Below are 57671 nucleotides of genomic sequence, written 5' to 3'. Positions count from 1 at the left end.
GAGGTCGGCGGCAGGCGGCGCTGGCTCATCGCCACCGAGGCCGACGGCGCCTCGTCGGCGAGCCGGGCCCGGGTCTCGATCGCCACGCCGCGCAGCAGTGAGAGTGCCGCGACGCCGTCGGCGCCGGCCGGGGGGCGGGTGTTCTTCTGCTCGCGCTGGAAGTCGAGGAACCGGCTCGCCCCGACGAGGTACTGCAGCCACGCCAGGCGCGCCCACTCACGGAATGCCCGCACGCTGACCGCCCGGGCCTCCTCGCCCTCGTCGAACGGGTCCAACCGGTCGATCGCATCGCGCGCGGCGTCCTCGAGCGCGGTCTCGTGGGTGGCCGACATCGACCGGCCCGACACGATCAGCACCTCGAGGGGCAGCAGCGCCGACGCCTCGAGCCGCCTGATCACCAACCGGCGGACGTCGTCGCCGGACCCTGGCGGGATGCGCCACGACTGGTACGCGTCGCGGGCCCCTTGCGTGACCTCCCGGGCCGGCGCCTGGAGCAGCACCTGGCCTGCCCCGGCACGATCCCCGGCCAGGTACCGATCGACGGCCGCTTCCCAGGCCACGCCGGCCGCCCGCGCCGGGACCGCGCCCGCCACGGCGACGAGCCAGAGCGCGCCCAGAACGGCGGCGCGCGACCGCCGTCGGCGGGGCGGCGTCGCATCGATAACGACCCCGCGATGCGAGCATCCCACCCCGGCTTGTCTCCCCTCAGGGAGCGCGATAGCATGAGCGATTGTTATAGGGGCCATCAGCAAACGTCATGATCACAGCCGACCCGACCAAGCGAGCCCAGATCCTCGATGAGGTGCAACGCATCGTCGCCGACACGGCGCCCGAGGGCGACCGTGACCTGCGCCGCGCCTTCGCCGGCGTGGTGCTGGCCGAGATGCCCGACAGCGTGGTGTTCCGCCTCCCGGCGGCGGCCCTGGCGGCGCGCCTCGGAGAGTACTTCAGGTTCGTCGCGCACACGATGCCGCCCGACGTGCAGCTGTATCGAGGCCTCCCGGGCCTGCACGTGGCGGTCCGCAACTGCGACGACGCGGAAGACCGGGCGATGGCGGGCCACGACGGCGGGCCGCACGAGGTGACGATCGTCGAGACCCACACGCCCGACGCGCCGTTCATCTTCGAGAGCCTCACCAACTTCTTCAAGAACGAGGGGCTGCGCGTCTTCTCCGCGATCCACCCGCGCCTGACGGTGCGCCGGCAGTGGGAGCGGGTGGTGCATGTCGGCCCGCACGGCGAGGAGGGCTCGCAGGAGCTGTTCTGCCAGTTCCGCATCGAGCGCATCGAGCGCACCGAGCGGATGCGGCGCCTCGAGCACCAGATCTTCAGCCTCCTCAAGAGCGTGTTCCTCGCGGTCGGCGACTTCGCGGCGATGAAGGCGGCGGTCGGCGCGGCGGCCGGTCGCCTGCGCGGGCGCGACGGCGACGCCCCGGCCGCGGAGGCCTCCGCGCGGCTCCTGCAATGGCTCGTCGACGACAACTTCGTGCTGATGGGCGTGATGCGCTACGTGCCCGGCGCCGACGGCGACCTGCAGCCCCAGGACGACAGCGCGCTCGGCGCGTTCCGCGACCCCTCGCTGCTCGAGACGGTGTTCCCGGGCCTGCCGGCCGACATCACGCGCAACCTCGCGCCGGCCGCCGACGACCCCCGGACCATCGACGTCGACTACTGCGTCAACGGCCGCGCCATCCACCACCTCGGTCCGCTCGAGGACGTGTTCGTGCGCGAGTGGACGCCCGAGGGCGCCCTCGCCGGCATGACGCTGCTCATCGGCCGCTTCGCCAAGAGCGCGTTCGCGAGCAAGGCCGCCGACATCCCGGTGCTGGACGGCAAGCTCACCTACATCCTCGACGGCCTGCACGTCACGCCGAACTCGCACGCCTGGCGCGAGGCGCGCGCCATCTTCAACCACTTCCCGAAGCGCGAGCTGTTCTACGCCCGGCGCGAGGACCTCTGCACGATCGTCGAGCAGATGGTCAACATGGTCGGCGACGACGAGATCGCCGTCGGCGTGCGGCAGGGCACCGGCTATGCGGCGGTGACGGTCGGCTTCTCCGACGTGCGGTACTCGCCGAAGGCCGAGGCGACGCTGCGCGCGTCGCTGCAGGAGGCCTTCGGGCCGATCCTGTTCAGCGAGTGGGCCGACCTGGGCACCAAGGCGGTGATCGTCTTCTACTTCGACACCGCGGAGATGGAAGCGCCGATCGACGTGGAGACGGTGCGTACGCTGACGCGGCAGGGCCTGACCACGTGGGAGGACCAGGCGGCGATCGAGCTCGAGCGGGCATACGGCACGCTCGAGGGCCGGCGGCTGTTCAACAAGTACGTGCGGCTCGAGAGCCGCAGCGGCCTGTACCGCGAGTCCACGACCCCGCAGGAGGTACCGGCCGATCTCGCCCGCCTCGAGGCGCTCGAGGGTCGGCTCGAGATGAACGTCCTGCCCGAGCACGCCGAGCAGGTCACCATCAAGCTGTTCGCGCCCAAGCCGCTCGGCCTGACGGCCACGCTGCGCACGCTGCAGAACCTCGGGCTGCCGGTCGTCGACGAGCTGTCGCTGCCGCTCATCCTGCCCGAGAACCGCACCGGCTTCGTGGAGCGGCTGCGGATCCAGGCGTCGCCCAGGGTGATCGCCTCGGTGGTCAACGCGCCGGACCGGTTGCTCGACGCGCTCCGCGCGCTGCACGAGAAGCGCGCCACCGACGACGCGCTCAACAGCCTCATCACCAGCGAGGGGCTGACGTGGCGGCAGGTGGAGGTGCTGCGCACGCTGCGCAACCACCTGATCCAGATCCGCCCCAACTACAACGCCGACACGATCACGAGCGTGATGGTCCGCAACGGCGCCGCCGCCGCGGCCCTGTTCCGGCTGTTCGACGCGCGCTTCAACCCCGTCGTCGACGGCGATCGCGACGCGGCGGTCGATCAGGCAGACGGCGCGCTGCGCAAGGCACTGCAGCAGGTCGGGAGCCTGCTCGACGACGAGATCCTGCGCGGCGTCGAGAACCTGCTGCTCGCGGTCGTGCGCACCAACGCGTACCAGACGCCCGAGCGTCCCGTGGTGTCGATGAAGGTCGAGTGCGCGAAGGTGGCCGGCATGGTGTCGCCGCGCCCGCTGTACGAGATCTACGTGCACTCGCCGCACCTCGAGGGCATCCACCTGCGCGGCGGCAAGGTCGCCCGCGGCGGCCTGCGCTGGAGCGACCGCCACGACGACTTCCGCACCGAGGTCCTCGGCCTGATGAAGACGCAGATGGTCAAGAACTCGATCATCGTGCCCGTCGGGTCCAAGGGCGGCTTCGTGCTCAAGGGCCAGCTGCCGCAGCGGCCGGCGCTCGACCAGTACCTGATCGATCGCTACCGCCAGTTCATCTCCGGGCTGCTCGACATCACCGACAACATCGTCGACGGGCAGGTCGTGCATCCGCCGGACGTCGTCCGGTACGACCAGCCGGATCCGTACCTGGTCGTCGCCGCCGACAAGGGCACGGCGCACCTCTCCGACACGGCCAACTCCGTGTCGGCGCAGTACGGCTTCTGGCTGGGCGATGCGTTCGCGTCGGGCGGATCGAACGGCTACGACCACAAGGTCGAGGGCATCACCGCGCGTGGCGCCTGGGAGTGCGTGCTGCACCACTTCCGCAACATGGGCCAGGACATCCAGGTCGAGCCGTTCACGATGATCGGCATCGGTGACATGTCGGGCGACGTGTTCGGCAACGGCGCGCTGCGCAGCCGCGTGACGAAGCTGGTGGCGGCGTTCAACCACGCGCACATCTTCGTCGACCCCGATCCCGACATGGAGAAGACGTTCGCCGAGCGCGAGCGCCTCTTCAAGCTGCCACGCTCGACGTGGCGCGACTACGACACGTCGCTGATCAGCGAGGGCGGCGGCATCTTCGACCGCTCGGCCAAGGCGATTCCGGTGTCGCCGCAGATGAAGGCGCTGTTCGGCATCGAGCAGGACGAGGTGACCGGCGAGGAGATGATCCGCCGGCTGCTGACGGCGAAGGTCGACCTGCTCTACAACGGCGGCATCGGCACCTACGTGAAGGCGAGCACCGAGGACGACTCCGAGGTCGGCGATCGCGCCAACGACCGCGTGCGCGTCGACGCCCGCGACGTGCAGGCGCGCGTCATCGGCGAGGGCGGCAACCTCGGGATGACGCAGAAGGCGCGCATCGAGTACTGGGAACGCGGCGGCCTGTGCAACACCGACGCGATCGACAACTCGGGCGGCGTCGACATGTCCGACCACGAGGTCAACCTCAAGATCCTGCTCGACATCCTGGTACGCGAGAAGGTGATCGCCAGCAAGGAGGCGCGCAACGTCGTCCTCAAGCAGATGACCGACGACGTGTCCGAGCTGGTGCTCGACGACAACCGGAACCAGGCGCGCGCCATCACGCTCGACAGCGTGCGAAGCGTCGTCGAGTACGAGACGTTCGTCGAGGTCATCGAGCAGATGATCGTCAACCGCGTCTTCAGCCGCGAGGACCAGGCCATCCCGAGCCGGGAGAGCCTGCTGGCCAGCCCGCTGCGCGTGCGGGGCCTGCCACGCCCCCTGCTCGCCGTGGTGCTGGGGCAGGCGAAGATGCACGCCTACGACGTCGTGCTCGCGTCGAGCTTCCCGGACTCGCCGGCCGGCCTGCCCCTGCTGCGCCGCTACTTCCCGGCGCTGATGCAGGAGCGGTACGCCGACACGTTCGGCAAGCATCCGCTCAAGCGCGAGATCATCGCGACGGTGGCGATCAACCACGTGATCAACCACGCCGGCATCACGTTCCTGCCGACGATGGCCGAGCGCACCGGCGCCGACTTCGGCGCCATCGTGCAGGCCTACATCGAGGCCGACCATTCCACCGGGGCGTCGACGCGGCGCGCCGAGGTGATCGCGGCGGGGCTCCCGGCCGACGCCGAGCGGCGGCAGTTGCTGACCATCGAGCACCAGCTCGAGCAGACGGTCGTGGCCAGGCTCGGCACGGTCGAAGCCCGCGGCTGACCCGGGCGATCGTCTGCGTCACGGCGCACGGCACAAGGCTCACGGCTCAAGGCTCAGAAAGCTCTCTGAGCCCTGCGCCCTGGGCCCTGAGCCTGGTCCTGGGTCCTGAGCCCTCGATACTGAGCCCTCGATACTGAGCCGTTCGGCCGTGGGCTCCTGCCCGCTCACGCGGTAGCATGGGCGGCCATGAACAGCCGCCGCTCGTTCCTCGCCACCGCCGCGGCAGTGATCGCGGCTCGCCCGAGTGCCTGGGGACAGGCGCGGCCCCGCCGTATCGTCCTGCGATCCTCCTGGCAGACGATCAACATCGGCGACATCGCGCATACGCCGGGTGTGCTGCGCCTGCTGGAGCAGCACCTGCCCGGGGCCGAGGTGACGCTCTGGGCCTCGACGCTCGACGAGCCGGTGCGCGAGTTGCTGCGCCGGCGGTTCCCCCGGGTGCGCGTGCTCGAACTCGCCGAGCATGCCGATCCTGCCGGCACTCCCCTCGAGCCGGTGGTACGCGAGGCGGACCTGCTGATTCACGGGTCGGGCCCCAGCATCGTCGCCCCGGCGGCGCTGCGCCTGGCGCGGACGCTCGGCACGCCCTACGGGGTGTACGGGGTCACGCTCGACACGGTCGACGCGCCGCTGCAGGACCTGCTGTCGGGCGCCGCCTTCGTGTTCACGCGCGAGACGTCGTCACTCGAGTACGTGCGGTCGCTGGCCCTCCGTGCGCCCTCGCAGGCGTTCGCGCCCGACGGCACCTTCGCGCTCGACATCCGCGACGACGAGACGGCCGAAGCGTTCTGTCGTCGCCATGGCCTCGAGGCCGGGCGGTTCCTGTGCGTCGTGCCGCGGCTGCGGTACACGCCGTACCCCTGGGTCACCGAGGGAGCGGCGCGGGGCGAGGCCGAGCCGCGTCGGCGGCTGCAGGTGAACGATCAGTTCGCGGCAGCCGATCACGCCAAGCTCCGTGAGGTGATCGTCGCCTGGGTGCGCGGCGGACACGGCAAGGTGCTGGCCTGCCCGGAGATGACCTACCAGGTGCCGCTGCTGCGGCCCCTGCTGTTCGACGGGTTGCCCGGCGACGTGAAGAAGGCCGTGGTGGTGCGCGATCGGTACTGGCGCACCGACGAGGCCGCCTCGACGTACGCGCGCGCAGCGCTGGTGGTGAGCTGCGAGATGCACTCGCCGATCATCGCGCTGGCCAACGGCACGCCGGCCATCCACGTGCGCCAGCCGACCGACACGCGCAAGGGTCAGATGTGGCGCGACATCGGGCTGGGGGAGTGGTTGTTCGAGATCGACCAGGTGCAGGGCGAGGCGATTGCGACGCGCGCCCTGGCGATCGCCGCCGATCGGACGGCGGCCCGCGCCGTGGTCGAGCGGGCGATGGGCGTGGTGCACGAGCGGCAGCGCGACACGATGGGCGTCGTCGCTGCCGCAGTGCGCAAGGGATAGCGCTGCCGCCGCCTACTTCAGCGCGAACGCGATGGTGACGGTCATGTCGGTGGCCACCGGCCTGCCCTGCAGTACCGTTGGCGCGAACTTCCACTGTTCGACGGCCTCGATCGCGGCCGCGGTCAATCGCTCGTCCGGCGACGACACGACGCGTGTGTCGGTCACGTAGCCGTCGGCGCCGATGCGCGCCTCGAGGACGACCTGGCCGGCGACACCGGCCGCCTTCACCTCGTCGGCATAGACCGGCTTGACGTCCTTCAGCTTGCGTGGCGGCTCGAGCGGGCCGAACGCGGCGGTCGACTGCGGCGGCGCCGGACGGCTGAAGCTCGCGCCGGCCGGTGGTGGCGCCGGTGCGGCCGAGACCGTGATCTGCTCCCGCACCGTGCCGAGCGCGAGGGCGAAGTCGCGGCTCACCGTGTCTCCCGGGGCCACGTCGACGCGCGCCGTGAACGGCTTGAAGCCGGGCTGCTTGACCGAGGCGCGATAGGTGCCGGCGGGCAGTTGCGCAGCGAATGCTCCCTGACCGTCGGTGATCGCCTGCACCGTGGTGGCGCCGCTGAACGTCACCGTGACGCCGGCCAGTGGCGTGCCACCCGACGGCAGCACCGTGCCGGTGACGGTGCCAGTGCCCTGCGCGGAGAGCCCGGCGATGGCGGCAGTGAAGGCCCACACCAGGCCAGCGCCGAGCAGGCGGGCGTGACGGGGCGCGTGCGAGTGATCGAGGGTGGCGTCGAGCATGGCGGCGATTCTCCGTTCGAGGGCGGTGGGTTCGGCCATCGCCAGCGTGGCGACGGCGGCCGGAGGCCGGCTCGTTCGGGCGACGTCGAGCAGGGTGGAAGCGTAGGCACTGGCTGCCGCGCCGGTGGCCAGCACCGCATCGTCACAGGCGCGCTCGGCCTCGCGACGCGCATCGCGCACGGCGCGCCGCATCAGCGGGTGCCACGCGTGGACTGCGCCAGCCGCGGCCAGCAGCAGGTGCAGCGCCCAGTCTCGGCGGGCGATGTGCGCCAGCTCGTGCGCGAGTACGTGCTGCACGCGCTCGTCCGGCCAGGCGAGCGCCTCGGGTGGCAGGAGCACCCGCGGGCGACGCAGGCCCCACGTGACGACGGGCGCCCGGGCCGGGCCGACGCGCAACTCGACGGGGGCATCGACCCGCGCGCGGGCGCGTGCCGCCTCCAGGGACGCGATCCAGCGCGCGTCGGCGAGCGGCGCGCTGACCCGCGCCAGCGTGCGCAGGCGCCACACGTCGCGGGCGAGGCGCGCCAGGGCCAGCGTCGCCACGACGAGCCAGGCGGCCCCGAGCACGCGCGCGGCCGTCATCACGGGCAGCGCCGGTCGTGCGGTCGGCTCCCGCGCCGGCGCCGCAACTGTCGCCGCGGCGGTGGTGGTCACGACGATTCGCCCCTCGTCAGCCGACGAGGCCTGCGGTCCCACCACCGGGCCCCATGCCGGGGCCACGAGCGCGACGAGCGGCAGCAGGAGGGCGGCCACGACCGTCGTGGCCAGCACGGCGTGCCGCAGCGCGGCGGCCCGACCTCGCAGGGCCCGCGCGAGCATCAGGCCGGCCGCGAGCACCAGCGTCACCTTCAGCGCGAGCACCAGGATCGTCGTCATCGGCCCTCCTCCCGCGCCTTGTCCACGAGCTGCGCGATGCGATCGAGTTCCTCGTCGCTCAGCGACGCGGCGTCGCCGAGCAGCGCCGCCACCACCTGCTCGCGCGATCCGTCGAAGAACGTCTCCACCATGTGCCTGAGTGCCGATCGTCGCGCCGCATGGCGCGGCACCGCCGGCAGGTACACGTAACGCGTGCCGTCCACCTGGTGCCGGACGTGCCCCTTCTGCTCGAGCACGCGCAGTTGCGCTCGCACGGTGGAGTAGGAGCGATCGCTGCCGAGCTCCTCCATCACCTCGGCGGCGGTAGCGCGGCCACGTCGGTACAGGATGTCGAGAATCTCGCGTTCGCGGCGGGCGAGCGTCGGCGGCGGTGCCATGGCTGCTAGGAAAGTAGCACTGCTAGAAAAGTAGCACAAGGCATTTCTTCAGGGCTCAGGGCTCAGGGTTCGGACAGAAGGGAAGAGGCGAGGGGCGCGGAAGAGGCAAAGGCCGAAGGCCGCATGACGAAGGCCGGCACCTCACGCCCGCGGCAGGCGAACCTCGAACAGCGCGCCGCCGCCGCCGTCACGGGCGCGCGTGGTGATGCTGCCGCCGTAGGCGTCGACGATGGCCTTCACTATGGCGAGGCCGAGGCCGGCGTGTTCGTGTCGGCCGGTGTTGGCGCCCGGGCGATAGCTGAAGAAGCGCTCGAACACGCGGTCGCGGTGTTCCTCGGGGATGCCCGGACCGCGATCGCCCACCGTGAGGACCACCGCGCCGCCGTCTTCGCGTACGCCGATCACCACCGATCCGGGTGCCGGCGAGAACGCGATCGCATTGTCCACGAGGTTCTCCACCACCTGCGCGACGCGCTCCGGCTGGGCGCGCACCAGGGCGTCGCCCGGCCCGACGTCGAGCACCAGTGCCTGTGCCGGCGCCCGGTGGCGCACGAACTCGGACACCAGGCCGCTCACCGAGACCGGCCTCACCGCCTCGCGCTCGATCGCGCTGTCCACCCGCGCCAGGTCCCGCATGCCGACGACGAGCCGGTCCAGTCGCTCGACGTCGCGCGCCAGCAACTGCGCGAACCTCGCCCGCTCGTCGGGGTCGGTGGACTGGGCGAGCACGTCGACTGCCGTCCTGATCGACGCCAGCGGGTTGCGCACCTCGTGCGCCACGTCGCCTGCGAACGCCTCGAGCAGCGCCACGTGCGACTGCAGCCGGCGCGTCAGTTCCTCGAGTGCCCTCGCGAGGTCGCCCACCTCGTCACGCCGCTCGGTCCCCGGGAACGTGGTGGACATCGCGCGCTCGCCGCGCGCCAGCGACAGCGCCGATCGCCGCAGCCGCCTGATCGGGCGGACGATCGTCCATGTGAGCAGCGCACTGAGCAGCGCCGACAGTCCCAGCGTGCCGACGACGATGCGGAAGATGTGAAGGCGGACGGCGTACAGCGCCTGCAGGACGCGGAAGGTGGACTGCGACACCGTGACGGCCCCGACGCGCGTCGCGGGCGCCTCCGCGCCAATCGCCCCGAGCACTGGCAGCGCCACGGTGAGCGTGAGAGAGCGCTGGCCCGGCGTCGGTCGGGTCGCCGCGCCGTAGCGCCCGGCCAGCGCCGCGTCGACCTCGGGCAGGCGTCCGTCTGCGCCGTTGCCAGCGCTCGCCCCCGCCGGAGGCCTCGGCGACGCGATGTCGCGTAGCCACGCTCCGGCGCGCTGCCGCAGCCCCGCCAGCCAGGCGCCCAGCCGGTACAGCCAGAAGTCGCGGGTCGGCACCACCGCGTCGTAGGAGGCGGTCCGCGCCGGCTCGACGCGCGCCGCCAGCCGCGCCGAGTCGGCGACCAGCCGGCCCATCCTGTCGTACACACGCACGCGGGTATCGCCAGGGATCGTGCGGGCCAGCAGGGCCCGCGCACCGGCCTCGTCGAGTGTGGCGCCACCGCCGAGGGCACCGGCGACCAGGCGCGCCTCCTGCACCATCGCGCGCTCCTGCTCGTGCAGCAGCTCCTGTTCGTAGACGTCGAGGTAGAGGATGCCGGCCACCGGCATCACCACCGCCAGTACGTTGAACAGGAGCAGGCGGATGCCGATGCGCGAGAGCCGTGCCCGCAGCGTGCGGTGCGTCCGCAGCTCCCGTCCAGAGCCGGGCGTGTCCATCACGTGCGGTAGCGGTAGCCGGCGCCGTAGACCGCCTCGATCGCCTCGAAGCCGGGATCGACGAGGGCGAACTTGCGGCGGATCCGCTTGACGTGGCTGTCGATCGTCCTGTCGCTCACCGACACGCGATCGGGGTATGCGGCATCCATCAACTGGTCGCGCGTGCGCACGACGCCGGGCCGCCGCGCCAGGAACTGCACGAGCATGAACTCGGTGACGGTGAGCGGGACGGCCCGTCCGCGCCACTGGGCCGCCAGCCGCAGCCCGTCGAGCACGAGCGGGCCGGCGGTGATCGTGTCGGCGTCGGGCGTCTCGGCGGCGGCCGAGAGCGCGGCGCGACGCAGCAGCACCTTGATGCGCGCCATCAGCTCGCGCATCGAGAACGGCTTGCAGAGGTAGTCGTCGGCACCGATCTCGAGGCCGAGCACGCGGTCGAACTCGTCCTCTCGCGACGTGACGAAGATGATCGGCAGCACCTCGCTCCGCGCCCGCAGCCGCCGGCACAGCTCGAGGCCGTCCATCAGCGGCAGGCCGATGTCGAGAACGGCCAGGTCGGGTAGCGCGGCATCGAAGGCGCGCCATGCCGAGGCGCCATCCGGGTGCATCTCCACGCGGTGACCCTCGCGGCGCAGGGCGATGCCCACGGCCTCCCTGATGGTGTCCTCGTCCTCGACCACCGCCACCAACGCCGGCACCGGATCGGGCATGCCGTGACTGTAGCGCAGCAGGGTGCCAGCCCCACTGCCTTCCTTTGGCCACGATCTGCCTCGAGAGATCCCGGTGCCGCCCTCACGCGGTCATCGTCGTCGCCGACGCTCGAGGAGGAAGCACAAGGGAGAGGGCGCGGTGTCCCACCGCGCCGTGAGCAAGGAGATCGCATGCTGCAACGGTCGGTGCTGGCCAGGATGGTCGTGATGGGCGCGTTGCTGCTCGTGCTGATGGTGCCGCTGGCGATGACGCGCGGCATCATCGTGGAGCGCACGGTCCGCCGCGACGAGGTCGCCGCGGACATCAGCCGCACCTGGGGCGATCGGCAGGTGCTCGTGGGGCCGATCCTGTCGGTGCCGTACCGTTTCGTGGTCCGCGAGGCGCGCGAGGTCGACCGCCTCCCCCGCGACGTCGTCCGCGTCGGCCGGCTCATGGTCCTGCCGGCCACCCTCGAGGCGAGTGGGCGCCTCGACCCCGAGGTGCGCGCGCGGGGACCGTTCTCCGCCGTCGTCTACACCGCCCGCCTCGTGCTGCGCGGCAGGTTCGCCTCGATCGACACGTCGGTCATCCCCGAGGCCGCCGCCGTCGCCTGGGAGGATGCCACCGTGAGCCTTGGTGTCACCGACCCGCGTGGCATCGCCCCGGGCCTGCGGCTCGCCTGGAACGGCCGCCCGGTCGACGTCGTGCCCGGCATCGACGACGTGGCGCTCGCCGCCACCGGGGTCAGGGCGAGGCGCGTGGCCCTTCTCGAGGGGCAGCCGTCGACGTTCGAGGTGACCATCGACCTGCGTGGCACGCGCACCCTTTCGATCGTGCCCGTGGGCAACGAGACGACGCTGCGCCTGTCGTCGTCGTGGCCGCACCCGGGCTTCTCGGGCGGGCAGCTTCCGGTATCGCACGAGGTGGGGCGCGACGGCTTCGAGGCGCGCTGGCAGTCGGGCTGGTTCGCGAGGGGATTCCCGGCCGCGTGGGTGCGTGGCCAGGACGATGATCGCTCGCGTCGGGCGCGTGCCGAGGCATCGGCGATCGGCGTCGACCTCGTGCAGCCGGTGGACGTCTACCAGCAGGCCGAGCGTGCCGTGAAGTACGGGGCGCTGTTCATCGTGCTCACGCTTGCCGTGGCGTTCATCCGCGAGGTCACCAGCCGGGGGTTGGTGCACCCGGTGCAGTACCTGTTCATCGGCTTCGGGTTGTGCCTCTTCTACCTGCTTCTCGTGTCGCTGGCCGAGCACCTCGCCTTCGGGCGCGCCTATCTCATCGCGTCCGCCTCGACCGTGCTGTTGCTGTCCTGGTACTGGAGCGGCGTCCTGCGTGCGTGGCGCGCCGGGCTCTCGATGGGCGCCGCGCTCTGCGTGCTGTACGGCTACCTCTACCTGCTGTTGCGGCTCGAGGACCTCGCGCTCCTGGCGGGCGCGTCCGGGCTCTTCGTGATGCTGGCGGTCGTCATGGCGATGACGCGCCGCGTCGACTGGTTCCGCGCGCGACTCGACCCCATCCTGCCGGAGGCACCGGAGCCCACGAGCCATGGCTGACGGCGGACGTCCGTCGATGCGCGAGGATTGGAGTCATCTCGACCTGGCGTGGCTGGCGTACGCGCTGCTGACGGGGCAGGTGAAGTCGATGTCTGCGCTGCTCAGCTTGATTGACGCCAGGCCTGCCGTGTCGCTGCACGGCGTGCGACCAGTCCGCCCCACGTATCGACGTCGCACGATGCGTAGATGATGAGTTTCGCGTCGCCGATGAACGGCGCGTGTGACAATGGCCGTCTTGGCCACCCCCGTACGAGGCGACTCGCTCGATCTCGGAGGGTTGCAGGCCGCGGCCAGGCAACTCGCGGCAGAGCTGCGTCCCGTCACCCCGCGCAGTCGTCCATGGCAGCGCGCGACCCACCTGCGACGCCTCGATCGGCAGGCGCGCGCGCTCGCCCACGCCTATCAGGTCGTCGCCGACGACGCCCGTCGCGCCGAGCCGGTGTCGCCGGCGGGCGAGTGGCTGCTGGACAACTTCCACCTCATCGCCAACGAGGTGCGCAGCATCCACCACGACCTGCCGCAGGGCTACTATCGCCGGCTCCCGAAGGCACGCTGGGGCGATGCGCCGCGTCCGGCGCGCATCGAGGTCATGGCGATCGAGGCCGTCCGCCACAGCGACGGCCGGCTCGACGCCGAGCGGTTGCGGGAGTTCATCGAGGCGTTCCAGTCGGTGGCGCCGCTGACCATCGGCGAGCTGTGGGCCTGGCCGAGCCTGCTCAAGGCGGCGGTGATCGCCTACGTGTCCGAGATTGCCGAGGGCCTCAGGCGGGCCCGCGACGAGGTGGCGCGCGCCGATGCCTGCCTCACGGCGCTCGACGCGGGGCGCGCCGACCCGGTCACCGTAGGCCTCGACAGTCGCAGCAGCTTCCCGTTCGTCGTGCGCCTGCTGCAGCGCATCAGGGAATACGGTCCGCATGCGGCGTCGGTCCGCCGGGAACTCGACGAGTGGCTGGCGGCCCACGACATGTCCCCGGAGGACGCCATCCGCGTCGAGGGACACCGGGAGGCCGCCGATCAGGTCTCGATGGCCAATGCCATCACCAGCCTGCGCTTCTGCGCCGCCAACGACTGGAGCCGGTTCGTCGAGAGCGTCAGCCTTGTCGAGCGCGTGCTGCATCACGACCCGGCCGGCATGTACGGCCGGATGGACTTCGCCAGCCGCGATCGGTATCGCCGGTCGCTCGAGGCGCTCGCCGACGGCACCGGCGAGGGGCAACTCCTGGTGGCGCGGCAGAGCGTCGAGGCGGCCCGGCGATCCGGCGCCGGGTTCCGGAACGGCCGCGACGCCCACGTCGGGTACTACCTGATCGGCCCCGGACGCTCCTACCTCGAGGGCCAACTCGACACGTATCCGGGACTCCGCGGGCGCGCCCGTCGCTGGCTCTACCGGCATCCCACAGCGCTGTACCTCGGCAGCCTCGCGGTGGTCACCGCGACGCTGGTCGCGCTCGCGTCGGCGTATGCGTCGAGCGCCGGAGGCACCGCAGGCCTGGTCGTCCTGGCCGCCCTGCTGGCACTCGTCCCGGCGAGCGACCTGGCCACCGCGGCGGTGCATCGGGTGGCAGCCCGGCTCAGTCGCCCGCGGCGATTGCCGCGCCTCGACCTCGAGCACGGCATCCCCGAAGAGGGCCGCACGATGGTCATCGTGCCCACGCTCTTCGGCAGCGTCGACGCGGTGCGCGAGCTGCTGGGGCACCTGGAGGTGCATGCGCTGGCCAACCCCGACCCGCGCCTGCACTTCGCGCTGCTGTCGGACTTCACCGACGCCGATGCCCAGCACCTGCCCGGCGACGAGGCGATCATCGCCGAGGCGCGCGCCGGCATCGACGAACTCAACCTCCGCCACGGATGCCCCCGCCAGGACCGCTTCTATCTCTTCCATCGCGATCGGCTGTGGAACGACAAGGAATCGCGCTGGATGGGATGGGAGCGCAAGCGCGGCAAGCTCGAGGAGTTCAACCGGCTCCTCCGCGGCGCCACCGACACCAGCTTCCACCACGTTGTCGGCGACCGGTCGGTGCTGCCGGCGGTCCGCTACTGCCTCACCCTCGACAGCGACACGCGTCTCCCGCGCGATGCCGCGCGCGAGCTGCTCGGCATCATCCTGCACCCGCTGAACCAGCCCGAGGTCGACCCGGTGTCGCGTCGCGTGACGCTGGGCTACGGCATCCTGCAGCCGCGCGTCAGCGTGACGATGTCGAGCGCGGCCGGATCGCTCTTCGCGCGCGTCTACGCCGGGCACACGGGTGTGGACCCGTACACGACCGCGGTCTCCGACATCTACCAGGACCTGTTCGGCGAGGGCATCTTCGCCGGCAAGGGGCTGTACCACGTCGACGCGTTCATGGCGACACTGGCCGGACGCGTGCCGGAGAACGCGCTGCTGTCGCACGACCTGTTCGAGGGGTTGCACGCGCGTGCCGCGCTGGTGAGCGACATCGAGCTGGTGGACGACTATCCGTCGACCGTGCTCGCGCACGTCCGGCGACAGCGCCGCTGGGTGCGGGGTGACTGGCAGATCCTGTTGTGGCTGTTCCCGTGGGTCCCGACGACGACCGGGATGGCTCGCAACCAGCTTCCCCTGATCAGTCGGTGGAAGATCTTCGACAACCTCCGTCGCAGTCTGGTGCCGCCGGCCCTGCTCGCCCTCCTGGTCGCCGGCTGGACGGTGCTGCCGGGACGGCCGGTCGTGTGGACGGCCATGGCGCTGGGCGTGGTGGGCGCGGCCACGCTGCTGGCGCTGGCGCGCTTCGTTGCGGCGCCCCTCCATGGCCTGTCGGTGGGGGTCTTCCTGCGGGCGGTGAACGACGATGTCCGCACGGCCGCGGCGCAGGCGCTGCTGGCCCTGATGCTGTTGCCCTTCCACGCGTGGGAGATGGTGAGGGCCATCATCCTCACGCTGGCGCGGCTGGCGATCACGCAGCGGCGCCTGCTGGAGTGGGAGACCGCGTCGAGCGTCGCGGCGGCGTCCGCGGCGCTGGGCGGGCGGGCGATGCTGCGCTCGTTCCTGGTGCAGATGGCGTCGAGCCCGGTGGCTGCCCTGATCGCGGCGATGGCGATCGGCGCCTCGCCGCGTCGGGGCTGGGCGGCGGCCTCACCGTTCCTGCTCGGATGGCTGGCGGCGCCGATCATCGCGTGGGCACTCAGCCAGCCGCGCGCCAAGCGGCGCCGGGTCCTGGCCTCGCACGAGCGGGCACAGGTGAGGCGGCTGGCCCGCAAGACGTGGCATTACTTCGAGGTGCTGGTGGGGCCCGCGGACCACTGGCTGCCACCCGACAACCTGCAGGAGGATCCGAGCCGCCAACTGGCCCGCCGCACGTCGCCGACCAACATCGGCATGAGCCTGCTGTCGGCGCTGGCGGCACACGACCTGGGCTTCATCACGACGGCCGAGCTCATCGAGCGCACGGGGCACACCCTCGACACGTGCGATCGGCTCGAGCGCCACGAGGGACACCTCCTCAACTGGTACGACACCGCCACGCTCTCCCCGCTGTCGCCGCGGTACGTGTCGACGGTGGACAGTGGCAACCTGGCGACGGCGCTGTCGACGCTCGCCTCGGGCCTGGACCAGCTCGCCGCGCGACCGGATCGTGACGCCCACCTGCGGGAAGGACTCGCCGACACCGCGGCGGTCGTGCGCGAGCTCGCGTCGGGTGGCGCGGGAACGACGTCGGCGCGGCGGGCCATCCGCGGGGTCCTCGAGCCGCTGGCGTCCCGGGTGCTGGCCATGCTGCGCGACGCGCCGGAGGGCGACCGCCTGGCATCGGCGGCCCAGGCGATCCTCGCGGACCTCGAGGTGGTGCTCGCCGGCATCCCCACCGAGTCGGGGCAGGACGCCGACGACACCGAGGGGATGCTGCGCACCTGGGCCGACGCCTTGCGCGCGGCGCTGGCGCGCGTGGCGGCGACGCGTTCGGGCGGCACGGCCAGCGACGACCAGCGTCAGCAGGACGAGCAACTGCGCGTCCTCGCGGCCCGCTGCCGCGCCCTGGCCGACGGCATGGCCTTCGGCTTCCTCTACGACCGCACGCGCCACCTCTTCGCCATCGGGTACCGCCTGGCCGACACGGAAGGTCCAGGACAGCTCGACGTCTCCTTCTACGACCTGCTGGCCTCCGAATCGCGGCTGGCGAGCTTCCACGCGATTGCCCGGGGCGACGTGCCGCAACGGCACTGGTTCCACCTGGGTCGTCGCGCGGTGAGCGTCGAGGGCGAGCCGACGCTGCTGTCGTGGAGCGCGACGATGTTCGAGTACCTGATGCCGTCGCTGTTGATGCGCTCGTTCCCGGGCACCCTGCTCGACACCACCAACACGGGGGCGATCGCGCGCCAGGTGCAGTACGGGCGCCAGCGGGGCGTGCCCTGGGGCATCTCGGAATCGGCCTACAACGTCCGCGATCGACACGACACCTACCAGTACAAGGCGTTCGGCGTGCCGGGCCTGGGCTTCAAGCGGGGCCTGGCCGACGACCTCGTCGTCGCGCCGTACGCGACCGCGCTCGCGCTCCCGCTGGCGCCGGAGGCAGCGCTGCGCAACCTCGCGCGCCTGTCGGCCGCGGGCGCCGACGGGGGCTTCGGGTACTACGAGGCGATCGACTACACGCACCGCGGTCCCGCGCTCGACGAGGCGGCCGCCACCACTGCGCCGCAGGGCGTCGTCGTCCGCACGTACATGGCGCATCACCAGGGCATGACGCTGCTGGCCGCCACCAACGCGCTGCTCGACGACGTCATGGTGGAACGCTTCCACGCCGACTCGCGCGTCAAGGCCACCGAACTGCTGCTGCAGGAGCGCGTGCCCCGCCAGGCCGCCTCCGCGCCGCCCCGCCCGGCCGACCTGACCCGCACCCCCTGGACGCCGCCGAGCATCCCGCTGCGGCGGTTCCGGTCGCCGCACACGTTCGATCCGCACGCGCAGTTCCTGTCCAACGGCTCGTTCGTCACGGTGGTCACCGCCGCCGGGGGCGGGTACAGCCGCTGGCGCGATCTGGCCATCACGCGGGCCCGCGAGGACCGGACGACGGACGTCGGCAGCGAGTGCGTCTACCTGCGCGACGTCAGGTCCGGTGTCGTGTGGTCGCCGACCTGGTTCCCGACGATGCGCGAGCCGGACGACTGCTTCGTCACCTTCGCCTCCGACAAGGCGGTCTACCGCGGCTCGGACGAGGACATCGAGTCGATGCTCGAGGTGGTCGTGGCCGCCGGCGACGATGTCGAGGTGCGTCGGCTGTCGCTCACCAATCGCAGCGACCGCGTCCGCGAGATCGAGGTGACCAGCTACGCCGAGATCGTGCTCGGTCGCGCCGAGGACGACTTCGCCCACCCGGCGTTCGGCAAGCTGTTCGTGCAGACCGAGTACCTGCCCGAGACCACGACGCTGATCTGCAGCCGCCGGCCGCGCGCCGAGGACGAGCCGCGCGTCTGGGTGTTCCACGTGCTGAGCCTCGACGGCCACAGCTCGTCGCAGACCGAGTGGGAGACCAGCCGCGCGCGCTTCCTCGGACGGGGACGCACGATGGCGGCGCCACGGGCGCTCGACGGGCGATCGCTGAGCGGCACGACCGGCGCGGTGCTCGATCCGGTCGTCAGCCTGCGCCAGCGGGTGCGCCTCGAGCCCGGTGGCTTCGCCCGGCTCGCGTTCGCGACCGGCGCGGCCGACACGCGCGAGGGCGCGCTGGCGCTCGCTCGCCGCTACCACGACCGCGGCGCGGCGACCCGGGCCGGGTCGATGGCCTTCACGCACAGCCAGATGCTGGTACGGCACCTCGGCATCTCGAGCGACCTCGCGCGCCAGTACGATCGCCTCGCCTCGCGGGTGCTGTACCTCGATCAGTCCCTGCGCGCGACGCCCGAGGCGCTGGCGGAGAACACGCTCGGGCAGTCCGGGCTCTGGGCGCACGGCATCTCCGGCGACCTGCCGGTGCTGCTCGTGCGGGTGCAGGAGGCCGACGATCTCCGGCTGGTGCGACAGGTACTGCAGGCGCAGGAGTACTGGCGCGTGAAGGGACTCCGCGCCGACGTGGTGATCCTGAACGAGCATCCCGCCGACTATCTCGATCAGGTGCACGAGGGGCTCTCGAGCCTCATCGCCGGCGGGTCGTGGGGCGCGTGGCGCGACAAGGCCGGCGGCGTGTTCCTCCTGCGCGCCGAGGCGCTCGCGGCTGCCGACCGCGCGCTGCTCATCGCCGTGGCGCGCGCCGTGCTGGTGGGCAGCCGCGGGGAACTCTCCGAGCAGCTCGACCGCCCGTCGCCGCCACCGACCCCGCCGCGGCGTCGGACGACGCCGCTCGACGTGCCTGAGGAGGACGATGTGCCGCTGTCGCCGGGGCTGCCGCCGTTGCTCATGTTCAACGGCCTCGGCGGTTTCAGCGATGACGGCCGGGAGTACGTGATCGCGCTGCGCGACGAGGTGGAGACGCCGGCGCCGTGGTCCAACATCCTCGCCAACCCGGACTTCGGCACGCTGGTCACCGCGTCGGGTGCGTCGTTCACGTGGTCGATCAACAGCCGCGAGCATCGGCTGACGCCGTTCGACAACGATGCGGTGTCGGAAGGGACCTCGGAGGCGATCTTCATCCGCGACGACGACACCGGCGCGTGCTGGGGCGCGACGCCTGCGCCGTTGCCGCGCCGGCCGGGTGACGCCTGGCAGGTCAGGCACGGCGCCGGCGTGAGCACCTTCGAGCGGGTGACCGCGCGTCTGCGGCAGCGGCTCGAGGTCTTCGTGGATGCCGCGGCGCCGGTGAAGACGTCGGTGCTCACGCTCACCAACACGTCGGCGCGCCCACGGCGGCTGAGCCTCTTCGGGTACAACGCGTGGGTGCTCGGGCCGCCACGTCCCGGCATGCAGCGGACCGTGGTCACCGGCCGCGACGTGACCACCGGGGCGATCGTCGCCGCCAATCCCTGGGTCGCCGAGTACGCGACCCGCGTCGCCTTTGCGTGGTGCAGCGAGCCGGTGCGATCGATGACCGGCGATCGTGGCGAGTTCATCGGCCGCAACGGCTCGATCTCGGCCCCCGCCGGGCTGGCCACCGATGCGCTCTCCAACCGTCTCGGCGCCGGGCTCGATCCATGCGCCGCCCTGCACGCCGGGATCCGCCTCGAGCCCGGGGAGACCCGTCGCGTCGTGTTCCTCCTGGGCGAGGGCGCGTCGGTCGAGGAGGTGCACGCCCTGGTCGCCCGCTGCGGCGATGTGGCCAGCGCCGCCGAGCGCCTCCGACGAGTGCACACCCTGTGGGAGGACCTGCTGGGCGCCGTGCACGTGCAGACGCCCGACGACTCGCTCGACCTGGTGCTGAACCACTGGCTGCTGTACCAGGCCGTCGCCTCGCGGCTGTGGGGGCGCACCGGGTTCCACCAGCCCGGTGGCGCCTTCGGCTTCCGCGACCAGTTGCAGGACGTGATGGCGCTGGCCTTCAGCCGCACCGACCTGTACCGGCAGCAGATCCTGCTCGCCGCGAGCCGCCAGTTCGTCGAGGGCGACGTGCAGCACTGGTGGCATCCGCCGACCGGCCGGGGCACGCGCACGCGGTGCTCCGACGACCTGCTCTGGTTGCCCTACGTCGTGGCGCAGTACGTCGAGGCGACCGGCGATCGGGCCATCCTCGACGAGCGGGTGCCGTTCCTCGAGGCCCCGCCCCTCGCCCCGGGACAGCACGAGCTCTACGACCTGCCGGCCGTGTCGCGGGTCGAGGGATCGCTGTACGAGCACTGCGTGCGTGCCGTCGATCGCGGCCTCTCGTCGGGGGTGCACGGCCTGCCGCTGATGGGCATCGGCGACTGGAACGACGGGATGAACCGCGTCGGCCACGAGGGTCGTGGCGAGAGCGTGTGGCTGGGGTGGTTCCTGCACGCCGTGCTGACGCGCTTCGGTGCCGTGGCGAGCCAGAGTGGTGACGACGCGCGCGCCTCGCGGTACCAGGCCGAGGCGCATCGTCTCGTCAGGGCGCTCGAGCTCTCCTGGGACGGACAGTGGTACCGGCGCGGCTACTACGACGACGGCACGCCGCTCGGCTCATCGAGCAGCGAGGAATGTCGCATCGACTCGATCAGCCAGTCGTGGGCCGTGCTGTCTGGCGCCGCCTCGCCGCGCCGGGCGGCGCGCGCCATGGACGCCGTCCGCACCCACCTGGTGCGGCGCGATGCGGGCCTGATCCTGCTGCTGACGCCGCCCTTCGACCACGCCGCCAAGGATCCGGGGTACATCAAGGGCTACATCCCCGGCATCCGCGAGAACGGCGGGCAGTACACGCACGCGGCGCTGTGGACGCTCATGGCGCTGTCGCGCATGGGGTACGGCGACGAGGTCGTCGAGCTGTTCCACCTCCTCAACCCCGTGAACCACACGCGTGACGCGACCGGCGTCGAGCGCTACGTCACCGAGCCCTACGTCCTCGATGGCGACGTCTACGCGCATCCCGAGCACATGGGGCGCGGCGGTTGGTCGTGGTACACCGGGGCCGCCGGATGGATGTACCGCACCGGGCTGGAGAGCATCCTCGGGCTGCAGCGACACGGAGACGTCTTCACCGTCTCGCCGTGCATCCCCTCGGCCTGGCCCGGGTACACGATCGACTGGCGAATCGGCTCGTGCCGCTACCACATCGCGGTGGACAACCCGGAGCATCGCAGCACCGGGGTGGCGTCGGTGACGCTCGACGGCGTGCCGGTCGAGCAGGGGCGCATCCCGATCCTCGACGACGGGCAGGCCCATCGGGTGGTCGTCACGCTCGGGGAGGGGTAGTCGGCGGGCGCCCGGTCAGGGCGCCCACGGCCTCGAGCAACTGCGTCGGCGTGAACGGCTTGGGCAGCATCCGCGTGCCCGAGAGATCGCCAGCAGCGTCGACGTCGTCGGCGTGGCCCGAGGTGAACAGGAACGGCACGGCCAGCCCCAGTTGGCGCGCCTGCGCCAGCAGTGACGGCCCGGAGACGCGCGGCATCAGCACGTCGCTCACCACGAGCGACACCTGCTCGCCGCGGGCCTGCAGCAGGGTCAGCGCCTCGCCGCCGTCGGCGGCGCTCAGGACGTGGTAGCCGGCGCCGGCGAGCACCCGGGTCATCAGCGTGCGGAGTTCCTCGCGGTCCTCGACGACGAGCACGGTGTGCGTGGCCGCGGCAGTCCCGGCCGCGTCGTCGCGCGACGGGGAGAGGTCGGCGCCGGTGACCAGCGGCCAGCGGATCTCGAAGCGCGTGCCCCGGCCGATCTCGCTGCTCACGCCGATCGTGCCTCCCGACTCGGCGACGATGTCGCGCACGACCGACAGCCCGAGTCCGGTGCCGCGCGCGGGTCCCTTGGTGGTGAAGAAGGGCTCGAACACGCGCGCGCACACGTCCTGCGGCATGCCGGCGCCGCAGTCCTCGAAGGCGAGGCACACCACCGACGCCGCATCGGCCGCAGACTCGCGGAACGTGGCGATGCGGATGCTGCCGCCCTCCGGCATCGCATCCCGCGCGTTGGCCGCCAGGTTGAGCAGCACGCGGGAGAACTGTCCCGGGTCCATGAAGATCCGCGCGTCGCCCGCCTGCAGGTCGAGCGTGATGCGGACCGGCTCCCCCAGCAACTGCCGGAGCATCGGCTGCAGGTTCTCGACCTGCGCGTGCACGGCCAGCTCGCGCGGCTCGGTCACCTCCTTCCGCCCGAGGGCGAGCAGGTGGCGCACCAGGTCGCTGGCCCGCTCGCCCGCCTTGCGGATCTGCTGCAGGGCGTCGTTGACGAGCGGATCGGCATGGGCGCGGTCGGCCGCCACCGAGGCATAGCCGACGATGATCGTGACCAGGTTGTTGAAGTCGTGGGCGACGCCGCCGGTGAACTGCCCGACCAGTTCGAGGCGCTGCGCCGCTCGCAGGCGTTCCTCGAGCGCCGCCTTCTCCACGAGCGAACGACGGGCCCGCCGGTTGGCGCGCAGCAGGGCGCCGAAGAGCGCGCTCGAGCCGACCAGCGCCGCGCCGAGGACCATGGTGCCCCACGTGAACAGCCGCGTGCGTGCGCGCTCCTGCAGCAGTTCGTAGACGCCGAGGACCTCGCTGGCCGCGTGGAAGGAGTACGGCTGCACCAGCGTGCGGATGGAGCCGTCGGCGGCCATGTCGTCGATGCGCTGGCGCAGGAGGTCGGCTGCGGTTTCGTGCCCGCTGCGGGCGGCGATGGCGATGTTCAGGGTCGACCCCTGCAGCGGGTACGAGCGCAGGCGCGCCTGGCGGCAGGCCTCGCCGGGGCTGGCCATCGCCTTGGCGAGATCGGCCGCCGAGACCAGCCCCATCGGCACCTCACCCGCGCAGAGGCCCCTCGCCAGCATGGGGCCGTCGCGGTAGGGCACCAGCGTCGCCCGGGGGAAGTTGTTGGTCACCATCAACTCGGTGACCGGCAGCGCCACGGCGCCGACGCGACCCGAGTACGAGCCGGAGGGGCGCGGACCGTCGTCGCGCACCATGAGCAGGATCTCGGTGCGCAGCCACGGGTCGGTGAAGTGCAGCACGCGTCGGCGCGATTCGAGGATCGTCAGCGCCGGCCAGACGTCGACCTGTCCCGCGGCCAGAGCCGCGTCGGCGCCGCCGCGGCCGGTCACGTAGACCCACCGCACGTCCACTGCGGCCCGGCGCGCCGCTTCGGCGACGACGTCGACGTCGAGGCCGCTCGGCCGGCCGTCGGCGGCCCGGAACATGTAGGGCGGGTCGTGCGTGTAGCCGATGCGCAGCGGGCCGGACGTGCTCGTCGTCGCGGCGCTGCCGCGCCCGACCCAGAACACCAGGCCGATGCTGGCGACCACCGCACCGGCCGAGACGGCCCACCAATGGGAAGAGGGGCGTGGCATCGCGCGAGTCGGACGTGGAGCGGACCAGCGGCATCCACGCCGAGGCAGACGGCCTCAGCCTACGTCAATAGCTCAGCCGCATAAAGTGAAATGTTGGGGTCGTTCTACTCACGCCGGATCCGGCGGACTCGCCCCGTTCGGGCCCCCCTCGGAGGCGCAGGCGGGGCGGAGGACGGGAGGCGGCGGGAGCGCTGTCGGTGTGGCCCCAACCAAGGTCTAGATGCCCGCGCGCGCATGCGTCGCTAGGCTGAGCTTCTTGCTCCCGGAGAGGTTCATGTCCCGTCGTGTGCGTGCGTGTGTCGTCGGTCTCGCCCTGGCTTCCCTGGTCTCGGGCTGCCGGCAATCCCAGTCGTCCCCTGCGTCCCCGGTCCCTGTCGACGAGCGGCAGGCCGCCGACACCATCTACACCGGCGGCGACATCGTGACCGTCGACCGCAACCAGCCCGAGGCCGAGGCCCTGGCCGTGAAGGACGGCCGCATCGTCGCCGTCGGGTCGCGCGCGCAGGTGGAGGCGGCCCACAAGGGCGCGGCCACGCAGGTGGTGGACCTTGCCGGCAGGACCCTCATCCCGGCCTTTCTCGACGCGCACAGCCATTACTACAGCGCGCTCGGCGTGGCCAACCAGGCCAACGTCTACCCGCCGCCGGCCGGACCCGGGAAGGACCCGGCCAGCATCGTCGCGGCGCTCGTGAAGTTCCGGGACGAGCGGAAGATCCCGGCAGGCGAGGTCATCCAGGCCTACGGCTACGACGACACCGCCATGCCGAAGGGCGACCTGCTGAACCGCGATCACCTCGACGCCGCGTTCCCCGACAACCCCGTGCTCGTGCAGCACGTGTCGATGCACGGCGCGGTGCTCAACTCGGCGGCCTTGAAGAAGTGGAACATCTCCGCGGCCACCCGGACGCCGCCGGGCGGCGTGATCGTGCGCAAGCCGGGTACGCAGGAGCCGTACGGACTGCTGATGGAGACGGCGTTCCTGCCGATCTTCGCGTCGTTGCCCAAGCCGACGGCCGAGCAGGCGGTCGACTGGACGAAGGCGGCGCAGCAGCTCTACGCCAGTCACGGCGTGACCACGGCGCACGAGGGCGCCACGCACGCCGGCGACCTCGCCGTGATGAAGCGCGCGGCCGCGGCCGGCGCCAACAGCATCGACGTCATCGCCTATCCGTTCATCACCGATCTCGACGAGGTGCTGAAGGCCTACCCGGTGGGCACGTGGGGCACGTACGAACAGCGCCTCAAGATCGGCGGCGTGAAGATCACGATCGACGGGTCGCCGCAGGGCCGCACCGCCGCGTTCACCACGCCGTACCTGACCGGTGGCCCCGGTGGCGAGAAGAACTGGAAGGGCGAGCTCACGTTCCCCGAGGCCACCATCACGCAGATGGTCAGGCGGGTGTACGCGCTGGGCGTGCCGCTGAACCTGCACGCCAACGGCGACGCCGCAATCGACGCCTTCCTGAGGGTGCACGAGGCCGTGGCCGGCCCCGATCTCACCAGGGACCGCCACGTGACGCTGATCCACGCGCAGTTCACGCGCAAGGATCACCTCGACAAGTTCGCGAAATACAAGCTGGTGCCTTCGTTCTACACGCTGCACACCTACTACTTCGCCGACGCCCACGTCGCCAACCGCGGCGCCGCCGCCGCGGCCTACATCAGCCCGATGCGCGACGCGCTGGCGCGGGGCCTGCGGCCCACCAACCACACCGACTTCGTGGTGGCGCCGCTCGACCAGCTGTTCATGATGTGGTCGGCCGTCAACCGCGAGTCGCGCGGCGGCCAGTCGATCGGTCCCGATCAGCGCATCACGCCGCTCGAGGCCCTCGAGGCGCAGACGATCAACGTCGCCTACCAGTACGGCGAGCAGGACCTCAAGGGCTCGCTCGCCCCCGGGAAGCTGGCCGACCTCGTGATCCTGGACAGGAACCCGCTGAAGGTCGCCCCGGCCGCCATCAAGGACGTGCGGGTGGTCGAGACGATCAAGGAAGGGAAGCGCATCTACACGCGCCGGTGACGCCGGGCAGGCGGTCCCTCGACATCCGGGACTGCCGACGTGCCGTCAGCGAGCGGCGATCAGGCGATTGACGGCCTCGAGCAGCTGCGCGGTCGCGAAGGGCTTGGCGAGCAGGTGCGCGCCGCTCGCCTCGACGGCGGCCGCGTGCTCCTCGGCGTGCCCGCTGGTGAAGAGGAACGGTGCCGTCACTCCGGCGGCTCGCGCCTGCTCGAGCAACGTGACACCGGACATGCGCGGCATCACAATGTCGCTGACGACCAGGCCGATCCGCGAGCCGTGCGCCTGCAGGAGCGCCAATCCCTCCGGCCCACCCTCGGCGGTGAGCACCTGATGGCCGGCGGCGCTGAGGACGCGCCTCACCAGCTCGCGCAACTCGGGTCGATCGTCGACGACGAGCACCAGGCTCGTCGTCGGTGGCGGCGCCAGCGTCGACGGCGGGTCCGGCTGCCGCGATTCGGTGACCGCCTCGGCCGCCCCGGCCAGAGGCCACCGGATCTCGAACCGCGTGCCGCGCCCTGGGGCGCTGACGACGGCGATCGTGCCGCCGGCGTCCTGCACGATGCCGTGGACCACCGACAGGCCCAGCCCCGTGCCTCGCCCCGGGTCCTTCGTGGTGAAGAAGGGCTCGAACGCGTGGGCCTGCACCTCGGCCGGCATGCCGCAGCCGGTGTCCTCGATGGCCAGGCACAGCACCTGCCCGCCCAGTCGCTCGTCCTCGGCGTTCCTGGTGGTGAGGCGCAGTTGGCCGCCGTCGGGCATCGCGTCGCCGGCGTTGGCGGCCAGGTTGAGCAGCACGCGGGAGAACTGCCCGGGGTCCATGAACACGCGGTCGTCCCGGGCCCCCGGCTCGCACGCCACCCGCACCTGCGGCGGCAGCAGTCGCCGCAGCATCGGCAGCAGTCCCTGCAGTTCCGCGTGCACGGCCACCACGCGCGGGGTCGCCGGCTGTTCGCGTCCCAACGCCAGCAGGTGCTTGACCAGGTCGCTGGCGCGTTCGCCCGCCTTGCGGATCTCGTCGAGCGATTCGGCGGTCGCCGGCGCGAGCGGACCCTCCCCGGCCGCGACGTCGGCGTGGCCCAGGATGACCGTCACGAGATTGTTGAAGTCGTGCGCCACCCCGCCCGTGAACTGCCCGACCAGCTCGAGCCGCTGTGCGCCCTGCAGCCGGGCCTCGAGGGCCGCCTTCTCGACCAGTGATTGCCTGGTGCGCCGGTTGGCGCGCAGCAGCGCCAGGAAGAGCGTCGTGGACCCGACGAGCGCCACCGAGAGGATGACGGTGACCCAGGTGAACAGGCGCGTCCGGGCGCGCTCCTGCAGCAGCTCGTACACGGCGAGCACCTCGCTGGCGGCCTGCAACGAGTACGGCTGCACCAGCGCGCGGATCGAGCCATCGGCGGCCATCGCGTCGATGCCGGCGCGAAGCCGGTCGGCGACGCCCTCGAAGCCCACGCGCCCGGCCACGGCGATGTCCAGCGTCGCGCCCTGCAGCGCGTACGAGCGCAGGTGCGCAGCGCGGCAAGGCCCGTCGACCGTCGACAACGCCATGGCCAGCGTGCCGGCAGAGATCAGGCCCATCGGCACGCGGCCCTCGCACACGGCCTGGGCCAGCTCGGGGCCGTCCTTGTACGACACGCGCTGCGCGTGGGGGAAGTTCTGCTCGATCAGGTAGGCGGTGACCGGGAGGCTCACGACCCCGAGCGGGCCGGCGTGGTCGCGCGGCGGTCGTGCGCCGCCGTCGCGGACGACCAGCAGCACCTCGGTGCGCAGCCAGGGGGCGGTGAGGTGCAAGCGGCGGCGGCGATGCTCGAGCACCGTCAGCGCGGGCCAGACGTCGATGGTGCCCTCGGCGAGGGCGACGTCCGGATCCCCGTCGCGCTCCACGTAGTTCCACGTCAGCTCGATGCGGGCCCGTCGCGCCGCTTCGTCGAGCACGTCGATGTCCAGCCCTGCGGCCGTGCCGTCGGGGGCGCGGAACATGTACGGCGGGTCGTGCAGGTATCCGGCGCGGACGGGCGCACCGGCGGGGGGCGCAGGCCCACGGACCCACGCGGCGCCCCCGATGGCGGCGGCCAGTGCGAGGCCGCACAGCAGGAGCGTCAGCAACCGTCGACGTGAAGGGGGAGCCATCGGACCCGGGCGCGTGGCAGGGAGTCCGACCCGCCCGAGCCGTCAGCCACAGCCTACGCCCAAAGCTCAGCTGTCGGGAGGTATTTCCTTACTAGCGGGCGGCCTTCTTCACGGCCCCCCCGCCGGCCTTGCCGCCATCCCCCTCGGCGGTCATCAGCGGCTCGGGCTCCGGCGGGGCGCCGACGTTGACCTGGACCTTCCTGGCGGCGGCCTTCAGCGACTCGGCACCCGCGGAGGTCACTTGCGTCTGCCAGGCATACACGGCGCGCAGGCGCGGCAGCTTCTCCAAGGGCTTGAGCCCCGCGTCGGTGACCTGCGTCGCGTACACGTTCACCGTCTCGAGGCGCGGCAACTTCTCCAGCGGGAGCAGCGCGCGGTCGGTGATGGCCGTGCGATCGAGCGACAGGCGCCAGAGGTTCACGAGGCGCGGCAGCAGGACGGAGAGGCCCGCGTCGGTGACCTGCGTGCCCCCGAGATCGAGCCACGCGATCTGCGTCGCCAGCGGTTCCAGCGTCTTCAGCGCCGCGTCGTCGAACCCACGCGCGGCGGGTGGCGCCTTGATGACCAGCAACGACGAGTCGTCGCGCAGCGGCTCCACGCGCAGCTTCAGGGCCCGCGCTGCCGCGATCGCCTTCGGATCGCCTGGCTGGACACGGACGGAGAGGATCGCCGGCGCCGCGAAGTCCACCGGACCGAGGCGGGCGGCGATGGCCGGCTCCACGTCGGGGGTGACGGTGGCGTCGGCCAGCACCTGGTCGAAGGAGGCGCCCTGATCGATCCACCAGCGCAGCAGGGCGACGTCGGCATGCGACGGCGTCGGGTGCCCCTTCGGCGGCATGACCTTGGCGTCCGACGTCGGCAGGAAGATGCGACGCACGATCAGGCTGCCGGCGGCGCTGCCCGGTGTGACCGCGGCGCCCGACTCGCCGCCCTTCCTGATGGCCTCCGGCGAGTCGAGGCGCAGCTTGCCCGACTGGCGCGCCGGACCATGGCAGCCGACGCAGCGTGCCTCGATCGTCGGCGCGACCAGCGTCGCGAACACCTTCGTGGTGCTCAGGTCCACGGCGCCTCGCGCAGCGTCGTCCTGACGCGCACGGAACGGCAGGTGCTCGGTGAGGTAGGTCTCGCCGTGGGTGAGCGAGCCGCCGTAGTGCCCGGTGACCGTCACCAGCACCAGCGCGCCGACCAGCGACGCGGCGTACAGCGTGTGCGGTGCACGCGCCGCAGCGCCGATGCGCCACCACGCGCCGACGGTCGCGAGGAGTGCCGTCAGGCCGAGCAGCAGGCCCCATTGCTGGTGCCGTGCCACCAGCGCGGCGTCGTACTCGCCAGACGAGGAGAGCAGCAGGCCGGTGAGGATGGCGGCGATCGTGGTCAGGGCGCCGATGCCGACGATGACCAGCAGGAGGCGCTCGAGGCCGGCGCCAGCGAAGCGACGCGTGCGCGACAGCGCCTCGACGATCCCGGCCAGCAGGAGGACGCCGATCGGGAGGTGGACGATGAGCGGGTGGAACCGCCCGACGAACACCTGCAGGTCGCCGCCGGCGCTCCGCAGGCCGAGGACACCGACCGCCAGCACGACCGCGGCCAGCAGCAGCTCGCCGGACGCCACCCAGCGGGCGCGAGGGAATCGTGATAGCACGCGCTTACGCCAGGAGGGCCTTCACCACGTGCCCATGCACGTCGGTGAGGCGGTAGCGGCGGCCCTGGTGCTTGAACGTGAGCCGCTCGTGCTCGATGCCGAGCAGGTACATCAGCGTGGCCTGGAAGTCGTGGACGTGCACCGGGTCGCGCACCACGTTGTAGCCGAACTCGTCGGTCTCGCCGTAGGTGAGGCCCGCCTTGACGCCACCGCCGGCCATCCAGATGGTGAACGAGCGCGGGTGGTGATCGCGGCCGTAGTTGTCCCTGGTCAGCTTGCCCTGCGAGTAGTTCGTGCGGCCGAACTCGCCGCCCCAGATGACCAGCGTGTCCTCGAGCAATCCGCGCTGCTCGAGATCCTTGACGAGCGCGGCCGACGCCTGGTCGACCGACTGGGTCATGATCCGGATGTCCTTGGGAAGGTTGCCGTGCTGGTCCCAGCCCTGGTGATAGAGCTGGATGAAGCGCACGTCGCGCTCGGCGAGGCGGCGGGCCAGCAGGCAGTTGGCCGCGAACGTCCCCGGCGTCTTCACGTCGGGCCCGTACATCTTCAGCACGCTGTCGGGTTCGTCGGCGAAGTCCATCACCTCCGGCACCGACGTCTGCATGCGGTAGGCCATCTCGTACTGCGCGATGCGGGCGTTGATCTCGGGATCGAGCACCCGCGCGTGCTGTTCCTCCTCGAGCGCGCGGAAGGCATCGAGCATGCTGCGGCGCGTCTCGGCGCTCACGCCGTCGGGGTCGCCGAGGTACAGCACGGGATCCTTGCCGCGCCGGAACTGCACGCCCTGGTGCTGCGAGGGCAGGAAGCCGCTGCCCCAGAGCCGCGAGTACAGCGGCTGGTCGCCCTCCCGCGCCCGCGACAGCAACACGATGAATGCCGGCAGGTTGGCGTTGTCCGATCCGAGCCCGTAGGACAGCCACGAGCCGATCGACGGCCGCCCGGCCTGCTGCGTGCCGGTCTGCACGAAGGTCACCGCCGGGTCGTGGTTGATCGCCTCGGTGTGCATCGACTTGACGAAGCACAGCTTGTCGGCGATGGCGGCGGTGTGCGGCATCAGCTCGCTCACCATCGCGCCGCTCTGGCCGTGGCGGGCGAAGGTGAAGTGCGACCCGGCCAGCGGGAACTGCTTCTGGTGGGCGGTCATGCCGGTGAGGCGCTGGCCCATGCGCACCGACGCGGGCAGCTCCTCGCCGTTCATGGTCCGCAGCAGCGGCTTGTCGTCGAAGAGATCGAGCTGCGAGGGGCCACCGCTCTGGAACAGGTAGATCACGCGCTTGGCGCGCGGCACCAGGTGCGTGGCCGGCAGCACCGGCCCACCGGCCGGCGCGGCCCCCGGCACCAACGGCGCCTGGGTCGGCGAGGGGCCGCCGAAGAGTCGCGAGGGGTCGAGCAGCGACCCGAGGGCGACCGAGCCGATCCCCAGGCTGGCCGCCGACAGGAAGTGTCGCCGCGTCGCGTTGAACTTCAGATCCTCGAGGGCCTTCATCGCTTGTTCACCGCTTCGTCCGTGTTCATGATCGTGCTGGCCACCACCGTCCACGTCGCGACCTCGACGGGATCGAGCGTCCGCGCCGGGGGGTGTTCGCCGCTGGTCGCGAGCGTCCGGGCCGCCTTGGGATTGCCGGCGAACCGGGCCCGTTCCCGGTCGTGCAACGCGCGCACCGTGGCGACCTCCGACGGCCGCGGCGCCCGGCTGGTGAGCAGGCGCCAGGCCAGCGTGATCCGCGCCTCCGGCGTGTCGCCGCCCTCGAGCAACACCCGCTCGGCGAGTACCCGTGCCGCCTCGACGTACTGCACGTCGTTGAGCAGCACCAGCGCCTGCAGGGGCGTGCTCGTCCGCTGGCGCCTCACCGTGCAGAGCAGCCGCTCCGACGCGTCGAAGCTGATGGCCGATGGCGGCGGCGTCGAGCGCTTCCACACCGTGTAGAGGCTCCGGCGGTGGAGGTCGTCGCCCTTGCCTTGCGCGTAGGTCGTCGCATTGCGCGTCGCCAGTTCCTCCCACAGGCCCGGCGGCTGGTACGGGTACACGCTGGGGCCGCCGATCGTGCGCACGAGCAGGCCGCTGGCCGCCAGCGCATTGTCGCGGATCTGCTCGGCCGACAGGCGGTAGCCGGGCCCACGCGCCAGCTTCTCGTTCGCGGGGTCGATCTCGAGGGCCTGCGGCGTCGCCGCCGACGACTGGCGGTAGGTCTGCGACGTCACGATCCGGCGCAACAGGGCCTTGAGGTTCCAGCCGCTCTCGCGGAACGACACGGCCAGGTAGTCGAGCAGCTGCGGGTGCGTCGGCAGCTTGCCCTGGTTGCCGAAGTCCTCGGGGGTCGCAACCAGGCCGGTGCCGAACAGCAGCGCCCAGTAACGGTTCACGAGGACGCGCGTCGCCAGCGGGTTCTCCTTCGACACGAGCCAGCGCGCCAGGCCGAGACGGTTGCGCGGCAGCCCCTTGTCGAACCGCGGCAGCATCGCCGGCGTGTCGGCCTCGACCCTGGTCGTCGGCGCGTCGTAGGCGCCGCGCGCGAGGACGAAGGTCGGCCGCGCCCGCTCGGCAGGCAGGTCGCGCATCACCATCACCTGGGGGAGCTTCGTGATGATGGCGTTCTCCTTGCCGCGCAGCGCGCGCAGCTGGGCACGCTCGCGCTCGCCGGCCTTCGCCACCCGGAGCACCCAGTGCTCGGCCAGCTCGTCACGAGTGAACGCGCGTCGGCCAAGGCCGACGCCTACACCTGCGCCATCGGCCCCGCGCGTCGCCAGCGTCGCAACCTCGGGAGCCGTGAGCTGCGTCGGGAACACCATGAACTCGTCGATCGACGTGTCGGCGAGGTTCTCGTCGCCCCGACGGCCGAGCCTGATCGCGGAGATCCCGCCCCAGTCGCCCAGCGGCTCGCTGATGATGCTGCGCGCCAGGTTGTCGGTCATCAGGCGCGTGCGGGCCGGCGCGCCGTCGATGTAGAGGCGCAGCCCGGGGCCGCGACTCGAGCCGTCGTAGGTGACCGCCACGTGGTACCAGGTGCCGACCTTGAACGGATCGAGCGTCTCGAGCTCGAGCGAGTTGTCGGGCGCCACGTGGTGCAGGCCGGCCGTCAGGGTGCCGTCGGGCCGCAGGATCAGCTCGTAGCCGCGGTGGCCGTTCATCACCGCGCCCGACCGCGTGACGATCGGGCCGCCGACCTTGTCCTTGTCGCGGCGCAACCACAGCGCGAACGAGAACGGCTCGTTGCGCTCGAAGAAGCCGAACTTCTCGTCGCGGCCACCGAGGTCGATCTGGCTGTCGCCGACCAGCCGCACCGCGCTGCCGACCCGGCCGGGCACCACCTCGGGCGCGCGCGCCGTCTTCTTCTTGCGCTCCTCCTCGCTGCCCACCGTGCCCTTGCGCTGCGGCGTGGCGAGGTTGGCGAAGGTGTAGTCCTTCATGGCGTCGAGCGGCAGGTGCACGATGGCGCGCGGCAGCGACACGGGCGCGGCGGCCTGCTCGGCCCTGGCCAGCCACGCCTCGAACGCCGGGCCGGTGGCCAGCCTGTCGACGCGCGTCGCCTGCTCGAGCGGGCCGATGGCGGCCCGCAGCGCGGCGAGCTCGGCGTCGGCCTCCGGCGTGCTCACCGTGACCGTCGGGCTCGGCATCCCCGAGTACGGGATCTGGCCCGTCTCGTTGACGTTGTTGAAGAAGGCGAAGAGCTTGAAGTAGTCCTGCTGCAGCACCGGGTCGTACTTGTGGTCGTGGCACCGCGCGCATTGCAGCGTCAGCCCGAGGAACGCCGACCCGAACGTGTTCACGCGGTCGGCGACGTACTCGGTCCGGTACTCCTCCGAGACGATGCCGCCTTCCTGCGACTGCATGTGGTTGCGGTTGAAGGCGGTGGCCAGGCGTTGCTCCACCGTGGCGTTCGGGAGCAGGTCGCCGGCCAGCTGCCAGGTGATGAACTCGTCCACCGGCATGTTCCGGTTGAACGCCTTGATCACCCAGTCGCGCCATGGATGCATCTGCCGCATCCCGTCGTCCTGGTAGCCGTGCGAGTCGGCGTAGCGCGCCACGTCGAGCCAATCGGCCGCCATGCGCTCACCGAAGGCGGGCGAGGCGAGCAGTCGATCGACCACCTTCTCGTAGGCGTCGGGACTCGTGTCGGCAAGGAAGGCGTCCACCTCCGCCACCGTCGGGGGCAGGCCGGTGAGGTCGATCGACACGCGGCGGATCAGCGTTTCCTTCGGGGCCTCCGGCGACGGCGCGAGGCCGGTGCCGCGCAGCCCGGCGCGCACGAAGGCATCGATGGGATTGGCGGGCGACTTCAGGTCGGCGCCGGTGGGAATCGCCGGCGTCTTCGGCGCCACGAACGCCCAGTGCGGCGTCCAGGTGGCCCCCTGCTCGATCCAGCGGACGAGGGTCGCCTTCTCGACGTCGGTCAGCGACAGGTGCGAGTCTGGCACCGGCATCATCACCGCCGGATCCGTGCTCAGGATGCGGCGCACCAGCTCGCTCTTGCGCGTGCTGCCAGGCACGACGGCGCGACGGCCGTCGGCCAGGGTCGCGAACGCGCCCTCCCTGGTGTGCAGGCTCAGACCGCCCTTGCGGGCCCGGTCGTCGGGACCGTGGCAGGCGAAGCACTTGTCGGACAGGATCGGCCGGACGTGGAAGTTGAAGTCGACCTGATCGGGCACGCCGGCCACCCGTGGCGCCGCCGGGCGGCACGCGAGGCCGCCGGCCAGGACGGCGGCGAGGAAAAGCAGGGCCGCCGGGCGCCGCGCCACGCGCAGCGGGCCCGCGACGACGGGGCAAGGCTCAGGGGCCATCGGCGAGACGCACTCCAGGAACAGGTCCAGCCTATGCGATGCGTCCGGGCGGCGCAATGATCTCTCGAACGCCGAACCCGCCGCGGCTCTTGAACGCCGCACGCCGCACGCGGGAACGTCGAACGCCGAAGGCCGACCGCCAGGGAACGGGTTCCGGCCCGCGTACAATGCCGCCCCGTGGGATCGCGTGCGCGTGTCGCCCTGACCTTCCTGTTGTCCTGGGCGTCCGCCGGCGCCGTGCCTTCCGTGCTGGCCCAGGCGCAGACCCGCGAGCTCCACGCAGCCCGGTTTCCTTCGCCCCCCGTCATCGACGGCCGCCTCGACGATGAGGCGTGGCGGCAGGTCGAGCCGGCCGGCGGTTTCCTGCAACGCGACCCCGTGCAGGGCGACCCGGCCTCCGAGGACACCGAGGTGCGGGTCGGCTACGACGAGCACGCGCTCTACGTCGCGGCTCGCCTGCACGACCGCCAGCCGGGCGCCATCGTCCGCCAGCTCTCGCGGCGCGACGTCGCCGTCGAGGCCGACGCCTTCATCGTCTACCTCGACGCGCACCACGACCACCTCACGGGCGCGCAGTTCGGCGTGTCGGCGGCCGGCGTCCAGCGTGACGCGCTCATCTACAACGACCAGTTCCTCGACCCGACCTGGGACGCGGTGTGGGCCTCGGCGGTGACCCTGGACGAGCGGGGCTGGGCGGTCGAGATGCGGATCCCGCTGTCGCAGCTGCGCTTCACGGCCAGCGATCGCGCCACGTGGGGCATCAACGTGCAGCGCGTCATCCAGCGCCGCAACGAGTCGGACTGGCTGCAGCTGGTGGGCAAGAACGAGCCCGGCCTGGCCTCGCGCATGGCGCACCTGGCCGACATCGTCGGCATCGAGCCACCCGGCACGCTGGAGCTGATGCCGTACGCGACAACGCGCGCGGAGTTCATCGAGCCGCCGCTGGCGGGCAATCCCTTCAACGACGGCGTGCGCGGCTTCGCGGCCACCGGCATGGACCTCAAGTACGGCGTGACGAGCAACCTCACGCTGGATGCCACGTTCAACCCGGACTTCGGGCAGGTCGAGGTCGATCCCGCGGTGGTGAACCTCACGCAGTTCGAGGTGTTCTTCGAGGAGCGTCGTCCGTTCTTCACCGAAGGCGCGAAGGTGTTCGGCAACTTCGGCCGGAGCGGCGCCAGCGAGTACTGGGGCTTCTTCCGTCCGGAGCCGACGCTGTTCTACAGCCGCCGCATCGGCCGCGCGCCCCAGGGGCGGTATGCCAGCCCCTACCTGGACGCGCCGGCGACCACGACGATCCTCGGCGCGGCCAAGCTGGTCGGGCGGACGCGTCACGGCTGGACGGTCGGGGCGCTCGAGGCGGTGACCGGACGGGAACAGGCGCGGCTGTCGACGGGGCTGGGCACCACGACGCGCGACGTCGAGCCGCTCACCAACTACGCGGTGCTGCGGGCGCAGCGCGAACTCGGCGCGCGCGGCGGCATCGGCCTGCTCGGCACGTCGGTGATCCGCGAGGGCCGCGAGCCGCAACTGGAGAACGCGCTCACCTCCCGGGCGCACATGCTCGGCGTCGACGGGCACTGGTACCTCGATGCCTCCCGTCGCTGGGTGCTGCACGGCGGTCTCGCAGGCAGTCGTGTCGAGGGCACCCAGCCGGCGATCACCCGCCTGCAGCGGGCCGAGCAGCGGTACTACCAGCGTCCCGACGCGCCGCACGTGTCGCTGGACCCGACGGCCACCAGCCTGTCCGGGTGGACCGGCCAGGCGAACCTGAACAAGCAGGGCGGCAACGTCACCGCGAACTTCGGCGTGTGGGGGATGAGCCCGGGCCTCGAGGTGAACGACCTCGGCTTCTCGACGCAGACCGATCGCGCCGGCGGCCACGCGATGGTGCAGCTGCGCAAGCTGGTGCCGTCGGGCTGGACGCGCGAGCGCACCGCCTGGGTCTCCAAGTGGTGGACGTGGAACTACGGCGCCGAGCTGCAGGGCGATGGCTGGCAGGGCGCGACGAGCGCCCAGTGGCGCAACTTCTGGCGCACCTCGCTCACCCTGACACACGCGCGCCGGGTGTGGGACGACAAGCTGACGCGCGGCGGGCCCACCGTGATACGCCCGGGCAGCGTCGGCGCGCAGGTCAGCGTCGCGAGCGACAACCGCAAGGTGGCCGTGGTCGCCGCCGACCTCGGCTACACGGCGCGGCAGTACGACGCGTCGGCGCTCACCGGCGGCGTGAGCGTCGCCGTGCGGCCGGCGCCGGCCGTCACGCTGAGCGTCGGGCCCGCCTACCGACGCAACATCGTCGCGGCGCAGTATCTCGCGACGGTCGACGACCCGCTGGCCACGCACACGTACGGGCGCCGCTACGTGTTCGGCGAGCTCGATCAGACCGAAGTGTCGATGATCGCGCGCCTGAGCCTGGCGACCTCGCCGCGCACGTCATTGCAGGTGTTCCTGCAGCCGCTCGTCTCGGCCGGGGACTACGGCGCGATCAAGGAAGTGGCGGCGCCGCGCACCTTCGCGTTCACCCGCTACGGCGAGGACGGCGGCAGCACCATCGGGCCGGGGCCGGCCGGGCAGGGACTGGTGATCGATCCCGACGGCGCGGGGGCGGCGGCGCCCTTCGTCATCGCGCAGCCCGACTTCAACGTCCGGTCGCTGCGCGCCAACACCGTCTTCCGCTGGGAGTTCCGTCCCGGCTCCACCCTGTACGTGGTGTGGACGCAGAACCGCCGCGACACGGGGGTCACCGGCGCGTTCGACCTCGGCGACGACGCGGGACGGGTCTTCTCGGCGCCTGCCGACGACGTGCTGCTCGTGAAGGTGTCGTACTGGTTCGGACTGCGGTGATGCTCAGGGCTCAGGGCTCAGGGCTCAAGGCCCAGGGCTCAAGGCTCGAGGCGGCGCAGCGCGCACGCGGTCCCGCCTGATTCGACTGCCGACTGTCCGTCAGTCGTCCTCGCCCTGATGGCTTTGTTGTAGGACCAATCCGACAGCAGGGGCGCCCATGCGTCAGGGGTGCGTTTCCCGTGTGCCGATGATCCGGCAACGGGGATACACTCTGCACGACTCCCATGCCCATGCCCCTGAATCGACGCGCGTTCCTCTCGGCGACGGCCTCTGCGGCCGTGGCCTCGACCTTCACGGCGGCGCCGGTCGTCGCGGCCCCGATCCGTCGCGCCGGCAAGACGCAACTGCGCGTCGGGCTGGCGGCCTACTCGATGCGGCAGTACCTCACCGCCAAGCCCGGCACCAGGGGCGCGATGGACCTGCTCGGCTTAATCGACTATGCGGCGACGCTCGGCGTGGACGCGGTGGAGCTGACGTCGTACTTCTTCCCCGAGAAGTTCGACCGGGCGTACCTGAACGAGGTGAAGCGCCGTTGCCACGTCAACGGGCTCGACATCTCGGGCGGCGCCATCCGCAACAACTTCACGCTGCCCGACGAGGATCCCGAGCTCCAGAAGTGGCTGCAGCACACCGACACGTGGCTGGGCCACTACGCGGTGCTGGGCGCGCCGGTGGTGCGCGTGTTCAGCGGCGTGCCGCCCAAGGGGATGAGCGAGGAGCAGGGCATCGCCAACGGCATCAAGAACCTGAAGAAGGCCCTGGTGTACGCCGAGAAGCACGGCGTGATCCTCGGGCTCGAGAACCACGACTACCTGACCAAGATCGACCGGATGCTGCCGGCGCTCAAGGAGATCGACTCGCCCTGGTTCGGCGTGAACCTCGACTCCGGCAACGTCGACGACACCGACGTCTACCCGCAGCTGCAGAAGATCGTGCCCTACGCGGTCAACGTGCAGCTGAAGGTGGAGACGGGCCCGGTCAAGCAGAAGGTGCCCACCGACGTGCCGCGATTCGTCAAGCTGCTCAAGGACGCGGGCTACCGCGGCTACGTCGTGCTCGAATACGAGTCCGCGCCCGATCCGTACGAAGCCATCCCGCAGCACCTCGCCTCCCTGCGAGACGCCATCCACAAGGCCTGAGGACCCATGGACTTCATCACTGCCCTGTTCGTGTTCATGCTGGCGACGTTCATCGGCATGGACGTCATCCGGCGCGTGTCGCGGCTGCTGCACACGCCGCTCATGTCCCTCACCAACGCCATCTCCGCCATCGCGATCGTCGGCGCCATCATCCTCGCCGGTCCGCAGCACGACCGCCTGAGCACCATCCTCGGCGCCATCGCCGTCTTCGCCTCGACCACCAACATCATCAGCGGCTTCCTCATCACCGACCGGATGCTGAAGATGTTCAAGACGAAGGAAGGTGGCAAGTGAGTCCGCAGACCATCGACCTCGTCTACCTCGTCTCGGCCGCGCTCTTCATCTTCTCGCTGAAGTGGATGAGCGACCCGAAGACCGCCCGCAACGGCGTCTTCGCCGGCGTCGCCGCGATGGCCCTGGCCGTGGCCGGCACGCTGCTGCGCCCCGAGATCACCGCCAACGGCTACGTGTGGATCGGCGTCGCCGTCGTGCTGGGCACGATCGTCGGCGTCCCGCTCTCGTGGGTGCCGCTGACCGCGGTGCCGCAGCGGACCGCGCTGTCGCACGCCTTCGGCGGCCTGGCCGCCGGCCTGGTCGGCATCGGCAAGTTCTACCTGTTCATGCACGAGGGCGACCTCACCGCGTTCCGCACCGGCGCCATCGTCTTCGAGGTGGCGCTGGGCCTGATGACCTGCACCGGCAGCCTCGTGGCGGCCGGCAAGCTGCAGGAAGTGCTGCCGACGCGGCCGGTCACCTACCCGGGCCAGAACGTCGTCAACTTCTCGCTCATCGGCGCCGGTGTGCTCATCGGCATCCTGCTGGTGGTCAACCCGGCCTGGACGTTCCTGTTCCCGGCGCTCATCGTGCTCGCGCTGGTCTTCGGCGTGCTGCTCGTGATGCCGATCGGCGGCGCCGACATGCCGACGGTGATCTCGCTGTTGAACTCGTATGCCGGCCTCGCGGCCGTCGCGATGGGCTTCGTGCTCGAGAACAAGCTGCTGATCGTCGCCGGCGCGCTCGACGGGTCGTCGGGCCTGATCCTGTCGATCATCATGTGCCGCGCGATGAACCGCTCGTTCACCAACGTGCTGTTCGGTGCCTTCGGTCAGGTGCAGGCCGCCGCGGCCGCGGGTGAGCAGAAGGTCGCCAAGTCGGCGACCATCGAGGATGCGGCCCAGATCCTCGAGAACGCCGACACCGTGGTCATCGTCCCGGGCTACGGCATGGCCGTGGCACAGGCGCAGCACCGCGTGCGCGACGTGTACGAGGCCCTCACCAAGAAGGGCGTGAACGTGCGGTTCGCCGTCCACCCGGTCGCTGGCCGCATGCCCGGCCACATGAACGTGCTGCTGGCCGAGGCCGAGATCCCGTACGACCGGCTCGTCGAGATGGACGACATCAACCCCGAGATGAGCCAGGTGGACGTCTGCGTGATCCTCGGCGCCAACGACGTCGTCAACCCGGCGGCGCGCCACGACAAGAGCAGCCCGATCTACGGCATGCCGATCATCGACGCCGACAAGGCGCGCACGGTGCTGGCCAACAAGCGCTCGATGAACCCGGGCTTCGCGGGCATCGAGAACGAGCTGTACTACGCCCCCAACACGCTCATGATCTTCGGCGACTCGAAGGTCGTGATGGGCGACATCGCCAAGGCGCTCGCCGGCGAGAGCGGGATGCACTAGAGGGCTCAGGGCTCAGGGCTCAGGGCTGACGAATGGGTAGGGCCGGCTCTCCGAGCCGGCCGTCGTGCTCGAGGGGCGCTTTCCGCAAGGGGGGCGCCCTTTCGTGTCTTCCGCCTGCACCCGCCCGTCCCGCTGCCCGATCCGCGATCCGCGATCCCCGATTCGCGTTCAGAATGGGTGCCATGACCGCGGCCCCGTCTTCCAGCACACCACTCATGTCCCCGTCATCAGGGGGGGCTCCCCGCATCGTCGTCGTCGGTGCGGGTGCGTTCGGCGGCTGGACGGCCCTCATGCTCCGTCGCGCCGGCGCCGAGGTGACGCTGATCGACGCCTGGGGCCCGGGCCACGCACGCGCGAGTTCGAGCGGCGAGACCCGCGTGATTCGCGGCACCTACGGCGACCGCGCCATCTACACGCACATGGCCGCGCGCGCCATGCAGCTGTGGCAGGCGCACGACGAAGCGTCGCAGCGCCGGTTCTTCCACCCGGTCGGTGCGATCTGGATCTTCAGCGGCAACGAGTCGTTCGGCGAGGCCTCCGTCGGGCCGATGCGCGACGCCGGGCTGGCCGTCGAGTGGCTCGACCCGGACGAGGCACGTGCGCGTTGGCCGCACATCAACGTCGAGGGCGTGTCACGCGTGCTCTGGGAGCCCGGAGCCGGCTACGCGCTCGCACGCCGGGCGTGCGAACACGTCGTCGAGACCCTCGTGGCCGAGGGCGGCCACTACGTCACCGCGCAGGTGCGGCCCGTGGAGGACCTCGATGGCCCGCTCAGTGCCCTTGCCCTTGAGGACGGCACCTCGGTGAAAGCCGACGGCTTCGTGTTCGCCTGCGGCCCGTGGCTGGGCACCGTGCTGCCCGACGTCGTCGGCGGCCGGGTGCGGCCCTCGCGGCAGGAGTCCTTCTATTTCGGCACGCCGGCCGGCGACGCGCGGTGGCTGCCGCCCGACATGCCGGTGTGGCTCGACTACGGTGACCGGATGTACTACGGCATCCCCGGCAACGCCAACCGAGGCTTCAAGGTCGCCGACGACACGTACGGCGCCACCTTCGACCCGACGCACGGCGATCGCGCGCACACCCCGGAGATGCTCGCCGAGGCGCGGACGTTCCTGCGCCGCCGCTTCCCGGCCCTCGCCGACGCGCCGCTGCTCGGTTCGGAGGTGTGCCAGTACGAGCTCACCTCCGATTCGCACTTCCTTGTCGACCGCCACCCGCACGCCGGCAACGCCTGGATCGTCGGCGGTGGGTCGGGCCACGGGTTCAAGATGGGCCCGGCGATTGGCGAGTACGTGACCCGGCTCGTGCTCGAGCAGGGCGAGAGCGCCCCGGAGTTCAGGCTCGGGAACCGCTAGATGCCCGTGCGCCCCTCGTCACGCCTGGCGGGTCTCCTGCTGCTCTGCGCAGGTCTCGCGTTGCGTGCCGACACGCCGGCGCTGCTGATCAGGCATGCCACCGTGGTCGACGTCGCGGCAGGTCGGCTGCGGCCCGAACAGGCCGTGCTGGTCCAGGGCGATGCGATCGTCGCGGTGGGCGACGATGCCACGGTCGCGTCGTCGGCGCCGACCGCACGGGTCATCGATGCGCGTCGACGCTTCGTGGTGCCGGGCCTGTGGGACATGCACGTCCATGCCCTGTGGGACCCCGTCGCGATCGACACCGCCTTGCCCCTGCTGCTGGCGCACGGCATCACCGGCATCCGCGACATGGGCGGTTCGCTGGCGGTCCTGCAGGACGTGCGTGAGCGCGCCGCGCGTGGCGACCTGCTGGCCCCCCGCCTGTTCGCCGCCGGCGTGATCCTCGACGGGGCACGGCCCGTCGATCCGTCGATCTCGTTCGCGATCGCCTCGGCCGACGAGGGCCGCGCGGCCGTCCGTCGACTCGCGGCGGCGCACGTCGACTTCCTCAAGGTCTACACGCTCCTGCCTGCCGCCGCGTTCGCGGCGGTCGTGGATGAAGCCGCGCACGTCGGGTTGCGGGTCAGCGGCCACGTGCCCGGCGACGTCACGGCTCGCGAGGCCGCGCGCGCCGGCATGCACAGCATCGAGCACATGCAGGCCGAGCTCGGGACCTTCTGCCCGACCACGGCGTCGGCTGCGGAGTGCGACTCGCTCATCGACGAGTTTCGTCGCCGGGGTACCTGGCAGACGCCGACGCTGGCCGTGCGGCGCGCCCGCGCCTTCAGCAACGAGGAGACATACGTCGACGACCCCCGCCTGGCGACCGTGCCGCGGATGTTGCGGGAGCAGTGGCTCTCGACGCGCCGCGACCGGGTCGCGCGACTGGGCGCCGCAGGCTACGCGAGGATGCGGACGGAGTACGCGCACGAAGAAGCGCTGGCCCGGCGGCTGCACGACGGCGGCGTGCTGATGCTGGCCGGCTCCGACGCCGGGGCCGACTTCAGCTACTGGGGGTCCGGCCTGCACGACGAGTTGGCCGCGCTCGTGGCCGCCGGCCTCACGCCGCTGCAGGCCCTGCGGTTGGCGACGACGGCGCCCGCCGCGTTCCTGGGCAGGACGTCACGCGTGGGCCGCGTCGGCGCCGGCGCGCCCGCCGATCTGGTCGTGCTCGATGGCAACCCGCTCGAGGACGTCCGGGCGCTGTCGCGCGTGCACGCCGTGCTCGCGTCCGGCCACTGGCTCGACAGGCCACGACTCGACGCGATGATCGAGGGCGCTCGGCTCGCCGCGCGCTGACCGCAGGTACGCTAGGGCCATGGAGCTCACCCGCGCGCAGTTCCTGTCCATCGTCGCCGGCGCCGCGGCAGGAGCCGTGGCGTCGGCCGCTGCTCAGAAAGGTCCACGCATGATTTCCCGCACCATTCCCTCGAGCGGCGTGGCCGTGCCCGTGATTGGCGTCGGCACCTGGCGCGGCTTCGACGTGGGCGCCGACAGCACGAAGCGGCAGCAACTTGCCGACGTGCTGCGCGCGCTGTTCGAGGCGGGCGGACGGGTGATCGACAGCTCGCCGATGTACGGCACGTCCGAGGAAGTGGCGGGTGACCTGCTCACCGCGCTCCGGGCGCACGACGCAGCGTTTGTGGCCACCAAGGTCTGGACCGAGGGACGCGACGCCGGCATCGCGCAGATGGAGGCCTCGATGCGCAAGTTGCAGCATCCCCGCCTCGAGCTGATGCAGATTCACAACCTGGTGGACTGGCGCACCCACCTGGGCACGCTGCGCGCGTGGAAGAAGGAGGGCCGCATCGCTCACCTCGGCATCACCCACTACCGCGACGATGCCCACGAGGCGCTCGAGGCCGTCATGGCGGCGGAGGTGATCGACAGCGTCCAGCTCAACTACTCGATCGACAACCGGGCGGCCGAACGACGACTGCTTCCGCTCGCGGCCGATCGCGGCATCGCCGTGCTCGTGAACCTGCCGTTCGGGGGCGGCGGGCTGTTGCGCAAGGTCCAGGGGAAACCCTTGCCTGGCTGGGCAGCCGAGATCGGCTGTCGCACCTGGGCGCAGGTACTGCTCAAGTACGTGGTCGCGCACCCCGCGGTCACGTGCGTGATCCCGGGCACCAGCCGGCCCGAGCACATGCGCGAGAACGCCGGGGCCGGCAGCGGTCCCCTGCCCGACGACGCCCTGCGCCGGCGCATGGTGTCGGCCCTCGCCTGATCTCGACCCGCCGCCGGTGCCGGCAGCAACGCAAGTCGGCCGTCGCCTGCTGCCTGCGCATACACTCATGGTCGACCTGAAGGAGGCCGATACGGGGTGCGGGCGACGTGCATCGGTCTGCCCGCTGCGTTGACCATGACCGCTCGTGTCCAGCCCGTGCCCGGCTCCGTCGCCCCCGCCGCGGTGGGACGTCTGGTGCGTCACCGTGCGCTCCCGGTCGTGGTCGTCGTCACGTCGCTGCTGGCCTGCGTGCTCGGCTGGTACCACGGCGACCGAGCCATCGAGCGGAATGCGCGCGAGCGCTTCCGTCACACGGCCGACGACGTGACCGAACTGCTGCAGGAGCGGCTTCGCGACCACGAGGCGGAGCTGCGCGGCGCGGCGGCCTTCGTGCGTGCCACGCCCGAGCTCACGCGCGAGCGCTGGCGCGAGTACGTCGGCGCGCTGGGCAACGGGGACAAGGTCCCCGGCGTGGTCGGCATCGGCTTCGTGCCTCGCGTCGCGCATGCCGAGGTCGCGACGTTCGAGGCCAGGCTGCGCAGCGAGGGCATGGCCGGCTTCGCGATCACGCCGGCGTCGAACCTGCCCCAGCACCTGCCGGTCACCTACTTCGCGCCGGAGTCGGCGGCCTATCAACGGGCACTCGGATTCGACATCGCCACCGACGCGACGCGTGCGGCCACGCTTTCGCTCGCGGCAGAAGCTGGCCAGTCGGTGGTCGTCGAGGCGGCGCGGCTGGCTGGCGATGGCGCCGCGGACCCGGTGTTCGTGCAGTTTCTCCCGGTCTACGCTCCGGGGCAGAGCCTCGGCAGCGTGGCACAACGCCGTGCCTCACTGGTCGGCTTCGTCTACCTGCTGTTCCACGTCTCCGAGTTCGCGGCAGCGGCCGAACCGGCCAACCGCGAGGGCCTCGGGGTCGTCCTCCGTGGGCGCGACGGTGCCGTGCTGCATCGTGCCGGCGCCGCTCGTGACCGACAGGCGCTCGGTGCCTTCCACGAGTCGCGCCTGCTGGCCCCCGCGGGGCAGTCGTGGGCGCTGGAACTGGTTGCTGGTCCCGGATGGTACCGGCCGGCCGAACGAGCCATGCCGGTCGCGGTGGCACTCGGCGCCGCCGTCGTCAACGGCGGCCTCATCCTCCTGCTGCTCGCCCAGCGGCGCGTGCGCTCCGAGGCCGAGGCCCTCGTGGCGCAGAAGGACGACGCGCTGACACGGTCCGAGGGCGCGTTCCTCGCCGTGACCGAGTCGGCGCGTGTCGCCATCGTGCTCACCGACAGCCACGGCCGCTTCACTTACGCCAACGCCGCTGCCGAGGCCATGTTCGGCGTGCCCCGCGCCCGGCTGGTCGGCTCGAGCAGCATGCAGTACGTGGCCGAGGCCGATCGCGAGCGTTTCCGCGAGGGGCTGGAGAAGTTCCTTGCCGGCCAGGGGCGCATCGCCGCGGGCGCCCCCACCCCGATCACCGGCCTGCGCGCCTCGGGTGAGGAGTTCCCGGCCGAGGTCGCGCTCTCGTGGTTCGACAGCGCCGGCGCCCGGTACATCACCGGCGTCATCGTCGACCTCTCCGAGCGCGTGCGCGCCGAGGTCGCGGCGCTCGAGGCCGAGGCGCGCTGGAAGGTCGCGATCGAGAGCACCGACGACGGCGTGTGGGACCGGGACATCGAGGCGGGCGTGCTGCACGGGTCGCGGCGACTCTTCGAGATGCTCGGCTACGAGGCCGCCGACGGGACGATGCGCGACGACGAGTGGTACGGGTTGATCCACCCCGACGACGTCGCGGCGGCGCGAGCGGACCTTCACGATCACCTGTCGGGCGCGCGTGCGCAGTATGTGTCCGAGTACCGCACGCGCATGCCCGACGGCTCGTACCGCTGGGTGCTCGGCCGCGGCCGCGTGATCTCGCGCAGCCCCGACGGGGCGCCGCTGCGGATGGTGGGCACCTGCACCGACATCACCGAGCGACGCCAGGCGGAGGAGACCCTGCGGTTCGCGCGCGAGCAGGCCGAGCAGGCCGCGCGCAGCAAGAGCGACTTCCTGGCGATGATGAGCCACGAGCTGCGCACCCCGATGAACGGCGTGCTCGGCATGACCAACCTGCTGTCGAGCACGTCGCTCACCGAGGAACAGCGCGAGTACCTGGAGATGATCGGCCGGTCGGGCCATGCGCTCCTGCGGCTGATCGACGACATCCTGGACTTCTCGAAGATCGAGGCCGGCCGGGTGGTGCTGGAGCAGATGTCGAGCGACGTCGGCGCCCTGGCCCAGGAGGTCGTGACGCTGCTCGGCGTGCAGGCGCAGGCCAAGGGGCTGCAGCTCGAGGCCACCATCGCCCCGGGCACGCCGACGGTCGTCGTGATCGACCCGGGTCGGCTGCGGCAGGTCCTGTTCAACCTGGTGGGCAACGCCATCAAGTTCACCGAGGCGGGGGGCGTGACCGTGGGCGTCAGCGCCGACAGCCTCGTCGACGGGCGCGTGACCCTGCGCGTCGAGGTCACGGACACGGGGATCGGCATCCCCGAGGAGAAGCAGCGACTGCTCTTCCAGAAGTTCTCCCAGGCCGACGCCTCGACGACTCGCCGGTTCGGCGGGACCGGCCTCGGGCTGGCGATCTCGAAGGGGCTGGTCGAGAGCATGGGCGGGCGCATCGGCGTGACCAGCGCGGTGGGCCGCGGCTCGCAGTTCTGGTTCACGGTCCAGGCGGCCGTCGCGGCCGGCGCCGTGCCCGAGGCCCAACCATTCGCGATCGATACCGGCGCGGCCGCGGCCTCCGCGCAGCCGTCGCCGCAGCGTCGTGTGCTGGTGGCCGAGGACAATCCCGTCAACCAGCGGGTGGCGGTCCGGATGCTGGAGAAGCTCGGGTACTCGGTCGACGTGGCGGTCGACGGCCGCGAGGCGGTGCAGATGGCGCGGTCGGGCAGCTACGCGGCCATCCTGATGGATTGCCACATGCCCGAGGTGGATGGCTTCGAGGCGACGCGGCAGATCCGCCGGGCGCTGCCCGGGGAAGCCCGTCCCCCGATCCTCGCCATGACCGCCGCCGCGACGGAAGTCGACCGCGAGCGCTGCCTGGCCTGCGGCATGGACGACTACCTCCGCAAGCCGGTGCAGATGCCGGACCTGCGCGCCATGCTCGACCGCTGGGTGCGGCCGTCGGCGCCGCCGGCCCGGTGATGACGGGCGGGCCGTCAGGGTGTCTGCCAGCGAGACATCGCGGCGCCGGCCTGCAGGATTTTCCGGCGCGTGCGCGAAGTCTTTCCGGTTGCCGCCGCCGCGACCGAGGCGCACGATCGCTTCATGGGAGCGCCCAGGATCCCCCTGCACCCCAGGAACCCTGAGCGGGTCTGCTGGGGCTGCGATCGCTATTGTCCGGCCGACGACATGGTCTGCGGCAACGGCACGATCAGGTGCCCGCACCCGTGCGAACTGTTCGGCGAGGACTGGCTGGAGGCGTTCGCCGCCGACGCCGGGCCGGTCGCCGACGCACCGCCGCCCGTCGATGCTCCACACCAGCCCCGGCGCGCAGCCGAGTAACCGTCGATCGTCAGGTCGACCGGCGCGCCGATTCCCGCAGCACCAGCGGCCTCACCGACGCACGGCGACCCGCCACTCCCACGCCACGCCATAGGCCCGCGCGAGCTCGTCGAGATCGTTGCGCAGCAGGCGCCAGTCGCCCTGCGCGCGCTCGGTGAACTCGAAGCGCGTCATCAGGCCGTTGATCTCGGCGGCACGCGTCAGGACCTCCTCCACGTCCGACGACACCGCCTTGTCGTCGTCGAAGCGCTTCTCGAGGCGATCGGTGGCGTCCTCGAAGCGCTCGATGTAGTCGTTGAGCTGATCCTCGAGCTTCGAATCGTCGACGCGGCTCTTGTCGAGCGCCTTGTCGAGCGACGAGCGGAACCGGTCGGCGCCCTTCTCGATGCGTTCGAGCAGGTGCTCGACCTGTGCGTCGCTCAAGCGTGCTGGCTGCCCGTGAGCCAATGACGGCGCGCAGGGCGTCGCGCAGAGCACCGCGCCCAGCAGGCATGTGCGGAAGAGTGGATGGTTCGTCATGCCGATCGCGCTGCAAGAGCATTGCCTCCTGCCGATGGGCGAGGCAGAGCTTGCGACGAACCTTCCTCGTGAGGCATGGTGACGCACACCGTGACCTCGAGAGCGCGCCGATGACGACCAACGTTGCACGGTCCCGCTGGGCGTTCCAGTGGCGATGGGCGCTCCTGCTCTCGGCGCTCGTCGGCGTGGTCGTGGGGATCGGCAGCTACACGTTCGTGTACGCGAAGGGCTACAGCTACCTCACCAACGATCCCGCGGCCTGCGCCAACTGCCATGTGATGAACGAGCAGTACGCGGGGTGGACGCGCTCGAGCCATCGCGCCGTCGCGGTCTGCAACGACTGCCACACGCCGGCCGGCCACGTGGCCAAGTACGTGACCAAGGCCACCAACGGCTTCTGGCACTCCTTCTACTTCACGACCGGTTGGTATCCCGACCACATCCGTGCAGGACGCCGCAACAAGGACATCGCCGAGGCCTCCTGCCAGAAGTGCCATGCGCCGATCACCTCGGCCATCACGACCGGCCACCCGGGCGACCCGGCAGTCGCCTGCGTGCGCTGCCACGACTCGGTAGGACACCTGCGATGACGACGACGCAAGACGGGACCAAGGGAGCGGGCGCTGGCCGGCCGGCGTGGCGGTGGCTGGTGCTGACGGTGGTGCTGACGGCGGCGATCGCCGTCGGCGTGACGGCGCTGCTGGTCAACATCTTCGAACGCAAGCAGGAGGGGCGCGACACCTTCTTCCGCGTCGTCGAGTTGACCGACGACACCGTCGACCCGGCGATCTGGGGCAAGAACTTCCCGTTCCAGTACGACAGCTACAAGCGCACGGTGGACCAGCAGCGCACGCGCTACGGCGGCAGCGAGGCGGTGCCGCACCAGCCGACCTCGGCCGATCCTCGCTCGGTGGTGGCGCAGTCGCGACTCGACGAGGATCCACGCCTCCGGACGATGTGGGCCGGCTACGCGTTCTCGAAGGACTTCCGCGAGGAGCGCGGGCACGCCTACATGCTCGAGGACCAGACGTACACCGAGCGCCAGCACGTGACCAAGCAGCCAGGCACGTGCATCCACTGCCACGGGTCGGTCTACGTGCCGTACCGGAAGCTTGGCGGCGGCGACCTCATCAAGGGCTTCGAGATGATGAACAGGATGCCCTTCGGCGAGGCTCGCAAGCTCGTCGAGCACCCGGTCGCCTGCATCGACTGCCACGAGCCGAAGACGATGCAGTTGCGCGTCACGCGGCCCGGCTTCCTCGAAGGCATCAAGCTCGTGAAGGCCAAGGCCGGCATCGAGAACTACGACGTCAACACGATGGCGACCCGGCAGGAGATGCGCACGTACGTGTGCGGACAGTGCCACGTCGAGTACTACTTCAAGGGGCCCGAGAAGCGGCTCACGTACCCCTGGCGCGATGGCATCAAGGGCGACGAGATCCTCGCCTACTACGAGAAGGAAGGCTTTGCCGACTGGACGCACGCCGAAACCGGCGCGAGGACGCTCAAGGCGCAGCATCCCGAGTTCGAGATGTACAACCAGGGCATCCACGCGCGCTCCGGTGTCGCCTGCGCGGACTGCCACATGCCCTACCAGCGCGAAGGTGGCCTGAAGGTCAGCGACCACTGGGTCCGCAGCCCGCTGCTCAACATCAACCGCGCCTGCCAGACGTGCCACAAGTGGTCGGAAGCCGAACTGCAGGCGCGTGCGCAGACGATCCAGGAGCGCGTGTTCGGGCTGCGCAACCGGGCGATGGACGCGCTGATGGCGCTCATCGCCGACCAGAAGGCCTCGCTCGCCAAGGGCGCCACCGACGCGCAGCTCGCGGCGTCGCGCTCGTTCCAGCGCCAGGCGCAGTTCCTGCTCGACTTCGTGGAAGCCGAGAACTCCGTCGGCTTCCACGCGCCGGAAGAGGCCGAGCGTCTGCTGGCGATCTCGATCGACTACTCGCGACAGGGGCAGATTGCGTTGCTGCGGGGCGGCGCGCCGGCGCCACCGGCCGTGCAGGCCCCGCAAGGGATGACGACGGCGGCGCCCGCGACGACGGGGCCCGCGGGCAGCAAGGTGGGCACCCCGGCGACGACGGGGCAGCACTGAGAATGCCGCGAGGCGCGACATGCCGAGCGCGTAGCCGTCGGGCTTGCCCGACGGTCCGCGATGATCCGCGACGAAACCGGCCGGCGCCCAAGGGCGACGGCTACTCCCACGTCGTCAGCGCCGCAGTGCCTTGATCACGTCGTCGAGCCGCAGCACCTGCTCGACGTAGGCGAACCAGAAGCGGTCGCCCTTGAAGGTGCCCGTCACCACGCGGCCGCCGTCCACGTGGCCGACGAAGCCGTTGATCGACCACACGGGCGTCAGCGTGACGTCGGCCGAGCCCTCGATCGACGTCCCGAGCGCCGTGCTGCCGTTCGAGCGGCGACCCGAATAGCCGAACGCGGCGCCTTCCTCCAGGGTCGCGCCGCTGCCGATGTACCAGAGGTCGCGCGATTCGGCCAGCCGCAGATCGTGCACGTCGAGCCTGAGGGCCACCTTCTTCGACGGGCGGGCCAGCACCTGCACGAACGTGTCGTGGACGTTCATCGTCGAGAACACGGTGGTCTGCGAAAAGCGGCGCACCGTGGGCAGCACCGGGAAGTAGGTGCCGTGCTCGTTGTCGGTGGGGTCGTCGTCGCCGGTGGCGCGCAGCAGGCCGGCGCGCACCCAGGGTGTCCACGGCGCGCTGGTCCACTGGTACCCGGCCTCGAGGGCGAGCGTGCCGGCGCGATGGTCCTGCCCGTACCAGTCGCCCCGCTGCAGCACGCCCCAGGCGAGCACGTCGACCGCGCCCGGCCCGGCCGGATAGGCCCCGACCAGCGTGCCGCCCGTGCTCGTGATGCCGACGTCGACACGTGGCGCCGTGAGGCCCATGTTGTCGGGCCGCTGTGTCACGTGGCGGTCGTCGTCGTATCGGAGCACGAAGCCCTGCACCTGCGTGTGCTCCAGCGCCGACGTCGGCCTGACCGTGATCGTGCCGCCGTAGACGTCGATGTCGTCGATGGTCGGTCCGGCGACCTTGGCGAACCCGCCCTGCGTGGGGCGAACCCCGACCCCGGTGACGGTGACCGGCCCGTGCGACCAGTCGGCGCGCACGCCGTCGTAGCCGCGCTGCCAGATCGACCACTCGAACTCCCCGAGGATGCGGGCGTCGAGGCGCGAGCGCTTGACGGCCTCGATCCGCGCGTCGCCGCTGGTCGCTTCGGCCCCCGACGTGTAACCCATGCGGCCGACACGAATGTCGAGGCCCGGCAGGACCTGCGTGAACCGGACGTTGGCGTAGCGCAGCCAGAGCTGCTGCGGGTGGGTCGTTCGTCCACCCTGGTCGTAGTAGAGGGCGCCGAGGCCGAGCGGGCCAGGGCCTGACGCCGTCGACGGCAGGCCGACGAAGCCGACGTGCTGCGCCGTCAGCTGGACCTCGGCGCGGCGCCACGCCCGTCGCAGTTCGAGCTGGAGGCGATTGGCGACGAACGCGTAGTCGGGATCGCCGCCACCGGGGTTGGGCTCGAAGTACTGCCACGACTCGGCGCGGGTCCAGTCCCGCAGCGACAGCGTGAACCCGGCCGGTGCTGTCGCGGTGGTCGGCGCGGCGGCCTGGGCCGCAACCGTGTGCGGAACCAGCGCGATGAGTGCAACGACCAGTACGGTCGCGCGTCGACGTGAGCGGGGGGCGAGCAGGCGCATCACGAGTCACACCGAGCAAACCCGGTGCCATGTGACTCCGGCTCGACCAGGCGATGCGTGCATCCCGGACCGACGTCACGTCAACCAACGGCCGTGTCCCGCGTAATACCGGGCATGACGACGATGTTCTTCCCCCGGGCCCTGCGGTCGCTGTCGATTCGCGCGGTCGTCGGTCTCCTCTGCCTCGCCGCCCCGACGCCGGTGTGCGCCCAGCGGGCCACGGCGGCCGCACCGCTCCCGGCCGCGGGCCAGCCCGCGCCGCCCGTCGTGCCACCGGTCGGCAGTCAGCAGAGCGCCGACGAGATCCGCCGCCAGCTCGACGAACTGCTCCGGGAGCACCCGCCGATCGTGCGCGAGGTGCTGCAGCGCGAGCCGGCACTCCTGGGCAACGCCGACTACCTCGCGCCGTACCCGCGGCTGGCTGCCTTCGTCGCGGCTCACCCCGAGATCGGCCGCGCGCCGGCCTACTTCCTCGGCGAGCCCGACCGGCAGACGCCCGGCGGCGATCCCACCTGGATGTGGCGCGAGATGACCAGCATGCTGGGCGTCGGCGCGCTGCTGCTCGGCGCCGCCCTCGGCATCGGGTGGCTGATTCGCACCGCCCTCGACCACCGGCGCTGGCAGCGCGTGTCGCGCATCCAGGTCGATACGCACACCAAGCTGCTCGACCGAATGGCGTCGAGCGAGGAGTTGCGGACGTACATGGAATCGCCGGCCGGTCGTCGGTTCCTCGAATCGGCTCCGATCGCCCTCGACGGGCAGTCCTCGCCGATCGCCGCCCCGGTCAGTCGTATCCTGTGGTCGCTGCAGGTGGGCGTGGTGATCCTGGCCCTTGGCATCGCGCTGCAGGCCGTGAGCCGCGGCGTGCTCGAGGATGCGGCGCAGCCGTTGCGGGTGCTTGGCATCCTCGCCACCGCCGTCGGCGTCGGCTTCCTCGTGTCGGCCGGACTGGCGTACGGACTCTCACGCCACCTCGGCCTCATCGGGGGCGACCGTGCCTCGTCGCCCGCCTCGACCCGGTCCTGACATGACTGACGCGCGCCTCGACGCCCTTGCCCTGCCGACCGTCGCCACCGAGGCCCTGGTGCTGCGCGAGGACGACTTCCGCCTCCTGTACGAGCGGACGGCGCGGCCGCTGTGGGTGTACCTGTACCGGCTGACGCGCGACACGGACGCGGCCGACGACCTCCTGCAGGAGACCTACTACCGCTTCCTGCGCACACCGGGGACGTACGACGGGCCGGCGCACGAGAAGAACGTGCTCTACCGGATTGCGACCAACCTCGTGCGCGACCGCCGTCGGCGTGGACTGCCGGTCACCGTGCCGCACGACATCGCCGGCCCGGATGCGCTCGTCGCGCCGGAAGACACGGGCGGGGCGATGGCCGGGCACGACCTGCGACGCGCGCTCACGCAGTTGCGGCAGCGCGACCAGCAGCTGCTCTGGCTGGCCTACGCGGAGGGCTCGACGCACCAGGAGATCGCGCAGTCGCTGGGGCTGCGCCCGAGCAGCGTGCGGACCCTGCTGTTCCGCGCCCGCCAGCGCCTCGCCGCCTTGTTGCCCGGGCGACCGGGAGGTGCGCGATGACGGCCTGCTGCAGTCACGAAGCGGCGCTCGTCGCCGCGGCGGTGGAGGGGCGGTCCCTCACGGCGGACCTGCAGTCACACCTGGCGACGTGCGAGTCGTGCCGGGAGGTGCAGGCGCTGGTGTCGGTGTTGCGCGAGGATCGCGACGCGGTGCTCGCGTCGGCCCGCATGCCCTCGGCGGCCGTCGTCTGGTGGCGGGCGGAGCGCCGCGCGCGGGCGGAAGCGGCGGCCGCGGCGGCCAGGCCCATCACGGTGGCCACCGGGCTGGCCGTGGCGAGCGCAATCGGCGTCCTGGCGTCGCTGGCCGGCATCCTGGCCTACTGGGGGCGCGGGTGGGTGGCCGCACCGGCCCGGCTCGTCGAGACCACGGCGGTCATCGGGACGGGGTTGGCCTCGGCCCCGTCCGCGCTGCGCCTCGCGGTGTGGCTGGTGGCCGGCGCGCTGCTGGTCGCGACGCCGCTGGCGTGGTACGTGGCGACCCGGGATGACGCGTGACGGCTGACGCGAACGGGCACCGGGCACCGGGCACCGGGAACCGTTGGCGGCGCTCCGGACGTAGGCGTCGACCCTGGTCGACGCTCCGGGAGACGTCAGGGGAGGGGACGCCGCTGCCTCGACCACCCGGCGTTCCCGGCATCGCGGCATCCTCACGCCACCGGCTTTCTCAAGTGACGGTGCCGAACCAGGTCGGCTTCCTCGGTGAGGATACGGAACGTGATCCGGCTCTCGAAGACGAGGGCCAATGACCCCGACATGATGGCGAGCACGCCGATCACGCAGGCCGCGATGGTGAGCCGCAGCACCCAGATCCGCGCCATCTCGTGCTCGGGCGTGACGATGGCGGCGCCCACCAGCGCGAGCATCGTTCCGAAGGCGAAGCTGCCGACCGCCAGATAGAAGGCCGTCATGGCGCGCACGATGATCCGCACGCGCTGCTCGGCCCTGGTCATCAGATCGAGTTCACGTCGGGCCAGCGCGGTCTCGAGCTCGTCGGCGTCGGCGATCTGGCTCGCCAGCGCACGCACGCGATCGACCGCCCGCGCCAGGCGATTGGTCGTCCCGAGCAGCAGCAGGCTCGACGCGTTGGTCAGCAGCGCCGGCGCCGCGATGAAGGTGAGGGCCGCGAAGGGGTTGGGGCCGCCGAGGGCCGCGGTAGGGTCCATTGGGGAATACCGGGAATGCCGGGAATGCCAAGCGTCCGAAGGCCGACGGCCGAATGACGACGGCCGCCTGGTGAAGGTTTCAGGGCCCGATCAGGTCTCGCCAGCCGGCGATACGTGCAGTTGCTGCACCGCACCGGGCTGGCCCTCGATCGCGACCGCGGCGACCAACGACGGGTCGGGCGTGCGCAGGTCCCTGACGTGGATCGGCGCCGGATGGCCGGCCAGGTGCACCTCGCGCCAGCCGTCGGCGTCCGGCGTGGCGTCGACGCGCACCGTGAGCCCGCCGCGCAGGCCGACGCCGGTGGCCTTCAGAACGGCTTCCTTGCGCGTCCACCACTGGTGGAAGAGCGCGGTCCGCTCGTCCTCGCCACACGCCTCGAGCCGCGCGTGCTCGTCCTCGGCGTAGAAGCGCCTGGCGATCGGCAGGATGCGCCGGCGCGGATCGACGTGCTCGAGGTCGATGCCGATCGGCCCGTGGTCGCAGACCGCCACGGCGGCGTGGCCACCGCCGTGCGCCACGCTGATGTGCAGCGGCTGCGGCCGACCGTCCCGATAGGTCAGCATCGGCTTTCCCGATGGCAGCGTGTGCCAGCCGAAGGCCTCGAGGTCGGGCGGCGTGTCCGCCAGCGGCGAGGTGCCGTCACCCCACGCCAGTCGATAGGCGGCCAGCATCCGCGCGCCGACGTGCGCGGCCAGGAAGAGCGGCCGGCCGGCCTCGTGCAACTGCCCCCAGCGCGCCAGCTCGTCCTGGTCTAGGACGTGCGCGGCCCACGGCGGCGTTCCCGGGATGGCGGGGACGAACGCGACGTGGATCATGGGCGGCAGCGCGCGCACCCCGCAAGGGTACACTTGTCAGACCGCCGCCACGTTCGTCGTCGACACCACTGAGAGAGTCCCGGCACTGCGATCCGGGGCATGCGAGGCGCGATGTCCACCCTACGTCTGCCCTGGGACGACGAGGTCCCGGAAGAGCCGGAACTCGGGAGCCGGGACCCGGAATCCGGCGTGCTGCGCGCCGCCATCCACGGCACCGCGCGGGCGCGCCTCGCCGCAGTCCGGCGGCACGTCCTCACCCATCGCGTCGGTCGCATCCGCGTGATCGCGCCGACCCACGAGCACGCCCACGACGTGGTGCGGGATGCCCTGGTCGACGCCCCGGCGTCGCTCGGCGTCGAGCGCGGCGGGTGGGTCGGCTACAGCGTCCGCCTCGCCATGCCCGCGCTCGTCGCGCGCGGCCTCACGCCGGTGACCGGCCTCGGCGTGCATGCGTTGGTGGCGCGCGTCGTGTCGCAGGCCCGCGATGCCGGCGCGCTCACGTACTTCGCCGAGGCCAGCCGCCACCCCGGCTTCGTTCCCTGCCTGGCCCGCACGCTGGCCGATGTCCGGCTCGCCGGCCTCGGCGCCTCGGTGCTCGACGACGGGACGCCGAAGGGGCGGGACCTCGCCTGGCTGCTCGAGGGGCTGGAGCGCACCATGGCCGACCTCGGGCATGCCGACCGCGCGCAGGTGCTGTCGCTGGCGGCAGAGGCGGTGGAGCAGGGGACGGGCGGCGCAGCTCTCGAGACCCCACTCGCCCTCGTGGACCCGCCACTGGCCAGCCGCCTGGACGTACGCTTGGCGCAGGGGCTGCTCGCGCGCAGCCGCGACGCGCTCGTGTCGTCGCCTGCCGGCGATCCGTGGGTGATGCGCCTGCTCGAGGGCTGCCCGCCCGCACTCGACGCGATCGACCCGGCCGACCTGGCCGGTGTGCCCGCGGCGCTTCTGCGCGTGCATGGCGGCCTCTTCGAACCATCGGATGCCGCGCGCGAGGCGACCCCCGAGGACGATTCGGTCGACACGCTCTCGGCGCCCGGCGAAGGGCGCGAATGCATCGAGGTGGCGCGCACGCTCCTGACGCACGCCGAGCGGGGGATTCCCTTCGACCGGATGGCCGTGGTGATGCGGGCGCCCGAGCTGTACGCCAGCCACCTCGAGACGGCACTCCGTCGCGCCGACATCCCCGCGTACTTCGGTCGGGGCACGCGTCGGCCCGACCCCGCCGGCCGGGCGCTGCTCGCGCTGCTCGCGTGCGCCGCCGAGGGGCTGTCGGCGCGACGGTTCGCCGAGTACCTGTCGCTCGCGCAGGTCCCGCCCGTCGGCGCGCCGGCGGGCACCCTGCTGCCACGACCCGGCGCCCCGCTCGTCGATGAGGAAGCCGAGGCGCTGGGGCTCTCGAACGTGACGGCGATGCCCGGCCAGGCCGACGACGAGTCCGACGATGCGGCGACCGGCGCGCTCGATGCCGCGTCGGGTCGGCGGTCGCCGTGGCGATGGGAGGCGATCCTCGACGACGCGCAGGTGATCGGCGGGGCCGATCGATGGGCGCGCCGGCTGCGCGGGCATCGCGAGCAGCTGCATCTGCGCGCCGAGGCCGCCTACAAGGACGACCCGAGCTCGCCGCGGCACGAGAGCCTCCGCCGCCACGTCGCGTGGGCCGACGAGCTGATCGCCTTCACCGACCACGTGATCGGCGAGATGGCGTCGTGGCCGGCGATCGACGACTGGGGCGGCTGGCTGGCGCGTCTGCAGGCCCTGGCCCCCCGGGTGCTCGTCCGGCCGCAGCGCGTGCTCGCCACGCTGGCCGAGCTGCACGCGCTGGCCGGCGTGTCCCACGTCGGCATCGAGGAGGTGCGCGACGTCCTGCGCGACAGGCTGGCCGCCCTGCCGGTGCCCCATCCGCTGCACCGCTACGGGCGCGTGTTCGTCGGCACTCCCGACCACGTGCGTGCGCGCGCCTTCGACGTGGTCTGCGTGATCGGCCTGTCCGAGCGGGTGTTCCCGCAGCGCAGCCGGCAGGATCCGCTGCTGCTCGACACCGAGCGCGCTCGGCGATCGCCTGACCTGGCCACCGACGACGACCGCGTCGCGCAGGAGCGCCTGCAGCTCCGGCTCGCCGCCGGGGCGGCGTCGCGTCAGCTCGTCGCCTCGTACGCCTCGATGGAGGCAGCGCAGTCGCGCCCGCGCGTGCCGTCCTTCTACGCCGTCGACCTGCAGCGGGCGGTCACCGGCCGGGTGCCGGGGTACGAGTCGTTGATGCGCAAGGCCCAGCAGCGTGGTGGCGCGCGCCTGGCCTGGCCTGCGCCTGTCGATCCGGCCGGCGCCATCGATGCCGCCGAACACGACCTCAGCGTGCTGCAGCGCCACCTGCGCGGCAGCGACGCCGACATCCTCGGTCGCGCGCGATACCTGTTCGAGCTGAACCCGGCGCTGCGCCGCGCGCTGCTCGCCCGCCATCACCGGATGTCGAGGGCCTGGAGTGCCCACGACGGCGTGGTGGCGCCGCCGGCGCTGCTCGACCGCCATCGGCTGCCGGCGCGGGCCTACTCGGCGTCGGCACTGCAGCGCTTCGCCAGCTGCCCGTACCAGTTCTACCTGTCGACGATCCTCCGCCTGCAGCCACGGGAGGAGGCGGCGCCGCTCTCGACGCTCGATCCGCTGACCCGCGGCTCGATGGTGCACGAGATGCTCGCCGGCATCATGCGCGCCCTGATCGACGGCGGCCTGGCGCCGCTGCCGGAGGCGCGCGTCGCCGAGGCTCTCGCCATCGCCGACCGCATCGTCACGCAGGTGGCCGGCGAGTACGCCGATCGGCTGTGCCCGCCGATCCAGCGCGTCTGGGACGACGCGGTCGCCGGCATCCGGCGCGACGTCCACGTGTGGGTGTCGCGGCTCCCCGATGATGCCGGGACGTGGACGCCGGCACGGGTCGAGATCGGCGTCGGGTTCTCCGGCGGCTTCGGCCGCGACGAGGCCAGCCGGGCAGAGGACGTCCGGTTGCCCGACGGGACGCGCCTGCACGGCGTCGTCGACCTGCTCGAGCGCGGCCCTGACGACACCTGGCGCATCACCGACTACAAGACCGGCCGCCATCGGCTGCCGGCCACTGCGGTCGTCAACGGCGGGCGCACGCTCCAGCCCGTCCTCTACGCGATGGCCGTCGAGGCGGCGTTCGGCGGGCGGGTCACCGACTCGCGGCTCTACTACTGCACCGAGGATGGCG

At 71.7% G+C, this 57671-nt stretch carries 34 protein-coding genes (2 of these 34 running past the window's edge); 20 read left to right on the top strand and 14 right to left on the bottom strand.

Annotated elements, in window-relative coordinates:
- Positions 1-593, bottom strand: the 5' portion of a protein-coding gene (locus tag TBR22_RS23000; protein ID WP_239490178.1) for a tetratricopeptide repeat protein. 493 nt of this gene lie to the left of the window's left edge; 593 of the gene's 1086 nt are visible here — the first part of the coding sequence; the start codon lies at positions 591-593; the stop codon falls past the left edge of the window.
- A 164-nt stretch (positions 594-757) separates the two neighbouring features.
- Between TBR22_RS23000 and TBR22_RS22995 the strand changes: the two genes are divergently transcribed.
- Positions 758-5002: an NAD-glutamate dehydrogenase domain-containing protein gene (locus TBR22_RS22995; protein ID WP_239490177.1), complete on the top strand. Its 4245-nt coding sequence runs from the start codon at positions 758-760 to the stop codon at positions 5000-5002.
- 186 nt (positions 5003-5188) lie between these two features.
- Positions 5189-6445 carry a polysaccharide pyruvyl transferase family protein gene (locus TBR22_RS22990; RefSeq protein ID WP_239490176.1) on the top strand — a complete coding sequence of 419 codons (1257 nt, stop codon included), beginning with the start codon at positions 5189-5191 and terminating at the stop codon, positions 6443-6445.
- A gap of 12 nt (positions 6446-6457) precedes the next feature.
- On the opposite strand, the gene TBR22_RS22985 is transcribed toward TBR22_RS22990, so the two are convergent.
- From TBR22_RS22985 to TBR22_RS22970, 4 genes are all read right to left on the bottom strand, one after another.
- Positions 6458-8059, bottom strand: coding sequence for a M56 family metallopeptidase (locus tag TBR22_RS22985; RefSeq protein WP_239490175.1), 1602 nt, complete (start codon positions 8057-8059; stop codon positions 6458-6460).
- Complete coding sequence (locus TBR22_RS22980) at positions 8056-8436, bottom strand: BlaI/MecI/CopY family transcriptional regulator (protein ID WP_239490174.1); 381 nt, start codon at positions 8434-8436, stop codon at positions 8056-8058. The genes TBR22_RS22985 and TBR22_RS22980 overlap by 4 nt, the downstream gene beginning before the upstream one ends.
- 141 nt (positions 8437-8577) lie before the next feature.
- On the bottom strand, positions 8578-10194 hold the full coding sequence (locus TBR22_RS22975) for a stimulus-sensing domain-containing protein (protein ID WP_239493519.1): 1617 nt from the start codon (positions 10192-10194) through the stop codon (positions 8578-8580).
- Positions 10194-10901, bottom strand: a complete 708-nt coding sequence (locus TBR22_RS22970; protein ID WP_239490173.1) for a response regulator transcription factor — start codon at positions 10899-10901, stop codon at positions 10194-10196. The genes TBR22_RS22975 and TBR22_RS22970 overlap by 1 nt, the downstream gene beginning before the upstream one ends.
- A 171-nt stretch (positions 10902-11072) precedes the next feature.
- Between TBR22_RS22970 and creD the strand changes: the two genes are divergently transcribed.
- Positions 11073-12434, top strand: coding sequence for a cell envelope integrity protein CreD (creD, locus tag TBR22_RS22965; RefSeq protein WP_239490172.1), 1362 nt, complete (start codon positions 11073-11075; stop codon positions 12432-12434).
- A 235-nt stretch (positions 12435-12669) separates the two neighbouring features.
- Positions 12670-21183 (top strand): GH36-type glycosyl hydrolase domain-containing protein, encoded by an 8514-nt coding sequence (locus TBR22_RS26840; protein WP_305068752.1) that lies wholly within the window; start codon positions 12670-12672, stop codon positions 21181-21183.
- Here the strand turns inward: TBR22_RS26840 and TBR22_RS22955 are convergent.
- Complete coding sequence (locus TBR22_RS22955) at positions 21164-23248, bottom strand: transporter substrate-binding domain-containing protein (RefSeq protein WP_239490171.1); 2085 nt, start codon at positions 23246-23248, stop codon at positions 21164-21166. The two genes, TBR22_RS26840 and TBR22_RS22955, sit on opposite strands and share 20 nt — an antisense overlap.
- 274 nt (positions 23249-23522) lie before the next feature.
- On the opposite strand from TBR22_RS22955, the gene TBR22_RS22950 reads away from it, so the two are divergent.
- Entirely contained in the window at positions 23523-25268 is a 1746-nt protein-coding gene (locus TBR22_RS22950) for an amidohydrolase (protein WP_239490170.1), read from the top strand.
- Between the two features lie 45 nt (positions 25269-25313).
- Here the strand turns inward: TBR22_RS22950 and TBR22_RS22945 are convergent, their stop codons facing one another.
- From TBR22_RS22945 to TBR22_RS22930, 4 genes are all read right to left on the bottom strand, one after another.
- Positions 25314-27395 carry an ATP-binding protein gene (locus TBR22_RS22945; protein WP_239490169.1) on the bottom strand — a complete coding sequence of 694 codons (2082 nt, stop codon included), beginning with the start codon at positions 27393-27395 and terminating at the stop codon, positions 25314-25316.
- Positions 27396-27486: 91 nt separating this feature from the next.
- Positions 27487-29037 carry a c-type cytochrome domain-containing protein gene (locus TBR22_RS22940; RefSeq protein WP_239490168.1) on the bottom strand — a complete coding sequence of 517 codons (1551 nt, stop codon included), beginning with the start codon at positions 29035-29037 and terminating at the stop codon, positions 27487-27489.
- A 4-nt stretch (positions 29038-29041) separates the two neighbouring features.
- Entirely contained in the window at positions 29042-30526 is a 1485-nt protein-coding gene (locus TBR22_RS22935; protein ID WP_239490167.1) for a DUF1501 domain-containing protein, read from the bottom strand.
- Complete coding sequence (locus TBR22_RS22930) at positions 30523-33819, bottom strand: DUF1553 domain-containing protein (RefSeq protein WP_239490166.1); 3297 nt, start codon at positions 33817-33819, stop codon at positions 30523-30525. Before TBR22_RS22930 ends, TBR22_RS22935 begins: the two co-directional genes overlap by 4 nt.
- Positions 33820-33996: 177 nt before the next feature.
- Here TBR22_RS22930 and TBR22_RS22925 point away from each other — a divergent pair, with 177 nt between their 5' ends.
- From TBR22_RS22925 to TBR22_RS22885, 9 genes are all read left to right on the top strand, one after another.
- Positions 33997-36666 (top strand): DUF5916 domain-containing protein, encoded by a 2670-nt coding sequence (locus TBR22_RS22925; protein WP_239490165.1) that lies wholly within the window; start codon positions 33997-33999, stop codon positions 36664-36666.
- 224 nt (positions 36667-36890) lie between these two features.
- Positions 36891-37805, top strand: coding sequence for a sugar phosphate isomerase/epimerase (locus TBR22_RS22920; RefSeq protein WP_239490164.1), 915 nt, complete (start codon positions 36891-36893; stop codon positions 37803-37805).
- Between the two features lie 6 nt (positions 37806-37811).
- Positions 37812-38099, top strand: a complete 288-nt coding sequence (locus TBR22_RS22915; RefSeq protein WP_239490163.1) for an NAD(P) transhydrogenase subunit alpha — start codon at positions 37812-37814, stop codon at positions 38097-38099.
- Complete coding sequence (locus TBR22_RS22910; RefSeq protein ID WP_239490162.1) at positions 38096-39490, top strand: NAD(P)(+) transhydrogenase (Re/Si-specific) subunit beta; 1395 nt, start codon at positions 38096-38098, stop codon at positions 39488-39490. Before TBR22_RS22915 ends, TBR22_RS22910 begins: the two co-directional genes overlap by 4 nt.
- Positions 39491-39705: 215 nt before the next feature.
- A complete protein-coding gene (locus TBR22_RS22905) occupies positions 39706-40845 on the top strand; it encodes an FAD-dependent oxidoreductase (RefSeq protein ID WP_239490161.1) in 1140 nt (379 codons plus the stop codon).
- Positions 40846-42186 carry an amidohydrolase family protein gene (locus TBR22_RS22900; protein WP_239490160.1) on the top strand — a complete coding sequence of 447 codons (1341 nt, stop codon included), beginning with the start codon at positions 40846-40848 and terminating at the stop codon, positions 42184-42186.
- Positions 42187-42205: 19 nt separating this feature from the next.
- Positions 42206-43114, top strand: a complete 909-nt coding sequence (locus TBR22_RS22895; RefSeq protein ID WP_239490159.1) for an aldo/keto reductase — start codon at positions 42206-42208, stop codon at positions 43112-43114.
- 135 nt (positions 43115-43249) lie between these two features.
- A complete protein-coding gene (locus tag TBR22_RS22890; protein WP_239490158.1) occupies positions 43250-46282 on the top strand; it encodes a CHASE domain-containing protein in 3033 nt (1010 codons plus the stop codon).
- A gap of 123 nt (positions 46283-46405) precedes the next feature.
- Positions 46406-46642 (top strand): DUF3079 domain-containing protein, encoded by a 237-nt coding sequence (locus TBR22_RS22885; RefSeq protein WP_370651551.1) that lies wholly within the window; start codon positions 46406-46408, stop codon positions 46640-46642.
- 51 nt (positions 46643-46693) lie between these two features.
- On the opposite strand, the gene TBR22_RS22880 is transcribed toward TBR22_RS22885, so the two are convergent.
- Positions 46694-47065 carry a hypothetical protein gene (locus TBR22_RS22880; RefSeq protein WP_239490156.1) on the bottom strand — a complete coding sequence of 124 codons (372 nt, stop codon included), beginning with the start codon at positions 47063-47065 and terminating at the stop codon, positions 46694-46696.
- 206 nt (positions 47066-47271) lie between these two features.
- On the opposite strand from TBR22_RS22880, the gene nrfH reads away from it, so the two are divergent.
- Positions 47272-47751, top strand: a complete 480-nt coding sequence (gene nrfH / locus TBR22_RS22875; protein WP_239490155.1) for a cytochrome c nitrite reductase small subunit — start codon at positions 47272-47274, stop codon at positions 47749-47751.
- A complete protein-coding gene (locus TBR22_RS22870; protein WP_239490154.1) occupies positions 47748-49259 on the top strand; it encodes an ammonia-forming cytochrome c nitrite reductase subunit c552 in 1512 nt (503 codons plus the stop codon). Before nrfH ends, TBR22_RS22870 begins: the two co-directional genes overlap by 4 nt.
- Before the next feature lie 114 nt (positions 49260-49373).
- Here TBR22_RS22870 and TBR22_RS22865 read toward each other — a convergent pair whose 3' ends face one another.
- On the bottom strand, positions 49374-50882 hold the full coding sequence (locus TBR22_RS22865) for an alginate export family protein (protein WP_239490153.1): 1509 nt from the start codon (positions 50880-50882) through the stop codon (positions 49374-49376).
- Positions 50883-50996: 114 nt separating this feature from the next.
- Between TBR22_RS22865 and TBR22_RS22860 the strand changes: the two genes are divergently transcribed.
- The 3 genes from TBR22_RS22860 to TBR22_RS22850 are packed head-to-tail and all read left to right on the top strand — an operon-like array spanning position 50997 to position 52964.
- A complete protein-coding gene (locus TBR22_RS22860; RefSeq protein WP_239490152.1) occupies positions 50997-51908 on the top strand; it encodes a hypothetical protein in 912 nt (303 codons plus the stop codon).
- A 1-nt stretch (position 51909) separates the two neighbouring features.
- Positions 51910-52470 carry an RNA polymerase sigma factor gene (locus tag TBR22_RS22855; protein ID WP_239490151.1) on the top strand — a complete coding sequence of 187 codons (561 nt, stop codon included), beginning with the start codon at positions 51910-51912 and terminating at the stop codon, positions 52468-52470.
- Positions 52467-52964: a hypothetical protein gene (locus tag TBR22_RS22850; protein WP_239490150.1), complete on the top strand. Its 498-nt coding sequence runs from the start codon at positions 52467-52469 to the stop codon at positions 52962-52964. Before TBR22_RS22855 ends, TBR22_RS22850 begins: the two co-directional genes overlap by 4 nt.
- A gap of 152 nt (positions 52965-53116) precedes the next feature.
- Here the strand turns inward: TBR22_RS22850 and TBR22_RS22845 are convergent, their stop codons facing one another.
- Complete coding sequence (locus TBR22_RS22845; RefSeq protein WP_239490149.1) at positions 53117-53632, bottom strand: DUF2721 domain-containing protein; 516 nt, start codon at positions 53630-53632, stop codon at positions 53117-53119.
- Positions 53633-53722: 90 nt separating this feature from the next.
- Positions 53723-54448 (bottom strand): 4'-phosphopantetheinyl transferase superfamily protein, encoded by a 726-nt coding sequence (locus TBR22_RS22840; RefSeq protein WP_239490148.1) that lies wholly within the window; start codon positions 54446-54448, stop codon positions 53723-53725.
- Between the two features lie 111 nt (positions 54449-54559).
- Between TBR22_RS22840 and TBR22_RS22835 the strand changes: the two genes are divergently transcribed.
- On the top strand, positions 54560-57671 hold the 5' portion of the coding sequence (locus tag TBR22_RS22835; protein ID WP_239490147.1) for a PD-(D/E)XK nuclease family protein. 245 nt of this gene lie beyond the right edge of the window; 3112 of the gene's 3357 nt are visible here — the first part of the coding sequence; the start codon lies at positions 54560-54562; its stop codon lies off the right edge, out of view.

Origin of the sequence: Luteitalea sp. TBR-22, assembly GCF_016865485.1 — a bacterium.
Taxonomy (GTDB): Bacteria; Acidobacteriota; Vicinamibacteria; order Vicinamibacterales; family Vicinamibacteraceae; genus Luteitalea.
This window is presented reverse-complemented; position numbering and strand designations above follow the sequence as displayed.

What these genes read in the sequence shown, in the direction of transcription:
- TBR22_RS22995 (WP_239490177.1), top strand. Translation starts at nt 758, where the DNA reads ATGATCACAGCCGACCCGACCAAGCGAGCCCAGATCCTCGATGAGGTG.
- TBR22_RS22990 (WP_239490176.1), top strand. Translation starts at nt 5,189, where the DNA reads ATGAACAGCCGCCGCTCGTTCCTCGCCACCGCCGCGGCAGTGATCGCG.
- TBR22_RS22985 (WP_239490175.1), bottom strand. Translation starts at nt 8,059, where the DNA reads ATGACGACGATCCTGGTGCTCGCGCTGAAGGTGACGCTGGTGCTCGCG.
- TBR22_RS22980 (WP_239490174.1), bottom strand. Translation starts at nt 8,436, where the DNA reads ATGGCACCGCCGCCGACGCTCGCCCGCCGCGAACGCGAGATTCTCGAC.
- TBR22_RS22975 (WP_239493519.1), bottom strand. Translation starts at nt 10,194, where the DNA reads ATGGACACGCCCGGCTCTGGACGGGAGCTGCGGACGCACCGCACGCTG.
- TBR22_RS22970 (WP_239490173.1), bottom strand. Translation starts at nt 10,901, where the DNA reads ATGCCCGATCCGGTGCCGGCGTTGGTGGCGGTGGTCGAGGACGAGGAC.
- creD (WP_239490172.1), top strand. Translation starts at nt 11,073, where the DNA reads ATGCTGCAACGGTCGGTGCTGGCCAGGATGGTCGTGATGGGCGCGTTG.
- TBR22_RS22955 (WP_239490171.1), bottom strand. Translation starts at nt 23,248, where the DNA reads ATGCCACGCCCCTCTTCCCATTGGTGGGCCGTCTCGGCCGGTGCGGTG.
- TBR22_RS22950 (WP_239490170.1), top strand. Translation starts at nt 23,523, where the DNA reads ATGTCCCGTCGTGTGCGTGCGTGTGTCGTCGGTCTCGCCCTGGCTTCC.
- TBR22_RS22945 (WP_239490169.1), bottom strand. Translation starts at nt 27,395, where the DNA reads ATGGCTCCCCCTTCACGTCGACGGTTGCTGACGCTCCTGCTGTGCGGC.
- TBR22_RS22935 (WP_239490167.1), bottom strand. Translation starts at nt 30,526, where the DNA reads ATGAAGGCCCTCGAGGATCTGAAGTTCAACGCGACGCGGCGACACTTC.
- TBR22_RS22930 (WP_239490166.1), bottom strand. Translation starts at nt 33,819, where the DNA reads ATGGCCCCTGAGCCTTGCCCCGTCGTCGCGGGCCCGCTGCGCGTGGCG.
- TBR22_RS22920 (WP_239490164.1), top strand. Translation starts at nt 36,891, where the DNA reads ATGCCCATGCCCCTGAATCGACGCGCGTTCCTCTCGGCGACGGCCTCT.
- TBR22_RS22915 (WP_239490163.1), top strand. Translation starts at nt 37,812, where the DNA reads ATGGACTTCATCACTGCCCTGTTCGTGTTCATGCTGGCGACGTTCATC.
- TBR22_RS22905 (WP_239490161.1), top strand. Translation starts at nt 39,706, where the DNA reads ATGTCCCCGTCATCAGGGGGGGCTCCCCGCATCGTCGTCGTCGGTGCG.
- TBR22_RS22900 (WP_239490160.1), top strand. Translation starts at nt 40,846, where the DNA reads ATGCCCGTGCGCCCCTCGTCACGCCTGGCGGGTCTCCTGCTGCTCTGC.
- TBR22_RS22895 (WP_239490159.1), top strand. Translation starts at nt 42,206, where the DNA reads ATGGAGCTCACCCGCGCGCAGTTCCTGTCCATCGTCGCCGGCGCCGCG.
- TBR22_RS22890 (WP_239490158.1), top strand. Translation starts at nt 43,250, where the DNA reads ATGACCGCTCGTGTCCAGCCCGTGCCCGGCTCCGTCGCCCCCGCCGCG.
- TBR22_RS22885 (WP_370651551.1), top strand. Translation starts at nt 46,406, where the DNA reads ATGGGAGCGCCCAGGATCCCCCTGCACCCCAGGAACCCTGAGCGGGTC.
- nrfH (WP_239490155.1), top strand. Translation starts at nt 47,272, where the DNA reads ATGACGACCAACGTTGCACGGTCCCGCTGGGCGTTCCAGTGGCGATGG.
- TBR22_RS22870 (WP_239490154.1), top strand. Translation starts at nt 47,748, where the DNA reads ATGACGACGACGCAAGACGGGACCAAGGGAGCGGGCGCTGGCCGGCCG.
- TBR22_RS22865 (WP_239490153.1), bottom strand. Translation starts at nt 50,882, where the DNA reads ATGCGCCTGCTCGCCCCCCGCTCACGTCGACGCGCGACCGTACTGGTC.
- TBR22_RS22860 (WP_239490152.1), top strand. Translation starts at nt 50,997, where the DNA reads ATGACGACGATGTTCTTCCCCCGGGCCCTGCGGTCGCTGTCGATTCGC.
- TBR22_RS22855 (WP_239490151.1), top strand. Translation starts at nt 51,910, where the DNA reads ATGACTGACGCGCGCCTCGACGCCCTTGCCCTGCCGACCGTCGCCACC.
- TBR22_RS22850 (WP_239490150.1), top strand. Translation starts at nt 52,467, where the DNA reads ATGACGGCCTGCTGCAGTCACGAAGCGGCGCTCGTCGCCGCGGCGGTG.
- TBR22_RS22845 (WP_239490149.1), bottom strand. Translation starts at nt 53,632, where the DNA reads ATGGACCCTACCGCGGCCCTCGGCGGCCCCAACCCCTTCGCGGCCCTC.
- TBR22_RS22840 (WP_239490148.1), bottom strand. Translation starts at nt 54,448, where the DNA reads ATGATCCACGTCGCGTTCGTCCCCGCCATCCCGGGAACGCCGCCGTGG.